The organism is Sulfitobacter sp. PM12 (assembly GCF_045586035.1).
Lineage (GTDB): Bacteria > Pseudomonadota > Alphaproteobacteria > Rhodobacterales > Rhodobacteraceae > Sulfitobacter > Sulfitobacter pontiacus.
Map to the genome: position 1 here is coordinate 55,405 of NZ_CP151531.1, position 54,646 is coordinate 110,050.

A 54,646-nucleotide genomic window follows, 5' to 3' on the forward strand; every position below is an offset into this window, starting at 1 on the left:
AATCTGGTTCATCTTCGAGGTTTGATACCTTAGTCTCATAGACAATCGCGAGGTCGCGACGAATACTTGAAGCTGAGAAAACGTAACCTGTGGAGGAAACACAATGGCATGGTCAAAACCGATTATCCGCGAAATTGAATGCGGGATGGAGATCAACATGTACGGCCCGGACGGTGATCGCGAGCAAGACGACGGCGATCTGTTCTGATATTTCTGCGCGCGGAGAGTTGCATTGACGTTTCGCGCGCATGTTCTTGGGTCGGCTGCCGGTGGTGGTTTGCCACAGTGGAACTGCGGGTGCGAGAATTGCAATCTGGCGCGTGCCGGAACGATACCAGCGCAAACCCAGTCTTCGCTCGCCCTCAGCGCCAATGGCACCGAGTGGGCGGTTTTGAACGCGTCGCCCGATATTCGGGACCAGATGCATAAAGCCCCGCCGCTGCATCCGAGTGACCTGCGCAAATCCCCCTTGCGGTCTGTCCTGCTCACCAATGGCGATATCGACCACATTGCAGGGTTGTTGACCCTGCGCGAGCAACAGGCTTTCACGCTTTTCGCCACGCCTGAAATTCATCGCGTGCTCGCCGAAAATCCGATTTTTAATGCGCTCCATCCGGACTTCGTCAAACGCATTTCGATTGAGCTGGGCTGCGAGGTCGAAATTGTACCGGGTCTGACGGCGCAGCTGTTTCCGGTGCCGGGCAAGGTGCCGCTCTATCTGGAAGGTGCGGAAGTCCAAACCGACCTGGAAGGTGAGCAGACGGTCGGGGTACATTTGCGGGCAGGGGGCAAAAACGCATTCTACATCCCCGGCTGTGCGGCGATGCGCGATACGCTTGCGGCGCGGCTGGACGGGGCGGATGCGGTTTTCTTTGACGGGACACTTTGGCAGGACGACGAGATGGTGCGCGCAGGACTGAGCCAGAAAACCGGGCGGCGGATGGGGCATATGTCCATGTCCGGCCCCGACGGTTCCATCGCTGCCTTCGAAGATATCAAGATTGCGAAGAAAGTTTTTGTCCATATGAACAATACCAATCCAGTGTTCCGGCCAATGTCGGAAGAGCGCAAAGCTGTGGAAGCCGCAGGATGGATCATTGCGCAAGACGGGATGGAGCTGGAGATATGACGGCCACGCCCGCCGAATTCGAAGCCCGCCTGCGCCAGATCGGGGCCGAGCGGTATCACGACAAGCATCCGTTTCACGACTTGCTGCATGGCGGCGACTGCACGCCCGATCAGGTCCGCGCATGGGTGATCAACAGGTTTTATTATCAGGCCAGCATCCCGATGAAAGATGCCGCTTTCATGAGCCGTGTCGATGATCCCGCGCTGCGCCGCGCGTGGCGGTCACGCATTGAGGACCACGACGGCACTGACGAGGTCGAGGGCGGCATTGCCCGCTGGTTGCATCTTGCAGATGCTGTTGGGCTAGACCGCGACTATGTCGCCAGTGCGCGCGGTGTCTTGCCAACCACGCGCTTCGCGGTAGATGCCTACGTGCGTTTTGTGCGGGACAAGACGTTGCTTGAAGCGGTCGCCGCGTCGCTGACCGAGCTGTTTGCGCCAAAAATTCACGCCGCGCGGATCGAAGGACTGATGGCGAATTACGCCTTTGCCGACGACACGAGCCTGTCCTATTTCCGCAACCGGCTGACACAGGCGCCCAAGGATGTGGCCTTCGGGTTGGGATGGGTTCTGGAGCACGCCGATACTGCCGAGAAACAGGACGCGGCGGCGGCTGCGCTTGAATTCAAGACCGATGTGCTTTGGGCGCAGCTCGATGCGTTACATGCGGCCTATGTCACGCCTGCGCGTATTCCGCCGGGGGCCTGGGTGCCCGGTTCATACGTTTTGACCCCCGCATCATGACGGCGCTCGACGGTCAGGCAGTACCACGGATACCGCGCGGCGTGCGGATGCATGATGATACGGTACGCGGCAAAACTGTCTTGCTGGCACCCGAGCGGGTCATCGACCTTGATGCCATCGGACTTGCCATTTTGCAGCAGATCGACGGTGAGAAAACCATGTCCCAGATTATCGAGACGCTCGCAGCGCTTTATGCCGCACCTGTTGCGCAAATCTCGGAGGATGTGTCCGGGTATGTGGTGGGCCTGATGGACCGCCGGATACTGGAGATTAAACCATGACCGCGCCCGCACCCATCGCCATGCTGGCGGAGCTGACCTATCGCTGTCCACTGTCGTGCCCCTATTGCTCCAATCCCGTCGAAATGGCGGCGCGGGAGAAGGAGATCTCGACGGAACTCTGGGTCGACGTCTTTCGTCAGGCCGCAGGCCTTGGCGTGTTGCAACTGCATCTGTCGGGGGGCGAGCCTGCCTCGCGGCGGGATCTGGTTGATCTGGTGGCGGGCGCGCGGGATGCAGGGCTCTATACCAACCTCATCACCTCGGCCATCGGCCTCACGCAGCGGCGGCTGGCCGAACTGGACGCAGCAGGGCTTGATCATGTGCAGCTGTCCTTGCAAGGCACGGACGCAGATATGGCCGACCGGATCGGCGGGTACAAAGGCGGGTTCAAGCGCAAGATGCAGGCAGCGGCGTGGATCGTCGAGGCAGGTTTTCCGCTGACGCTCAACGCTGTGGTGCATCGCCAGAACCTGCACCAGTTGCCGGAGGCGATCGAGATGGCCGTTGAAATGAAAGCGCGGCGGATCGAAGTTGCGATTGTGCAATTCCACGGCTGGGCGATGCTGAACCGCAGCGCGATGATGCCGACACGCGCGCAGGCAGACGAGGCCAGCCGCGTCGTAGCTGACGCGCGCAAGCGGCTCAAAGGTCAGCTGGTCATCGACTATGTGCCGGCGGATTACCACGGCGACTATCCCAAGCGGTGTATGGGCGGATGGGGGCTCTCGGGCCTTAACGTCACGCCTGACGGGCTGGTGTTGCCCTGTCACGCGGCGCAGACGATCCCCAACCTCGTCTTCGATAACGTAGCGGACAAGCCCCTGTCGGACATCTGGTATCACGGCGCCGCCTTCAACGCCTATCGCGGCGAGGACTGGATGCAGGAGCCGTGTAAATCCTGCGATCGGCGCAAGCTGGACTTTGGGGGGTGCAGGTGTCAGGCGATGGCGATTGCGGGCGATCCGGCGGCCACGGACCCGACCTGCATCAAATCGCCGTTGCATTCACGCATGCAGGAACTGGCGCAAGGGTTTTCAACGGATGACACCGCCGAACTGGTTTACCGCAAAAGCCCGTAACCTCACGAGACACTGCGGAGAAAGTCGAACAGCCTGAGACGGTCGATGGGTTTGGGCATCAGGTTCAACCCCATCGAGGCACACTGTTGCGCAAGCGCGCTACTGCGGTCGGCAGAGATCATACGCGTCGGGATTGGCCCGTATTGCTGAATGATCCGTTGGTGCAGCTCGGGCCCCGACATGCCATCGCCCAACTGGCAATCGAGCAATAGTACATCGGGGACAAGATCGATGTCCCTGAGGATGGCAATTGCCTCCTCACCGTTGAGCGCGTGAATGACATGGGCGCCCCAGCCTTCGATCATGAGGGATATTGCGTTGGCAAGATCCCCGTCATTCTCCACAAGCAATATAATCTGACCGAGCTTCGGTAACTTGGGGCTGTCGCTCATTGGTCTTACGGTCGTTTTTTGGGCTTTGTCACTGCAGAGGATCTTCAGCTCTACCGTAAAACAGCTACCCTTGTCCGGAATGGAGCAGAGATGCAGCGGGTGGTTCAGGGACTTGCAAGCCCGTTCGACAATGGCCAGACCCAGACCCAGACCGGCCGCAGAGTTCGCCATATCCAGACGCTTGAACTCCTGAAAGATCAGTTTCTGATCAGCCTCTGCAATGCCAAAGCCCGTATCCCAGATCTCCATACGGGCCGTGGCCCCGCTGCGCCGCACGCCCACAAGAACCTTGCCACTCTGCGTGTACCGGATCGCGTTGGAAATGAGGTTCTGTGCGATGCGCCGCAAATAGCCGGGATCACTGCGCACGGTCAGGCCGCAGCTCACGATGGTGAGATCCAGCCCCTTGTCCCGTGCTACGGGCGTCAACTCGTCGCTGAGAGGGCCAAGGATGGCGTCCAGCCGCACCGGCTGGATGTCGAAAGTGGGGCTGGTCGCGTCCAGTTTGGAGATGTCCAGCAAAGCTTCGATGATCTTCTCGACGCTGATCAAGGCTGTTTCGGCCTTGCCGATCACATTGAGTAGGTCTGGCTGCGTCAACCGGTCCGACACCGAAGCCACAAACAGTTTTGCAGCAGAAAGCGGTTGCAACAGGTCATGGCTTGCAGCAGCGACAAATCGGGATTTTGACGCATTGGCGCGCTCCGCTTCCGACAAGGCGATCCCCAACTCATTCGTGCGGTCCTGCACGCGCTGTTCCAGCACTTCGTTCATTTCGGCCAATGATTTCGCCGCAGACCGCTCGGCAGTGACGTCGGTAAAACTCATCACAAAGCCACGGTCCGGCATTTCCTGACCAAAAACGCTAAAGGTCTGGCGGCCGTTGCGCGTGACTTCAAAAGCAATCGGGGACCGCCCTTCATTGTGGTTGGCCCATCGCACCAGCATGTCGACGTCGAACTGGTCGGAGAAGATGAGCTGTTTTTCAAGCTGTTCGAGGAGAATGACAAAATTTCTCCCCAATGCTGCTTCCTGAGGGGGCAGATCCAGCAGCTGATTCATCTTCTTGTTCCAGCCCACAAGATTTTTTGCATGATCAAAAATGCAAACTCCCTGATTGAGATGGTCAAGCGTGGCTTGAAGGATCTGCGCCTGGCGGTCGCGCATCCGGTCCTGTTCTTTTCGTTCCAGCCGGATAATTTCGGTGACGTCCGTCTGCAGGATAACGGTGCCGCGACGGGCTGTGCGGTGTTCGCTGACCTGTATCCAGCGGTCATGTTTCAGACTGACATTGAACACCACATGGTTGTCGCGGTGCCGCTCGGTGCGCCGATTGGCCCACTGGGCGGGTGTCACATCAGGCGGCAGTGCGAGGGAGCTGCTTCGCGAAACCAGGTCGACGTAGTCGTTGAAAGGCAACCCTTCGACCAATCGCATCTCCACGTCTTTCATATCGCGGCAAAAACGGCTGTTGAACAGGACGAGTAGGTCGTTGGAATCAAACAGCGCAAAACCTTCGTTGATCGTCTCAATAGCCTCACCCAGATTGGTGCGGGCGGTTTCGGTCTCGCGGTTGGCCTCTTCAAGCTGTGCATTGGATTCCTGCAACAGATCGAGTGTGCGCTCCAGATCAATGGTCCGTTCCTTGACCTGCATCTCAAGCAGGGCGGCCCGTTCGAACTGGGCATAGGCAAGACCGGACTGTTCGTTTTTTTGCTCCACGCGGCGCATGAGAACTTTGGAAATCAGCAGCAGCTTTTCATTCTGGCGCTCGATGCTGTCGAGTGGGTTGATCAATGACATGGGTGTCAGGCCTCGCCGCCATGGGTTTCGGCATAGATCGCCAGACCGGACATGGTGTGGTTGACGTGAAGCGGCCCGATTTGTTCGCCATAGGTTGAAAAGCCAATGACCTTGTGGCGGGTCAGCACGTCCGACACCTGGCGGGTGCTCTGTTTTTGCTCGGCTTCAATGCGGCGCAGAATGCAGTCACATCCTACGATATCCGTCAGCGTGCCCATTCTGGACAGCTCGGTCAGCTTCTCGTCCAGATGTTCGGCCATGTCCCGCGGCTCTGCCACAGTCAGCACCATGCCTTCGTCTATGGCAGAGAAGAACACCAGCTCGCCTTTTGGCGTGACCTGCTGGATCGCGCGGACATGATGGGCACCGCCGATACGCACGACGACCGGATGGGAGGCGAAAGTGAACTGGTCGAGCTGGTCAGGGTTCGTACCGACCAATCGCGCGTATTCGCGCGCGGCAGGTTCCGCATTGATGGATTTCACGATGCGCCTGTCGGGATCGGCGTCGGTGACGACCATCTGAATATCCGTGGGGACAAGGTGATCAATGCTGAAGACCTGCGTTTTATGATCTGTTTGGATCATCGTCAGAACAGCAGCGTTTTGGCGCACCCGTCCATTCAATGACACGAACGTCTGTTTGAATCTGGTGCCGTCTCCCGCCGATCCGCCAAACAGCGGCATGTCCCGCAGGGCAGGCGAGATCGCAGCCGTCAGGGTATCCTCGCGCAGGGAAAGGCCGTCCACCACGAGAAAGGCAAACCCATTCAGTTTTTTGGGGTTTCTATCGCGCAAGGCAACCCGGTCCTGCGCAATGCGGTCAACCGCGCTTTGGGTCTCGCGACCGTCAAGGTCTTCGACGAGGATCGAAATGCTGTCAAAATGTGCGGCGGGGTAGCCAAGTCCGAGGATCGTTCCCTCCTCATAGCCGCCCGCGCCGATTTCTCCGGCGGTGGTACAGGCCACAATATCAGTTGTGGGAAATACTGCGTTGAGCCTCTCTGAGACAGCAGCAAAATCGACATTCGGGGTCACAAAGACCGTGAGCAGGGCCAAGGGAGCGTCCCCCAGCTTTTCGCGCAGATGCGCGACCGGATCGTCGCACGTTACCGAGACCTGGGCCTGAGATAATACATGCACGTCCCGCCCGTTGCTCTGGATCTTTTCGGTCATTCTGATCACCCCGTTCCGGTCACGATAGGGGTGCTATTCCCGGTTTGGCAAGACTTCGGAAAAATTCGCTTCATGTGCAACCAGCACCGCCTGGGTGCGGCTTTGAACGCCGAGTTTGCGCATGATCGCGGTCACATGCGCCTTTACAGTTGTTTCCGCAATCGTCAGGTCGAATGCGATCTGCTTGTTGAGCTTACCCTCGCAGATGAGGTTCAGGATACGGGCTTGCTGGTTGGTCAGGGACGACAATCTTCGCAGCGTGTCATCCTTGGCAGACCCCTCGCTGCCTTTGACAAAACCGGGCGGCGTGAAAATCTTGCCTTCCCTGATCTGGTCGATGGCATCCTTGAACACCGACCGGCGGCTGTGTTTGGGCACAAAACCCGCTGCACCGGATGTGATTGCGGCGTTGATGATTGTGTTATCGGTCATCGAAGAGACTACGATGATTTTCGACTCTTCGGACTTCCGGCGCAGCTGCATCAATCCGTCAAGGCCGCTGACATCGGGTAGGTTCAAATCGAGCAGGATGAGGTACGGCGATTTGAAGGTGTCGAGCGTCGTGAGTGCCGATTGAAGGCAATCTGCTGTGCGAACTTCCACGAACTCTGCCACCGACCGCAGGGTCAGATCAAGCGCATCGCAAAACAGCGGATGGTCATCGACGATGAGCGCCCAGGGTGCGATGTCTTGCAATAAATGTTTTGATATTGGCGATTGATGAGGTGTCATGGTTCTACGCTAGGGCACAACAATCCAAAAGTCTCTTGTCAAAAAGTCCTAGTCGCCCGTGCCATAAAAAATGCGCCCCTACGAGAGGGGCGCACAAGGTTACAGGGAGATTTCTTAGTTGTTGGAAGCAAGCTGCGCAGGCAGACGGAAGGTCCACAGCAGGCCACCCTGGTTCAGGTAGTTCACCTTCTGGGCCACTTCGCCGCCCCAGAGTGGCACCGCACCACCCCATCCGGATATAACGGTCACAAACTGTTCACCGTCCTGTTCCCAGGTGATGGGCTGGCCGACGATGCCGGAACCGGTCTGGAACGACCAAAGCTTGTCGCCGGTTTCGTCATCGAAGGCGATGAATTCGCCCTCGGGCGTGCCTGTGAACACCAGTCCACCGGCAGTGGTCATCACACCGGCCCAGAGGGGCGCATCGTTCTTGTACTCCCACTTGATCTCGCCGGTGTCGGGGTCCATCGCCTTGAGGCTGCCGATGTGGTCCTCGTAGTTCGGCTTGATCGTAAAGCCCGAGCCCAGATAGGCAGCGCCTTTCTTGTAGGTGATCGGCTCGTTCCAGACGTCCATGCCCCATTCGTTGGAGGGCACATAAAACAGGCCGGTCACGGGCGAGTGTGCCATAGGCATCCAGTTTTTGCCGCCGAGGAAGGAAGGCGACGAGAACACGACTTCACCCTTGTTGCCATCGGCCGACGCAGCCGGGTCGCCGGGGCGGTTCTCTTCGACGAAGATCGGACGACCGGTATCATCGATGCCGCTGGCCCATGTGATGTCCTTGACGAAAGGTGCGGCACTCACAAATGCGCCGTCCTCGCGGTTGAGAACATAGAAGTAGCCGTTGCGGTCGGCGGTAGCCCAGCGTTTGTTGCCTGCGCGGTCTTCATAGGCGACGACCTCGTTCACCCCATCATAGTCCCAGCCTTCGCGGGGTGTCGTCTGGAAGTGCCACTTGATCTCGCCGGTGGCCGGGTCAATACCGATGCGTGACGCGGCATAAAGGTTGTCACCGGAATTGCCTTCTGTCGGCTGGCCCGCATTACGCAGGTGGCTGTTCCAGGGGGCAGGGTTGCCTGCGCCAAACACGAGGGTGTCCGTGTCCGCGTCATACGACCCACCGAGCCATGTAGCCCCGCCGCCCGTTTTCCACATATCGCCCGGCCATGTCGCGTTCAGCGTGCCGGTCATCGTGCTCTCTTCGCCGTTCAGCATCCCCATGTGACCCTCGATCACCGGACGATCCCAGATCAGTTCGCCGGTTTCGGTATCACGGGCCTGTACACGGCCGACCACGCCGAACTCACCGCCCGAGTTGCCGGTGATGATCATGCCGTTCAGGATCAGGGGGGCGGCAGTGTAGCTGTACCCCGCCTTGTAATCGGCGATCTGCTTGTTCCAGACCACATCGCCGGTGTCTTTGTTCAATGCAACGATGCGCGCATCGAGCGTGCCGAAGTAGACCTTGTCGCCAAAGATGGCGGCACCCCGGTTCACGACGTCGCAACACGGCAGGATACCTTCGGGCAGGCGGGCGTCGTACTGCCACAATTCCTTGCCTGTCTTGATGTCGATCGCATACATCCGCGAATAGGAGCCGGTGATGTACATCACGCCATCATGCACGATGGGCTGCGTTTCCTGACCGCGCTGCTTTTCCCCGCCGAGCGAGAACGCCCAGGCCGGCACAAGGTTCTTGACGTTGTCCTTGTTCAGAGTTGTCAGCGGAGAGTGGCGTTGCAGGTGACGCCCCATGCCGTTTGTCAACACGTCACCCGTGGATGCCGTATCATTCGCAAGATCGGCCTCTGTGACGTCAGCGACCGCCAGGCTTGCCGTCATCATCGAAGCCGTCAGCGCCAAAATAAATCTGTTCATTCGGTATTCCTCCCAAGAATTATCTGGTCCGGCCACACCTTATGAATGAACGGCGCAATCCGGCATAGCTCGACTATCTGCACAAAAAGGCAAAGCGGCTATTGAACAATGGTCGTATGTCCAAGGGCGTCTCGCCCAAGACCAAAGTCGCAGTGCTGACGCGGGTGCGAGGGGGCTAGTCTGGCAGTCGAACGGACACCCTTCCAGATCAAAGGACACCCCTTGCGAAACTTCATTACGGCTCTCTTTCTTTCTATGTCTGCTACGTTCGGGGTAACGCCGGTACGCGCTGAACTGCCCGTCTTGCGCATCGCCGTTCTACAGGTTGGAACGGTAAACTGGGAGCTTGATACAATCCGTCACCATGGCCTCGATACCGCCAACGGTTTCACACTCGAGGTTCAGGGCGTCGCGGGCGGGGCTGCTGCGATGGTGGCGTTCCAGGGGGGTGCTGCCGACGCGGTGGTGAGCGACTGGTTGTGGGTTGCGCGGCAGCGGGCTGCGGGCAAGGATTTCGTGTTTCTCCCCTATTCACGCGCAGTCGGTGCATTGATGGTACAGGAAGAAAGCGCGGCGCAGACGCTTGCCGATCTGCGGGGCCGCAAAATCGGTATCGCAGGCGGTCCGCTGGATAAAAGCTGGCTGGTGCTGCGGGCCTATGCGGCTCAGGAATACGGCATGGATCTGAAGGCCGAAACCGAACAAGTCTTTGGTGCGCCCCCGCTGATCTTCAAGACAGCAGTTGATGGCGGTGTGGACGGTGCGATCAATTATTGGCATTTCAATGCCAAGATGCAGGCGCGTGGCATGCGCAAACTGATCGACATAGACGATGCCGCCCGCGCGCTGGACCTTGATCCGCAAACACCGCTGCTGGGATATGTCGTGAGGGGTGAATTGCTGCGCGCCAAACCGGGCCTTGTTGCAGGCCTTGCCGCGGCGTCGCGTGCGGCGAAAGATATCATGCTGTCGAATGATGCTGTATGGGACCGTCTGCGGCCCTTAATGAGCGCACGGTCAGATGCACAATTCCTAGCCCTCAGGGATGGATTTCGCGCAGGAATCCCACCAGCTGCTCCGGTTGACGAGCAGGCCGCGGCGCGCATGCTGGCATTGATGGTCGATCTGGGCGGTACCGAGTTGCTGGGGGATGCCACGACCCTCCCGCAAGGCGTTTTCTACAAACAGGTGCCCTGACATGCAGGCGTCACATGCCCCTGTGGTGGATCTTGATCTGCGGTCATTCGCGAAGAACGACACGGCAATCCTGGGCAGCATCAAGATCACCCTGAGCCCTGCGGAAACGCTGGCGCTAGTCGGGCCTTCGGGGATTGGAAAGACGTCGCTGTTGCGGATCATCGCGGGGATCGAGACGGGGTTCGAAGGCGACAGGCGGGTGCACGGAAAAATCGCGATGGTGTTTCAGGAGCCCACCTTGCTGCCCTGGCGCTGCCTGCGCGACAATATCACGATCCCGACCGGTGTTGATGCCAAGACTGCCGAGGATGCCTTGACGGAAGTCGGGCTGGCCGGGCGCGGCAGCGATTTTCCGGCGCAGCTTTCACTGGGCCAGCAGCGCCGCTTGTCTCTGGCGCGGGCGTTTGCGGTCAAGCCGACGCTCTTGCTGCTGGACGAGCCGTTCGTATCGCTGGACCCTGCGCTGGCCGATGAAATGATTTTGCTTTTCATAAGGCTGCGCGAGGCGCATCAGGTGGCCAGCATCTTTGTGACCCACGTCGTTGACGAAGCCGAGAAGATGGCGAGCCGTACGATCCGGTTGGCCGGATCACCGGCCCGTCTGGTCCTCTGACAGCCGCCTCACCGCTTGCGCCCGACCATGCCACGTGCCGGATCGTATCCCCAGACGGCACCGGCGACAAAAACACCGGCGGCCAGCAGCGTCCACAACAGCGCCTCTCCGTTGAACTGGCCGTAAAGCGCGAAACGGATCAGTTCGATCCCGTGTGTGAACGGGTTGAAAGCGCAGATTGCATAGAGAAGTTCAGAGCTTTCGGCCATTTTCCATAGCGGATAGAGTGCGGAGGACAAAAAGAACATCGGGAAGATGACGAAGTTCATCACACCTGCGAAATTCTCGAGCTGTTTGACAAAGCTCGACAAAACCAGCCCAAGCGCGCCAAGCATCAGGCCGACAATCAAGAACGCAGGGAAAACTGCGAGGTACCCCGCCACGGGGGCCGACACACCAAAGGCCGCCGCGATGGCCAGAAACGCGTATGCCTGCAAGATCGAGATCAGAGTGGAGCCGACAAGTTTGCAAAACAGCAACCACCAGCGGGGCAGGGGGCTGGTCAGCAACAGCTTCATCGAGCCCATCTCGCGGTCATACACAAGGCTGAGCGAAGATTGCATGCCATTGAACAACAAGATCATGCCGCACAGACCCGGTACGATATATGTCTCGTAGGTGATGTAGGTCTGATAGGGCGCGATAATGCTGATGCCCAACGCCGCGCGAAAGCCTGCGGCAAAGACCAGCAGCCAGACGAGCGGCCGCACGAGTGCGGCGACAAAACGCTCGCGCTGGTGCACGAAACGCAACGCTTCGCGCAGCGAAATGGCGTAAAGCGATGTCATATAGGCATTCATGCAGCCGCCCCTGTCAGCTTTAGAAAACGGTCGGAAAGAGGCATCTCTGCACTGATGTCGCCGGCGGTGCCATCGGCCAGAATTTTCCCTCGGTGCAGGATCACAAGGCGGTCGTCGGGGCGCACTTCATCGGCCAGATGGGTCGCCCAGAGCACACAGGTGCCCTCTGCCGCCAGGTCGTGTACATGGGCCGTGATTGCATGGCGTGCCGCAGCATCCAAGCCGACGGTTGGTTCGTCCAGCAAAAGCACCGAAGGGCTGTGCAGAAGGGCGCGGGCGATTTCGGTCCGGCGTTTGTGACCGCCGTTCAGCGTGCGCGCTTTTTCACCGGCGCGGGCGCGCATGTCCAAACGGTCAAGTGCCGCATCAATGGCGGTCTCTGCCCTGCGGCCCGACATACCCTGCAACGCCGCAAAATAGCGCAGGTTCTGGCGCACTGTCAGATCCAGATCCAGCGTTGTCTGCTGGAACACGATGCCCAGATGCGACAGCGCGCGGCGTGGATGGTCCGACAGGGTCTCACCCGCAATCGTGATGCGGCCCTGCCGTGACACGATCAACCGCGTCAGCAGATTGAACAATGTCGATTTTCCCGCCCCGTTGGGGCCCAGCAGGGCGCAAAACTGTCCTGACGAGACCTCGAACGAGACGTCGTCCAACGCGACCTTTGACCCGTAGCGATAGCTCAGGCCGCTGATGGATAATCCTGTCATTCGATGGTGATTTCAATCCGCTGGGTTTCACCCGTGCTGCCGGGTACTTTCATATAATAGCGTCCCGGCTTGATCGCCAAGAACCCGATCTCCATTTCGCCCGCTTCGTCGAACTCAACACTGTCGAGGCCAAGGGGTCTGATCTCAAGCCCCTCAACGACAATCTCGTCGATCCAGATCGACCGAAAGAACTCCGGCCCCGTCAACGCCAGCTCCTGCGAGCCATCGCCGATGATCTCGAACTCGTAATAGGTGCCGGATTTCAGCACCCATGGACCCTCCGAAATGGGCATGCCCGAGGACAGTGTCAGGGGCGGCAGGTCTTCCTTATTCTTGCCCGACAGCACGCCCGCGGCACCAAAGCCGCTGTCGTGATCGTCCCCAAATGCCGGTGAGGACAGTGCAAGGCAGGCAATCAGCGTGGGTTTCAGCAGTGTTTTCAACATATGTATTCTCCGGTTGTCGTGTCGTTATGGACGAAAGGCGGCACCCCATGGAAAGCGTCCGACCTTGATTGTCTTGACGGCCTTGCGCGATGCCACGTCGATGACGGTCACGTCACCTGAAACACCGTTGGTGGTGAACAACTGCGAATGGTCCTCGTTGAACTCCATGTGCCAGACGCGGCGCCCGACGAGGATGTATTCTTCGACCTCGTAGGTTTCGGCGTTGACCGCTGCGATGTGATTGGACGGCCCTAGGGCCACAAATACGGTGCCGTAATCGGGCGTAAACTCGAAGCCGACGGGCTGTACGCGGTCGGGATGCACGCCCTGCACCTCGAACTCGATCTTTCCCTTTTCGGTTTGCGTCGCTGTATCAAACACCGTGAGCGTGCCGCCGATTTCAGAGCTGACCCACATTTCGGTGCCCTGTTTGGCAAATTCGGCGTGGCGCGGGCGGCTGTCGACCAGCGTGTTGGCAAACAGCTCGTTGGTTTCGGTGTTGATCCAATGCGCCATGTTCGTGGTCTCGGACGTGGTGATGGCAATCTTTCCATCCGGCGATACGGCCATGCCTTCGGGTTCAACGCCTACGTCGATCTGGGCCACAACCTCGCCGGTTTGCGTGTTGACGACCGTGGTGATCGCGTCGTCTTCGTTGGCGATATAGAGGTGGATGTCATCGGGGTGCAGCACGAATTGTTCGGGGTCTTCCCCCGAGGGCAGATCGCGCAGGATCTCGCCGGTGTTCGGGTCCATCACCTGGACTGAATCACTGTCGGACGCGCAGATGTAGAGGCGGGTGAAGTCCTTTGAAAAGGTAATGCCGCGCGGGCGTTCGCCTGTGGGATAGGTCTGGATGACTTCCAGTGTGTCGGTGTCGATCACACTGACGGTGTCGTCCTTTTCGTTGGTGACCCAGATTTCGCCGGCGGTGACAGGCGCGGCGAGCGCCAGAGGCACAATCAGGGGCAGCAGTTTTGTCAGGGGTTCGTTCATTGGAAAGCCTCACATTTGCTTTCGGGCTGATCCAGCCCGAGGGTATCGAGTTCATTGACGCGGTGCAGAAATCCTTCGAGAGGTGCCTGCTCCACCAGCGCGCGGGGGTGCACGATGGCGATGGGCTGGCGCAGCTGACCGTTCCAGGTGCGGTAGGTCAACGGGCGGCCCTTGAAGCCCGCCAACTCGAAATCATCTGACAGGATATAGGCGCGCACAGCGCCGACAACGCCGGTGTTCGCGCGCGTCACGGCTTCGCCTACGGTGCGCGCGGCGGCCCAGCCTGCGTAATCCTCGGATGCCATCGGGCGCAAGCTTTCCTCCTCGAAGCGGCTTTGCAGCTGTGCGGCGCCCCATTGCTCGATCACGCGGTCCCATGTCACTGCCGACAGCCCTTCAGAGCCGACAACAGGCCGTGCAGCCCAAGTGTTGTAGAGAACGTAGCGCCCGAAATCATGCAATTCGTCCGCAACGATCAGCGCGTCATAATCGCCCAGTTCTTGCGTAAACAGGGGCACTTCTTGCGCTGAATTGCGCCGCATGTCCGCATCAAAAAGCCATTGCTTTTCGGGCCCGGGCTTTAGCCCGAATTTGACGAGCGAGGCGCGCATTGCCGCGGCATAGGCCTCATCCTGCGGGTGCCCGCCGACGATCATGGCCACATCTGTCCAGCGTTTTTGCACCAGAACCTGCGCCAGTGCATCGGTGCGCATGGCCACAGAGGGGAGCGCATGCAGCAGATTGGCGCGGCAGGACACATCGCGCAGCGATACATCGCCCGCCGTAATATTGAACAACAGCGCGTCTTTGGCCTCTGGCAGGTCGGCAATCTGGAGGATGACGTCGGGGGCGGCGTTCAGGATCAAAAACTTTGTATCTCGCAGCAGGGCCTTGGCGGCAGCCAGCGGGTCTTCCCCTTCCGCCACGCGCCCGTCGATCAATTCATATGTCTGGCCGAGGAACTTGCCAGTTGTCGCATTGTCCGCCATGCCGGTCCGCACACCGGCGAGGCCGCGATCCTCCGGCTCCGGGTCCAGGTTGGAGAGGGTCGGCGGCACAGGCTGCTCGACGTGCAGATACGCGACTGTCACCGCAACATCGGCATGCGCCATCTGCGCCAGGCCGACGGCCATCACCACAACAAGTCTCGAAATCATTCCCGTCTCCCGTGTCACAAGCATTACCGGTCGCGCCGGATCTGTCGATTAGGACCATCGTAGGATATCCGCACGCAATCGACATCCAACCAAAGTCTAATACCACCGGCGCGTGGCACCCCTTAGACACGTGTCAAAGCACAACCTGACTTGGGAGAGTGACATGAAAAAACGTGTATTCGCAAATGCGGCCCTGCCTGCAATTATTCTGGCAGGCGCTGTCACCGCAGTGTTCGCCGCAGGTCCACCGATCGGGATATCTCCGGTGGATACGGGCAGTCTGCCGACCACCGGTGAGGAATGGTTAACCGTAAATCCTTACCGCGCGGAAACGGCGGGCGTGGAGGTATGGAAAGAGGCTGTCGAAGTTGGTGCGTCTGGATACAACCAGAACTGCGCGCGTTGTCACGGGATTGAGGGCGTTTCGGGCGGTCTTGCACCTGATTTGCGGTATCTCGAGGCTGAGGAGTACGGCGATGAGTGGTATGCTGAACGGTTCCGCGTCGGGATGACCCAGAACGGCATTACCAAAATGCCGGGTTTCGAAGAGCAGCTGGGGCAGGATGCCGCCTGGGCGATCAGAACATATATCGAAACGCGGCCCGATAGCGATGCGATGGATGCCGTGTCGGACGAGCTGAAAGCTTTGCGCGACCAGATGGCAGGCTATGCGACAAATGCTGACGGCGCTGATGCTGACGCCTTAAAGGCACGGCTGACCGAGATCGGCGACGGGATTGAAACGCTGTCCGGCGCGCCTGTAGCAGATTCTATCGCCCTGCGCGCAGCGGCGCAGATCGACGGCACACCGGCGGCCTACAAGACTGCGGCAGAGACGCTTACAATCGGATTGTCGGCAGCGAACTAGCATGCGCACCCTAACATTTGTTCTCTCACTGGCGATTGCGGGCCTGTCCTTTGGAGGGCAGGCCCGCGCTGCCGACCCCTGTGCGGACTATGTGCCGCAACCCAAACCCCAAAATGCGGGCCGCGACGAGGTGGGCCAAGACCTTGACCAGATCGTCGAGCGTGGGTTCATGCTGTTCGCGGTTTATGAAAATTACCCTCCCTACAGCTGGGAAGACGCGGGGAAACCGCGCGGCGTCGATGTTGATATCGCCCGTCTGATTGCCGAGGAAATTGGCGTCAAGGCTCAGTTCAATTTTGTTTCGTCGGACGAAAACCTCGAAGCGGATCTGCGCAACAATGTCTGGAAAGGCGCTGTCATCGGTGGGCGTGTTTCCAATGTTATGATGCGGGTGCCCTACGATTCAGCGTTCAAATGCCGGGTCGAGCAGGTGGTGTTCACCGGCCAGTATTCCACCGAGTCCATCGCCATTGCCTATGCCAAATCCGAGTATCCGGACGCAAAGCCCGTTCCGGCATACTTCCGGTTCGATACGGTTGCGGTTGAAAACGATTCCATTTCGGATTTCTACCTGACGTCATTTGCGGGCGGACAACTGGCCGCGAACATCGCACGCTATCCCGACATGCAGGCCGCAATGACAGCGCTGAACGGCGGCGAGACGAAGGCCGCCATGGGCCCGCTGGGGCAGCTGGAATACGGTTTGACCGATGCGACAGGCGTTCACCAGCCCCCCTTGGCAGGCTTTGCCGTCAGCAAGTGGACTTTGGGTGTCGGGGTCCATTTCCGCTTCCGCCCTCTGTCTTATGCGGTGGATGACGCGATCTATGCCGCGCTCGAGGATGGACGGATCGCAGCGATATTCGACAGCTACGGGTTGAGTTTCCAGCCCCCTCTGCGCTGAGATATGCGCCGTTGGTCTAATATGCTGCTGCGTCTCGTTGGACTAGCGTAGAGAAAATAAAAGTGGGGATTATGACGTGAACCTTAGTGATACAAAGACGATCGACGCAGACCGCGCGACGGTCTATGCCGCCTTGCTGAACGCAGAGGTTTTGCAAGCCTGTGTGCCCGGGTGCCAGGAAATGGCCGGATCACCCGAAAGCGGTTTCGAAGCCGTGGTGGTTCAAAAGGTCGGGCCGGTAAAGGCAACCTTCAAGGGCGCTGTCCAGCTGAGCGAGATGGTCGAGCCTGAAAGCCTGACCATCACCGGCGAGGGCAAAGGCGGTGCCGCCGGCTTTGCGAAGGGCGGTGCGAAAGTCCGTCTGGAAGCCGACGGCGACCAGACGGTCCTGCACTACGACGTCGAGGCAAAGGTGGGCGGCAAGCTGGCCCAGCTTGGCAGCCGCATCATCGATGGATTTGCCAAGAAAATGGCAGATCAGTTTTTCAGCAATTTCCAGGATGCCCTCGGCACACCATCGCAAGAGGTTGCGGCAACTGCCGAGGCAGCACCGGAACAGAAAAAAGGCTGGTTCCGCAAGCTGGTAAAAAGCTGAGCGGGTCACACGAGTACACCAAGGGAGAAACGACATGACGAAAGTAGAAATGACGGTCAACGGGAAGCAGGTGTCCCGCGACGTTGAGGGGCAGACGCTTTTGGTGTCAATGCTGCGTGAGGATCTGCGACTGACGGGCACCCATGTCGGGTGCGATACATCGCAGTGCGGCGCATGCGTGGTTCATGTGAACGGAAAATCTGTGAAAGCCTGCACCATGTTCGCAATCGAAGCCGATGGTGCGGATATCAAGACGATCGAAGGGATGGCAGGCTCGGACGGATCGCTCAGCGTGATCCAGAGCGCGTTTCAGGAGCATCACGGATTGCAGTGCGGATTCTGCACACCGGGCATGGTGATGACGGCGGCCAACCTTCTCAAGGACAATCCGAAACCGACAGAGGCCGAAGTGCGCCACTATCTGCAAGGCAATATCTGCCGTTGCACGGGATACCACAACATCGTCAAGGCGATCATGGCCGCATCCGGTCAGGATGTCAGCGCCATCGCTGCAGAATAGCCCGGGCCGGAATACAAAGGCCGACGCCTACACAAAATAAAAGATTAAGGGAGAAGTTTCATGCCGAAGGACACCGGAATTGGCGCATCGACACGCCGCCGCGAAGACGTTCGTTTCCTCAAGGGAAAAGGACAATACACCGATGATATCCCGCCCGCCCATGATCAGGCGGCGGCGGTCTTCGCCCGCTCGACCGTGGCAAACGGCGTTATCAAATCAATCGACACATCCGTTGCGGAAAGCATGCCCGGCGTGCTGGCGGTTTTTACCGGTGCCGATTTCGCCGATGTTGGCGGCAACCCCGCAGGCTGGCTTATCAACAGCCGCGATGGCGAGCCGATGAAGGAGCCCAAGCGTCCCGTGCTGGCCCACGGCAAGGTCCGTCATGTGGGCGATGCCTATGCCGCGGTCATTGCCGAGACGGAAAAACAGGCGCGTGATGCGGTAGAAGCCATCGAGGCCGACATCGAGGAACTGCCCGCCATCATGGACGTGAAGGCGGCGCTCACATCGGACAATTTCGTACATGACGAGATTGGCACGAACCAGTGTTTCGACTGGGGCTGGATCGAAGACAACCGACGGGCCACTGATGATGCGATCAAAGGTGCGGCGCATGTCACCACGCTCGAGCTGGTCAACAACCGGTTGGTGCCCAACGCGATGGAACCGCGCTGCTCCATGGCAAGCTACAAAGAGAGCAGCGATGAATATACGCTGCACACCACATCGCAAAATCCTCATCTGACCCGGTTGCTGATTTCGGCCTTCGTGATGGGTATTCCCGAAAACAAGCTGACGGTAATCGCGCCTGACGTGGGCGGCGGCTTTGGCTCCAAGATTTACCACTACGGCGAAGAGGCACTGGTGCTGGCGGCGGCGAAACGCGTGGGTCGCACGGTCAAGTGGACGTCCGACAGGACCGAAGCGTTTCTGACCGATGCCCATGGCCGTGACCATGTGACCACAATTGAACTGGCCACAGATGCCGAAGGCAACTTTCTGGCCTTCCGCACCGAGACCTATGCAAACGTCGGTGCCTACCTGTCAAACTTTGCCACTGCCACGCCGACCTTTCTGCACGGCACGTTGATGGCGGGCAACTATACGGTGCCGAATGTCTATGTGAACGTCAAAGCGGTGTTTACAAACACCGCGCCGGTCGACGCCTACCGCGGTGCCGGTCGGCCCGAAGCGACCTATTCTCTGGAGCGGGTCATCGACAAATGCGCACGCGAGTTGGGCATGGACCCGATTGCCCTGCGGCGCAAAAACTTCATCAAGCCGGACCAGTATCCTTTCGCCTCCGCGGCCGGTCTGGAATACGATTCCGGCAATTACGACGCCCTGATGGACAAGATGGAGGAAGTTGCGGACGTTGCGGGTTTCGCTGAGCGCCGCAAGGCGTCCGAGGCCAAAGGCCTGCTGCGCGGATTTGGTGTGAACGCCTATGTCGAGGCTTGCGGCATTGCGCCCTCCAACCTTGTCGGCGTGCTGGGCAGCCGTGTGGGTCTCTATGATGCGGCGACCGTGCGGGTGAACGCCACGGGCAACCTCAGTGTCATGGTCGGCGCGCACAGCCACGGCCAGGGCCATGAAACCGTGTTCCCGCAGATTGTCGCCGATATGCTGGGCATCGACGCCCAAAGCATCGACATCGTGCATGGCGATACGTCCAAGATCCCCTTCGGGATGGGCACCTACGGGTCGCGTAGCCTTGCGGTGTGTGGCTCTGCCGTTGTCCGCGCCACCGAAAAGATCATCGCCAAAGCCAAGAAGATCGCAGGACATATGCTGGAAGCTGCCGAGACCGATATCGAGCTCAAGGACGGTCAATTCTCGGTCGTGGGAACGAACAAGGGCGTTTCCTTTGGCGAGGTAGCCCTCAAGGCCTACATCCCGCATAATTTCCCGATTGAAGACATCGAGCCGGGGCTGGAGGAAACAGCCTTCTATGATCCGGCCAACTTCACGTTTCCGTCAGGCGCTTACTGCTGTGAGGTCGAGGTTGATCCGGATACGGGCAAGGTGCGGGTAGACCGCATGACAGCCGTGGATGATTTCGGCAATGTCATGAACCCGATGATCGTGACCGGCCAAGTGCATGGCGGTCTGGGGCAGGGCATCGGCCAGGCGCTGCTGGAAGCGGCGCGTTATAACGAAGATGGCCAGTTGGAGAGCGCGTCCTACATGGACTATGCCATGCCGCGCGCGGACGATCTGCCCTTCTATATCGTTGATCACAGTCAGGGAACACCCTGCACCCACAACCCGCTGGGGGCCAAAGGCTGCGGTGAAGCCGGTGCCATCGGATCCCCGCCCACAGTTGTGAACGCTGTGATCGACGCCCTTCAATCGGGCGGCAAGAACGTCACACACATCGACATGCCGTTGACTCCACACCGTGTGTGGTCAGCCATGAACAACGCGTAAAGGGACCCAAACCATGTATGCATTTGACATAGAACGTCCAACGACAGTTGCAGAAGCGGTGAACGCGCTGAAAACGGATGAAGCCCAGCCTCTTGGCGGCGGGCAAACCCTGATCCCCACGCTCAAGGCACGGCTCGCTGCCCCCAGCAAGTTGGTCTCCCTCAGCGCGATTGCGGAAATGATCGGAATATCGCGCGAAGGATCAACGATCCGCATCGGCGGTGCGACGACGCACGGGCAGGTCGCGACAGAGTTGGCTGAGAGCTATCCCGCACTCGGCTATCTTGCCTCCAAGATCGGCGATCCTGCGGTGCGCAACCGCGGGACGATAGGCGGATCGGTGGCCAACAACGATCCCGCAGCCTGCTATCCGGCAGCGTGCCTCGCCTCCGGTGCGACCATCACCACCAACACCCGCGACATCGCGGCGGACGACTTCTTTCTGGGCATGTTCGAAACGGCGTTGGAGGAGGACGAGATTGTGACGGCGGTGACGTTCCCCGTGCCGCAAAAAGCGGACTACCAGAAGTTCGAGCAGCCCGCCTCGCGGTTCCCGCTGGTGGGTGTGTTTGTGGCCAAGCACGACGACGGTGTGCGGGTCGCTGTCACCGGCGCTTCCGAGAGCGGCGTTTTCCGGTGGACCGAAGCAGAGGAGGCGCTGTCGGCGGATTTCTCCGCAGGTGCGCTGGACGGGTTGAGTGTGGACGCAGACGGGATGATCACCGACCTGCACGGCGATGGCGCCTACCGCGCCCATCTGATCAAGGTTCTGACCGGACGGGCCGTTACAGCCTCACGCTAAGCTCGCATGCCTGAACAACACGAAGGCCTCCGCATAATGCGGGGGCTTTTTTATGCAGGGGCCTCGACCCTCGAGACATCGCCTTGATCACTAACAAGCGTGATCCGCCGGATCCCGAATGTCCCCACCGCCGCACGGATATCCTCAAGGCGGGCCATTGTCAGCGCTGTGGAAAACCCGTCCGCCATGGTTGCGGTCGCCGCCTCGACCGAGACTGTAGACCAACGCGGTTTTGCGTGCCCATGCAGGATATGCCCTTGACCGCCCAGCGGAACGGCCTTGGGGCTGGAGGTGGCGATGGCCGACGAGGTGAGCGTGCGCGTGCCGATCATCCCGATTTCGGGGTCACTGATGCCCAGCCTCCACGGCCCGCCGGTGCCTCGAAATTCACCGATATTGACCAGCGTGCGCTCGAGCCCCGCATCCCGCAGCGCCTCGGCCACCAGATCTGTCGCGAACCCTTGGGCGATTCCGTTAAAGGTCAACGCCTGTCCTTCGCCCAACGTAACCGACGCAGCACTATGGCGCACACGCGACCAGTCGATGAGCGCGCGCGCGGCCTCAGGTGGTTGCCCTTCGGCTAATGCGCGCCACAGCGGCTGAACGGTGGGGTCAAATAGCCCGCCGGTTGCTGCGTGAACCTGTGTGCAGGCCTGCATCAACCTGCGAAACATCACATCGGGCGCATCAAGGTGCCCGGTCCGGTTCAACCGCGAGACTGTGGAGGCCGGATCGAACAGGTCGAATTGCGCCATAATTCTGTCCAGCAGAGCTCGGGCGTGTTCCAATGCGGGAATAGCAATGTCGGCAGGGGCGTGCAGGGTTATCTCAACCTCCGCCCCCAGGGCACGACCCTGCCAGCGGTGGATCTGCGCCCGCGCGGGCGTCGCCAGCATGCAGGCGGCCGAGATAGACAAGAAACGCCGACGATTCAGTTTCATTGCGCGGCCACCTTATGCAGTCTGCGCCCGTTCCGCGCCGCCACGATCAGCGGCACGCATTGTTTTGGGTCATCGTGGATCGTGACGCAATCAAGGCATTGGAAACATTCGGAATACTGGATTTCGCCGGTTTTCTTGATGGCTCCGTAGGCGCATTTGACGCGGCACAACTGGCAGGGCGATCCGCATTCCGCCCGCCTGTCGATCCATTTGCGGGTGCGTATCAATCCGCCGATCGCCATGACGGCGCCCAGTGGGCAAATGTAGCGGCAGAACCCTTTGAACACCACCATGGACAGCACCAAAAGCCCCACCGCATAAGCCACATAATACCATTCGCGGACAAAGAACGTGGTCACTGCGGTCTTGAACGGCTCGACTTCGATGGCTTTGTCCAATCGCGCAGGGGCGGTGAACATGATCGCCACAAGTGCGAACAAGACGGCGTATTTGATCCATTTCAGGCGGTCGTCCCACGCATCGGGCACGTCAATCTGGCGGATGCGCAACAGTCTTGCGAGGTGGTGGGCGAACTCTTGCATCGCCCCGAAGGGACACAACCAGCCGCAAAACAGACCTCGCCCCCAGAGCACAAACCCGAGGATCGTGACAGCCCAGATGACAAGCGAGAAGGGATCGTAGAGTAAAAACGCCAGTGATCCGCCCTCGGCCACCGTACGGATCACCCCGAGCGGCGTAACGATCGACAATTGCCCTTGCCCCCACCAGCCGACAAACCCGATGACAAAGGCCAGAATCCCGAGGCGGATCGGTGTGAAATATCTATGCCCGGCCAGGCGGTTCAGGCTAAGGCCCAGCAGTGCGATCAATCCGACAAGAAAGACGGCGAGGATAATCAGATCCGCCGCACGGTTGCGCAACGCATCTACCCACGCAGGCGTCGGTTTGACCGCTTCGAGACGTTTGAAAAACCGCGCGTCCGTGCTGTGGGTGATGTCTACCGAGGCTGAACCGATTTCGGGTTTGAACATGCCATGCTCGCGCAGCGCCTTGATCCGCAGTGTCCATTCCGCAGTAGGATCGAACCCCAGCCGCCTGTCCGTGCGCAGGATCAGGGCAGCACTGTCGTGCAGTTCGTCGGGCAGGGCGTCATTCAGCTCAATGTAGATGTCGGCATCTCGCAGGGCTATCGGAAAACCGCCTTGTTCCGCGCTGATCAGATCGGGTGAGGTGTTGCGGATGAATTCATCGGTGACCAACCCGTGCCGTGCCGTCTCGATTACAAGAATGGGTTCGTCGCTGGTGGAGATACCCATAAACCCCTTCAGTTCAGCGAGGCTGCCGGGAGACAGCACCGCGCGGGCGATCGAGGGCGGGCCTATGTCCACAACCCAAAGATCGAGGAAGGTGCCGTCGGGATTGTCTCTTGCTTCCGGATCATCGTCGGCCCAGATCGTCCCTGCAAATTCAGCGTTTATCTCCGCATTCGACACGCGGTGACGGGTGACCAGTCCTTGTCTGACCAGATCCTCCCAGTCCAATGGCTCATCATAGGTAAGGTCCGGATAGGCGGGCGGACCTGTCGAGACGCCGCTCATCTTTTCGCGTGCGACCTTCAGCGTCGCGGCCAGCACGCTTTCATGGGCGATGCGCACGGAGGCGGTCGCTTTGGTGACGCCGTCAAGATAGACCAGCGCGGATCCGTCAGTTCCCGCGCCATAAGGCGTCCCGACCACCAGACTTTCGGTAATCGAATGGCCACGATATTGCTCGAAGAACTTGTGGAACGGTGCCTGTCCCAGCCCTGAGACAAAGATCGGCTCGTTGTGGGAGATCAGTTTGACGTCGAGAAAACGAGCTTCAAGGTCAAGGACCACCAGCACGTTGATAGGCGCACCGGAAAAGCCGGGCAGCGGTGCCATCGGCTCAGTCTCGAACACAAATCCTGCCTCGGCACCGCCCGAGTTCAGAAGCTGCCACACGCCTTCATCGTTGATCCTCTCGCCCAGCGACATCGGCGGAACGATGTAGGGCTCCAACGTCTCTCGATCCAGCGGCTGGGCGGCCAGCGCAATGCACGACACCAGCCATAAAGTGACCGCACCAAGCACGATGTGTAATATCCAGTGGCGTTGCATTGATCGAGATTAGAAGCAGGTGGAAAAATGCTCTATGCGACTATGGTAGGGCTTCGCTATTTCGCCTTGGGATTGGCGCGGGATTTGTGCATGGTAATTGCTATGCCTGACCACAACCCTCACCCCTCATTGCCGGTCGTGGTGATATCACTTTTCGGGCTGTATTTGATCTGGGTCCTTGCGGCATGGGTAACAAGTGATGGTGCGGTCCTTCCCGGCCCTGCCGAGGTCTGGCGCGTCGGCTTGCTCGAGGGCCGATCGGGTGAGTTGCAGCGGCACATCTGGGCAACGCTCAAGCGGGTTGCCATGGCCTTCGCGCTTGCGATGGTTTTTGGCACGGTGGCGGGGCTGTTGTTGGGGTTCTATCCGTATCTCAACCGCTGGTTCGGGCCATGGCTGATCGTGCTTTTGAATATTCCCGCATTGGTTGTTATCGTTTTGTGCTACCTCTGGATCGGTCTGAACGAGGTTGCTGCGGTTACTGCTGTCGCCCTCAATAAAATGGCGATGGTGGCTGTGACCTTGCGCGAAGGGGTGCAGGCCCTGGACCCTAAACTTGGCGAAATGGCACGTGTCTTCCGGATGCGGCCCATACAGCGCCTTCGCCATGTGACACTACCCCAGCTTTGGCCCTATTTTGCTGCCAGCACGCGCAACGGGTTGGCGATTATTTGGAAAATTGTGCTCGTGGTCGAGTTTCTGGGCCGCAGCGATGGCATCGGGTTTCAGATCCACCTCTATTTCCAGCTGTTCGAGACGCGCTATGTTCTCGCCTATGCGCTGAGTTTTGTGTTTCTGATGTTGGCGCTCGAATACGGAGCGCTGCAAACCTTGGAGCGACGCGCAACACGCTGGCGTAGCGCGTCCTGGGTCTGATCTCCCAAAGTTCAGTTGGCGTTAAGTTGCGCCGCGGTAGGGTCCCAGTGAGCTGCCACCGGTTTCTTAATAGCACCTTCGTCGGACGGCTCTTGTGACCCGTGAAGAGTTCTTGGCTATATAAAATGGTGCATCAGTGCGGCTTGAGCATTGGAGGCTCTGGCTCGTTTGCGTGATTGATTATTCGGCTTGTTTTTGATTTTGCCAGCGGCGCTGGCGGATTTTCAGTTTCTTGATCTTCTCCCTTTCCCTGAGAATGGCTTTGTCTCGCCCGAAGTAAACGTCTGCGGGTGTGACGTTGTGCGGGCTCTCGTGATAACGATCACGGTACTTGCGGTGAACCTGCTCGGCGGCGTCTTTCGACGTCTGGGGTTTCTTTATCATCTCGATCTCCTAATCGATAAGATGAACCAGAAATCCTCCCTTTTTCAAATCCTCAAATCTGTCCCGTGGGTGCTGACGTCATACAATTTTCCGCTGCGTTGCAGCTCATTTCACCGAAGCGGATGGTGTGGATAGCTCCTGCTCCAACCGGCGTCGCAATGCGCCATACTGCAGTTGTTATTGACTGCTTTTGAGAGGAGCTACCCAATGCAGGTTACAACAGTCGTCCTCGATTTGGCCAAGAATATCTTTCAGGTTCACGGAGTGACTGAGAATGGCGAAGTCGCTTTCAACCAAGCTTTGCGGCGCGCGCAGTTGTTCGCATTCTTTGAGAAACTCCCACCCTGTCTGGTTGGCATGGAGGCTTGCGGTTCCAGTCATTATTGGGCCCGACAGCTAAGTAAGTTGGGCCATGATGTGCGCCTGATCCCAGCGATGTATGTGAAGCCCTATGTGAAACGGGGCAAATCCGACGCGGTTGATGCCGCTGCTATCTGCGAGGCAGTGACCCGTCCAATAATGCGGTTTGTCGCGATTAAGTCAGAAGAGCAACAGGGCGTTCTCTTCCTCCACCGAGCCCGTGATCTGATCGTCCGGCAGAGAACCCAACTAAGTAATATGCTGCGTGGCTTGCTGGGCGAATTTGGTATCGTAATTGTGCAGGGGATCGGCAGCGCGATCAAGTTTGCAAAGGGTGTGCTGGATGGCGACAAGCCAGGCATTCCAGAAGTTGCCATCGATGTGCTCGACAATCTGAGCAACCAACTTGTTGCCCTGCATCTCCGCGTGCGGCGGTATGAAATGCGTATAAGGCTTCAAGCCAAGCAGGACCTCCGCGTGACGTTACTTCGGTCGATCCCCGGCGTTGGTCCAGTGACCGCGTCAGCAATTGTCGCAACAGCAGGAGATGCCAGTCAGTTCAAGAACGGTCGCGAATTTGCCGCCTGGCTGGGGCTGACGCCGCTTAACCGATCAAGTGGTGGCAAAGAAAAACTTGGGCTTATCACAAAGATGGGGGATCGATATATCAGACGCCTGCTGGTCACTGGTATAACTTCTCGGCTGAGGCAGATGAAAACACATCCCGAACGCGTTGATCCGTGGTCCCGAGCATTGCTTGACCGCAAACCTACCCGCCTTGCCACCGTGGCAATGGCAAACAAGACAGCGCGGATTATCTGGGCCGTTTTGAGCAAGAACGAGTACTACAGACCGCACACGATCTAAACTGAGGAGAACAGAACACACGAGACAGCAAGACCATTGAAATGATGGAGCACAGTCAGCCCGTCAGCCAAGAAACCCCGTCGAATGTCAGTGGCTTCACTTGTCCGCAGACCGGTTTGGGACTTGGTTTGCGGAAACCATCCACTGCCCGGCAGGGCATTGCACAGCAATGTCCCGAGAGGGAGGGCCAGCGGCCGCGTGCGCCGCGCAAACAGGCCGGACACACGTCTGCTTCTGACCAGTGCCAAAATCAGCTTCAAATATGTCTTGCTTTGCAGCAGCTATCCACACAGGACATTGAACTCCGCTGCGCCTTACGGAATTCATACTGCTCTTTCGCTGTACAGCCCGTGAACATCTAAAATGCGCGACCAAAAAGAACATTCGTTATAGTTGCGCCAACTACTGGTTCAAAGGCCAGAAATGGATCATGCAGTAAATCGTAACAGCGTGATAGTTCGCATTGGAGCCCACTCTCAAACCTGACAAGCATCATCCTGGGTCGCTCTAACCCGCGCCGGTGTCTGCCCTGTCCAGGCACGAAACGCGCGATGGAAAGCATTGGTGTCGCGGTAGGCCAGCAGGCTGGCGACCTGTTTGACCGGCATGTCGCTATTGCGCAGGTATCTCAGCGCGAGAGATTTTCGCGTGTCGGTCAGAATGCCCTGAAACGTTACGCCCTCTGCTTGTAGTTCCCGCAGTAGCCCCGTGCGACTTCTTGACAGGCGTTCGCAAATATAGGCGATCGACGGGTCGCCGTCGCCAATGGCCCCGATCAAACAGGCACGGACGCGTTCTTGCATGCTGGTTGCCGTCGTGGCTTGCGCGAGCTGAAGGTCCTGCTCAACCGACGTCCAAAGCGCCGTATTTTCGGACACGAGAGACAGGCGCGCATCGTCAACAGCATAGATAACTTCTGGGTCACCTGTCTCTGGCATGGCACCAAACACGCCTGCCAATTCTTGTCGTTTTTCGATTGATCCTTGGAACTTCACCATTTCGGGCACAAGGCGTCGCGCGGTACACGAACACGCCTTCTCGTGAAGAAAGACGAGGATACCTGGTCCGAGGCACGCGGGGAAATCAAAGTTCTGATGCAAGAGCCGGATTGCGATACGCAAGCGACCTTTGTCATTTTTGACCGTTAGTGCAATTGGCCCAAAGATTGTTTTAAACTTTCCAAACCGTTCAAAACCACTGGCAAAACCTTTGCGGTTGTGGCAGGATTTTTTTTCCGCCTGGCTGTCACCGCCTGCCCAACCTACCAAGTCTTGAAAGCTGTGCCAGCATTCGGGCGCCTGATCCGTTTGCGTCACCCGGACGAGCCGCAGTTGGCCCTCCAGCAGTATTTGGTCGGCTCGGCAAGGCTTGCACGCCAAAGAATTGTCGCGCTCGAAGGGCTGCGTATTCAGCCCCAGTTGCGCCACCGATGGCATAGCGATTGTAAACTTGTTTGCTACCTGCAAGCCCTCTGGCGAAGGCATAGCTTCCCCCGAACCCGGCCGAGAGTGCTGGCATCATGATGTTTCCGGAAATCGCCCGAACCAAGAAAGGTGTTGCTATGATGAAACCCTTTGCCATCAGCACCATCATGAAAAATGGGAGAAGGGCCCCTATGTTCGAGGCCCCCTCTGGGTCACCAAGCTTAGCAAGAAGCGCACGAGAGACACCTGTGATCGTTGCGAACACGCCTGCGACGATGATCGGATACATCGCGAAAGAAACAAGTGCCGAAAGCCAGCGCGCGAAATAATCCTTGGTCACCTCGAAAAGGGTCAAGAAGATCATCACTGGCGCAATGCCAATTAGCAGAGCGATCATGAGCCGGGACGCCACAACAATGAACGCCGCCAACCCGCCAAGAATCGAGAGCAGCAGAATCCCAAGTGTGTCAAGCAAGGCACCCGCCATCCAGTTCAGCTCAGATCCCGCAGCATTCAGATAGTCCCCGAGCGCTGCAATTAGGTCGTCAAATTCCTCTGCAAAGGTACCGGACGGGCCAGGTGATCCGCCGCCGACAGAAGCCACAAGGGCCCCGGCAATGCTGTCGATTCCGTTCAGTATCGCTGAGGCAAGCGCATTGAACTGGACCCAGTTGGCTGCGAAGACCCCTATCAGTCCGACCTTCACGGCCAGCCAAAATGCAGTTCGGCCGTCCATGGCGCGATACTGGTAGATCATGTTGATGAAGACAAGAATGACAACCAGTGTTGTGCCCAGAACCAGCAACGTGCCGACCGTTGCTGCGACCGCACCAAACTGAGTTTCGGCAGCGGTATTGAGATAGCCATCGGCCGTTTCCACGAAGTAGGTGACAACACTCATGGTGACCTACCAGTTCCCGGCGGCTTCGCAGATTGGTATGGCTTCGCGTCGAAGCTCATTTGCTTGGTGCCGGTATGCGGAAGTCGCTTCCACGATGTCCCAGTATTCAGATGAGGCGTAGCGCTCGGTGTAGACGCGTACGGCGACCTCCCAAGTCGGATACCGTACGGGACAGTCACAGCTTTGCGCGTCAACGATGCGTTTCATGCTTTCAGCTCGGTAGATCTGTTGGATCAAGAGGCGCTTGTAGGACTCGCGCACATCGATGTTCTGCATCCACTCCGGCTCGGGTGACTGTTCTGGGCAAACATCTGGACGGTTGTCGAGCGTCGGGATCAGGTTCCGCTCGGCCACACCAGCGGTTGCGCCGAGAACGACGAGCAGGCCTACAGTCGCAACGACCCGCATCATTCTGAACCTGCCTTCTTTCTTAAAGATTCTCGCTTCAGGAACGTGGTGTAGCCGTAGTCACCTGCTTCAGCTGTAATGACTTCCCACCCCTCGGCGCCGCGCGCATTCAAGGCGCTTCGCATCGCGTCGTAGTCCTTTTGCTTTTTCACCTGAAAGGACAGGATATCGTATTCGAAGGTCTTCATTGGGAAGTTCCAATCTCAGTTGCGCCGGGCAGGTAGAATTCGGTGATGCCGCGTTTGCCGTCATGGCGACCGGCCTGGATGATCACATCGATGGAGTTCTCGATGTACTGGATCATGTCGGCATAGGTCATCGGGATTTCTGTCTTGAGGGCCGCGATCGCAAGCCGCTGCACGGCCAGTTGCGGGGTTTCGGCATGGAGCGTGGTCATGGAGCCGCCATGGCCGGTGTTGATCGCTTCCAGAAAGGTCATGGCCTCTTTGCCACGCACCTCGCCGAGGATGATCCGGTCGGGGCGCATGCGGAGCGTGGCGGTGAGAAGAACATCGGCGGTCTGGAATTCTGCGTCGCGATTGGCGAGGAGGGTCACGGTATTGGGCTGGGTCGGCAGAAGCTCGGCGGCTTCTTCGATGGTGACGATCCGTTCCTCGGCCGGTACGTGAGAGAGGATCTTGCGCGCGGCCACGGTCTTGCCGGTGGAGGTGCCGCCCGAGACGATCATGTTGAGTTTGTTCTCGACGCAGAAGGCCAGCGCATCATCTATCACACCTGCGGCCACCACGGCGCGCAAGGCGCGCTTTTTTTCGACACGCAGGTCTTCGAGCTTGCGCTCCTGGCCGTAAAGAAAATCGAGCGCAATGCCATCGAGAGGCAGGCTTGAGAAGAACCGCAGGCTGATCGACATGGCCGAGAGCACGGCGGGTGGGGTGATGACCTGCGCTCGGATCGGGCGCCCCTTGTAGGTGATCGATACCGAGACGATGGGGCGGTCCTTGCTCATCGTGGTATTGGCCGAGGAGGCGATCTGGTTGCCGAGGTCCCTGACCTGAACGCCCGTAAGCCTCTGGTCCAGCGCGCGCATGAAGTGATCGCCCTGGAACTCGCCCCAACAGGTCCCGTCGGGGTTGATACAAATCTCGATGACATCGTCGCGGTTGGCGGCGTCGATCCGGTCGAGCGATGTTTCAAGATAGCTCAGCGACATGGGCTCAGAATATTTCCAGATCGCGATCGACCATGACCGTGACGCGTGCGCCTTGGTCGACATAGATGACGGGGCCGATGGAGAGGTAATCACCAATGACGCTGTCCGTGGCATCTGCCAGATCATCGCCAACGTCTTCGAGAACGTCGGCTGTTCCCTCGTCTTCCACATTTGATGCAGCTGCATTGGGTGCAGCGGAAATTAGCGAGATCAGGGCGGCCGACCCGAAACGCTCGGCGAAGCGCGTGTCCACGAAACCGTTGACACCGGAACGGCCCAGTTCATCACCCCCGAAGGAGCTGATCTGGACGGTCTGGTTGTCGGGCATGATGATCCGGTCCCAGGCGATCGTCACGCGGCGCTGCGCGATATCGACGCCGGCGCGGTAGCGCCCGATGAGACGGGATCCGCGCGGGATCAGGAGGCGCGTGCCATCGACGCTGTAGACATCCTCGGACACCACGGCACGGGTCTGGCCGGGCAGTGAGCTGTCGAGGGCAGTTTCCATGACGGCCTGGATCATGGTGCCCTGAATGATGGTGTTGGAGGGATTGGCGATCACCTCGGCCTGCGTCACGGTGGCGGGCAACGCACCGTTCAGCACGAAATCCGTCACCTCGCCAAAGTTGCGTTCGGTCAGAGCCGTTTCATTCGCTCCGGAGGCGCCGCCAAAGGCGATGGTGGGCGAGGCGATCCGGCGTTCCTGGAACGCACGCTCTTCGGCCGCGCGGCGTTCGAGATCCGCCAGTCGCCGTGCCTCTTCCTCGCGGCGGAGCCGTTCCTCTTCCCGTGCGCGCAGCTCATCTTCCGTGGGGCCCGTTGGGGCAGGTTGCGGTCGGCTTGCCTCGAGTTGGGCCAATTCCAGATCCATGCGGAGTTGTTCAAGACTTCGATCCCGGGCTGTCAGTTCGTCCTGGAACCGCTGCTGTGCGGCTTCCGATGCAGCTTGCAGCGCCGCGATCTGAGTGGTCAGCGCGTCGATCGCCTCTGCGGCGGCGGTGTCTTCCTCGACAACTGGTCCAGGGGCGTTGCGCAATTCCTCGATCTGAGCCTGCAGGGCCGTGATCTGCGCCAGAAGCTCAGCGTTATGCTCGACTGGATCGGGTCCGACGAACACAACCTCGGGCTCGGGCGGGGGCAAGGTCTCGATGGCGCCAAAGCCGTCCCCCTCGTTTTGGAAGACGTCCGGGGTGGCCGTCGGCAAGGCTTCCTCTTCGTCGGGCTGTGAGAGGAGATAAAGCAGGGCACCACCCGCGCCGATGACGAGGACCACGATCAGCGCGAGAAGGGGCGACCGGCGCTGCGCCGCCGTGGGGGCGCGGGCACTGCCTTTCTCAAGGGCGGCGAGGCGCTTTTCCAGCTCGGTGTTCTCAGTATCGCTCATGAGGCGGCCTCCGCGGGCGGGATCGCCTCGATGCAGACCACCTCTTCGCCAAGTCGCAGGACCCATTGGCGGTTTACGCCGTTGACGCGGATCACGCCGTCCTCAGGGGTTTGCGTGTTAACCGTGCGTTCACGGCCGCCCGCATAGCGGAAGATCGCTGGCACAGGTGCGTTTCTCGGAAAGGCGAAATACGTGAACGTCCCGTCATCCCAGATGCGCGTTGGCGTGAACTCGGTCCGCGCGCTGGCGCCGTAATTGTAGTTAGGTGCTTGGGCGGCGATGGCCCGGGTCGGGCGCGCAGCGTCGTCCGGATAGCGGAACTGCACCACGTAGAAGGTCGGGCTACGGACCTCCTCGACGTTGAAATAGTAGCTTCGCCTGTTCGTGTAGACGGTCACGTTGGTATGGACACCGCGCGCGACGGGCTTGATCGCAAATGCCTCCCCGCCCGGCACGCCATCGATCTCGAAGCCCTCCGTGTCGCCCGCGATAATCGAGCGGATGCTTTCACCCTCACCGAATTCGACCGTGGTTACATGGGTGAGCGAAACACTCAGGCGATAGACCTGGCCCTCCTGGTAGGTGGCCAAGCGCACCCGATTGTCGTTGGGACCGCCACGCGGGATGGCTTCGGCAGCGACCAACCCCGGCAACAAAACGATAAGGACAACAAATGCAATTCGTACGGGAAACAAGATCAGTTCTCCAATCTGTCGGAGCGGATGGAATATTCGAGGACGGTGAAGCCGAATGGATTGGTCCAGACCTCATCGATGGAGCGGCGGGTCTCCGGGCGGAACTCGAAGAGAAGCGTCGCAGTGAAGAGGCCGGTCTGGGTGCCGTTAATGGACGTCAGGCGCTTGCGCAGGCGCACGGTGGCGCGGTTGGATCCGATCCGGTTGATGCTGAGGATTTCCACGTCGAGCCGGGCATTGGGGCCATAGACCGTCGGCGGGTAATTCTCGTTGGCGCTGTTCCAGATCTGGCGCAGCCCGCTCTCGGCAGCTCCGTCCGAGCGGCGCAGGACGCTGCGGATGCGCAGATCGTTGTCCAGCTGGTTATAGACCTCCCGGTCGGTCACATAGCGGAACACCTCCGCCTCGATGATCGCCTGGTTGGCGGTCACCGAGGAGGCGCCCACCGAGGCTTCGGGGAGTGCAAAGCCGGTAGCGGGATCATAGGGGACAACGACGGGGGGCGGGTCGACATCGAGGATCGAGACAGCCGCGGCACTCAGACAGCCGATGATACCGAAGACAAGGCCCATCAGGCCAAGGCGTTGCCAGAGCCGTTCGCGGCGCAGGGCACCGTAGACCAGTTCTTCCTCGATGATTTCTTGTTCAGTCGCCACCCGTCATGCCCCCGCGATCGGATTGGCGTTCCAAAATAAGAGGAATCGGTTCTTCGCTGCCTCTCGCTGCGCTCGAACGCGAAAACCGATCTTTGATTTTGTGGATCAATTTCGAAACGCCTTAGTCGGCCCGGAGGTCCGGCAAGGTGAAATCCATGAAGCGCTGTTCTTCGGCGATGGTGGCGGCATCGATCACGCCGCCCGTGCCGTCGCTCACGGTCTGCACCGCTTCGAGTTGCCACATGGCGACCAACGCAATGGCGAGCTCCGCGGTCACGCGCGTGTTGAGATCGATGCTTTCCTTTAGTTCGTCCATGTCGTCGATGAGTCCGACAAGGCGGTCGACCCGCTCGAGCGATTGGCCGGCATCCTCATAGCTGTTCTGGGCCGCCGCCGAGACAAGGGCACCGGTGGTGGCCTGCGTCGCCACGCGGTTGGCCCCGGGATTGCCGCTCGTGGCCATTTCCGAGAGGGTGTCATCGTCAAATCCGAGATCGGCCAGCACCCGATCCATCTGGGTTTCGATTTCGCCTGCGCCGGAGCCCGAGAGGCCCGAGAAATCCCCAGTCTTGATCGCCTCAATCGTGGCGAGGATGTCCCCGAACTCTTGGTCGAGCAGACCGTTCAACTCGTCTTCCATTTCCGTGCGGATGATTTCTGGAAGCTCGGCGAGGCGGGTGAGGGCCTCGTAGGTTCTTTGCAGCTCCGCGAGTTGATCCGTGAGAAGGCCGAGCTGTTCACGGAGCTGCGTCAGCTGCTCGTTTTGCAGAATCTCGTCTTCGATCATCTGCCGCAGCTGCTGGATGTTTTGCGCGATGTTCTGCGTGTCGACGACCGGTACACCTTGTGCTGCGGCAGGGGGTAGGGCGCTGAACTGCAAGCCAACGCCAAGTGTCGTGGCCAAAGCTGTCCTCAAGAGCAGATGTCCCATCATTCAATCTCCCTGATCGTAAAATCCATGAACGCGCTTTCGGCCATGCGAGCGCTGGCCTGGGCCAGCTCCTCGGCAGAAAGGACGCGGGTGCGTGCCGCCTGAAGCCGGATGCGTGCAGCGACGAGGCGCACGAGTTCGGCGCGGGCATAGGTGTTGAGTGCGATGCTTTCCTGCACGTCTTCAGTCTCGGAAATCCGTTCGACGATGTCGGAAATGCGCAGGGCGGCTTGGCGGATCGCGGCGGGTGAGTTGCTGCCATAAAAGGCCGCCCCATGACCCGTGAGCGAGAGGTTGGCATTGGCGAGAAGCGCGGGGTCGATCGTGCCAAGCGCTTCGATCCCGCCGATACGGGTCAGATAGAGATTGTAGCGTTCAGGGATCACCTGGACGTAGTGCTGGGTCTCGCGGAAAGGTGGCACGCCGCCATACTCGAAAACCCGGCCGGGTCCGGCGTTATAGGCCGCGAGGGCGTTGATGATGTTGCCATCGAATGTGTTGAGCTGGGTCGCGAGATAGCGCGCGCCGCCATGCACCTGAAGGTAGGGGCTGTCGTAATATTCCGGGTTGATGCCCAGATCGCTGGCCGTGCCCGGCATGATCTGGGTGAGACCATAGGCGCCGACGGGAGACCGTGCCCCAATCGTAAACCGGCTTTCCTGCCAGATCAGCGCTTGCAGCAGCGCGCGCCATTGGACGGGGGAGAGTCCTGCGCGTCCAACACCCGCAAAGCCGCTGGTCTCCTGGGCAACGCGGATGATGAGCTGCTCGATGTTCTCGGCGGCGTCGCCGAACATCTGCGCACCGCCGGGATTGGGATCGATCTCGCCCGTGCCATAGACGGCTTCCACGGCGCGGTCGGGATCCCCGCTGCCGCTTTCCAGCCCCGAGACCATAGCCGGCAAGCCCTGACCGCCGAAGCTGGTCTGGGCATCAAGGATGCGTTGCAGGGTTTCCAGCTGCTCCCGTTCGATCTCGGCAATGAGTTCGCGCACGGCAAGCTTGTTCGACTGAACGGCCAAGTCAGCCTCGCGATCGCCGGTCTCGACGATGTCACGCGCGGTCAGCCCACTGTCATTGGTCGGCACGCCTTGGGCGAAGCCGAGACCGGGCAGCAAGCAAAATGCGAGGATATGAGGCAGGCTAGACTTCAATGTCGCCCTCCGGCGCATCGAGAGGCGTGAAGGTGCAATCAGGCGCGACAGGGGCTGTCGAGGCTAGGAAGGTGAAGCAATTGGCCTGCGGTTCCTGGTACTGGGCGCAGGAGGCTAAAGCGCCGAGCGCAGCCAAAGCGACAAGAATACGGATCATGAAAGCCTCCAAAAATCTGGGCGGGTGCGGTAATCGGCGCCGACAAGCGCTTCGCCCTTTTCCATGCCACCAAGGATGGTGAGATTGGGCCCAAGGGCGCTCAGATCGGCATCGACGACGATTGAGCCCTGATCGTCGCGGATCAGTGCGAGGCGGCTGTTGCTGCCCGTGTTGAGAAGGACGTCGAGCTCCTTCTCCGTGAGGTTCAGCATGGCGTAATCCGCAGGCTGCGCGCGGATATTGGGGAGCAGGATCTGCGTCGGAACGGCTTCGACGATGGTCTTGCCGGTCCGGGTGCGCTCAAGCTGGCTCGCGTATTGCGTCATCATCACCGCGACGGTGTTCTGCTTGCGCGCGGTCACCAGCCAGTTCGACAGCCGTTCGGCGAAATACGCGTTATCGAGGGCCTTCCAGGCCTCGTCGATCACGATGATGGTGGGGCGGCGATCCTCGATCTCGCGCTCGACCCGGCGGAAAAGATAGGACAGGACCGCCATCCGCTCCTTGTCGGCCTCGCTGTCGAGAATGCCAGTCAGATCGAAGCCCACGACATCGCCCTTGAGCGAGAACGTGTCCTCGAGGCTCTGCCCGAAGATCCAGCCGTAGCGGCCGTCTTCGGTCCACTCGAGCAAGCGCTGATGCAGATCGCCGCCATCATCGGTGGAGACGAACAGCGATGCGAAATCCCGCCAGTTCCGCAGGGCCGGATTGGTGGCCTGGGCATTCTGGCGCACGACCTCCTGGATGCGGTTGGTCTGCGCCGGGGTCAGGGGTTTGTCAGCGCGGTAGAGCAGGGTGGCAAGCCAGTCCGAGAGCCAGGCGGTCCCCCGCGCATCGGTCTCGGTCCAGAGCGGGTTGAGGCCCGTGGGCTGACCGGCGTTCAGGGACGCGTAGCGCCCGCCATTGGCGCGGACCGCCATCTCCATACCAAGACGATAATCGAAGACGAAGATCCGCGCCCCTGCGCGACGGGCTTGGGTCATCAGGAAGGCGGACAGCACCGATTTGCCCGACCCGGGCCGCCCCATGATCAGGGTATGGCCGCTGGTCGGTTCTTTGTCGGGCGATCCCTGCTCGTGATAGGAAAACCGATAGGCGCTCTGCTCGGGCGTGGGCAAATAGGTGATGACCCGGCCCCATGGGGTAAGTGCTGCGGGTTTGCCGAGCTGCGTTCGGTGGAAGGCCGCGAAGTCCGCGAAGTTGCGATTGGTGACGGCGCTCGCGCGGACGCGCTTTGGCTGGTTGCCGGGGTGCTGGCTGAGGTAATGCGCCTTGGCCGCGACCCGCTCGCCAATCATCTTCACGCCTTCGGTTGCGGCTGCGTTCACGATCTCGGCGCTCAGCGTCTGCAGATCTTCAAGCGTGTCGCAAAAGAGCGTCACGACCATATGATGCTCGCCGAAGCTTTGGCGCTTGGCCTCGAGATCATCGGCGGCGATGTCGAGGGCTTCCAGGAGCGAGAGGGCTGCGTCCTGGCTCGCCTGCATCTGGCGCTTTTGCCGTTTGATACGGCCCGCCATGAGGTTCGAATTGATCGGCGTGAAGGAATGGGTGACAATCATGTCGACCGGCAGGTTCAGCATGTCGAACATGGTGCAGGAGGTGCCTTCGGAATATTCTCCGATGGTGAAGCTCTTGCCGTAGCGGTGGCCCACGACGCCCTCGGAAAGCTCGAAATGGTCGCCGTGAAACGTCACGCGGGTATTGGCGACGTTGAAGGACAAAAAGCCGTAGGTGTTCGCTGGGTAGAGCGGCAGCTCTGTTCCGGTGTTGAGCGCGCCCAAAAAGCCCACCAACTCTCCCGATCTGGCTGACAGCAGGCGCGGCTTGAGCTCGGTGAGCCCCGAGAGGAAGACGTTCACGGCCTCACCGAGGCGCTGCAGGCGTTTGCGGGTCTCCTCCTTCAGTCGGTCCGGCGCGCTGCGGCTCAGGAACGGCAGGAGACTTTTCGGAGGCGGGCGGTGAATGACGGTGAGCGTCAGTGTTTTGTCGCGGAGCCCGCTGGTCTCGAGTTTCGCGCGCCAGCGCCGGTCCACCTCGCCTGCGAAGCTGTCCTCACGGATCGGGTCGAGATCAGGTTTGGTGGCCTTGGAGACCTTGTGGACGTAATAGCTGAATTCCGGCCCGAGCTGCGCGACGATGCGGGCAAGGAGCGCCGTCACCTTGTCGAGATAGGCATCGTCCGTCGTGTAGCTGTTGATCCCCTCGAGCCGAATGCAGCGGAAGAGTTCGTTCACCCGGGTCCGCACGGTCTGGTCGTCGACGAGGCTCACATAGGGCAGCATATGCGCAAGCCGGGTCTCGCGCGCATACCAGTCCGGCGTCATTGTGCGGGCATCGAGCGCAGCATCACGGGGCATAGCTGTCCCCGCCATGGATGCTGCGGTTCCGGGTCGGCGGCGTCTCCTGCAGCGCCGTCATCATCACGTCGATGAAACGCGGGTCCCAATCCGCGGCCTTCCACAGCACCGGATAGAGAAGGGTGGCCACGCCCAGCACCGCGATGTGCTGGACCCAGACGAACAAGAGTACCGAACCGAAGAGCCAGACCATCGCGTACATGATGGGCAGGCCCAGAAGCTTCGGCGGGCGCACGAGGCCGAGAAAGAGAGGCGCGCGCTCAGCCACCGGCAAAGACCGCGGCAACGATGGTGGGGGCGGCGGCAACACCGGCGATGCCCACGAGGACCCAGAGCGCCTGGCGCAGATCGATGATGTTGAAGAACCAGCTGAGAAAGACCCCGAGAACGGCCAGCGTCGCGATGACAACGCCAAGTGGGCCGGTCAGCGCATCGACGATGCCCTGTAACAGGCTCTGGATCGGGGAGAGATCAATGCTCTGGGCGAGGGCGGGTTCGGCAATCAGCAGGAATAGCGCCAGCGAGGCGACAAAGAGGTTTGAAATCCAACTTGTTTGGAAAAAGCGGAATCGCCAATGCACTGCCGCGCTGCGCGCTCTCGTGACATTGCCGATAAGTGTTTTGAGGAATGATTTCCAAAAAGGTTGGGACATCATGAATTTGATCCTTCCAATCGGGCCACGACAGTCATGACGCGGGCCACGTGGTTCTGGGTTTCTCGGTAGGGGGGAATGCCGCCGTACTGGCGGACCGCACCGGGTCCGGCGTTGTAGGCTGCAAGGGCAAGGCGTGGATCGCCGAACGTGTCCAACATCATCGCGAGGTAGCGGGCGGCCCCGTCGAGGTTCTGCAGCGGGTCGCGTGGGTCAACGCCGAGATCACGGGCAGTGGCGGGCATCAGCTGGCCAAGGCCAATGGCACCTGCACTTGAAATCGCATCCTGCCGATAGGCGCTCTCAACCTCGATATTGGCTCGATAGAGAGCCAGCCAATCCGTCACGGAAAGCCCCGCGCGACGCAGGCCGGGATGGCCGGCATAGCGCAAGGCCGTGGTCTGAAGCCCGGAGAGGACATCGGCGCGGGGCAGGGGAGTCGGGCGGGCAAGGGCCGCGACTTGGACGCCCTCTTGCTCGGCCTCTACCTCGCCGAAGATCGCGATCCCATCGGAGGCTGAACCCTGACCGATGCCGTCATTGTAGTTCCGCGCAAAGCTGTTCTGAGACTGCGACGGGGTCAGAGAGCCGTCGCTCTCCATGACCAGGACCATTTGCGCTGAGGCTGGCGAGGCGACCAGCAAGAGACAGACGAGGCTAGGTGTCAGCGCCCTTGTCTGATGGCGCTTTGTCTGGCGGGGCGAGTTTGTGCGTACGGCTTGTCCCCGCCTCAAGCGGCAGATCGACATGCGCAAAGCCAAGGCCAATGAAGAATGACACCACGCCGGAGATCGTCTTGAACTCGCGGATCTTGATATCGTTGTAGGTCGTCCGCGTGCGGGCGGTGACGAGGAGCTTTTCCACGCCATCATCAGAGACAACGCGCATGATCCAGACCCCGTAATAGCTGGGGCCTTTCTTATGAGCCGACTCCTGGCACAGGATTTCTGCGCTATAGCCGCTTTCCACGAGCTCGCGGAACCTGGCTTCCGTAACCACATTTGGTGCTTCGATGTCCCAGTTCATGGCCCGGCTCACGCTTTCTCCAATGGCGCGACCCCAGGCATTCCCACTTGAAGCCCAGAGTTACGATAGTATACTATCAACCGCAAGTTATATTACGGCAGATACAGATGTATTTCGATTACACAGACTCTAGGCATGGCCCTTGGTGTCTATCAAGGAGATAAAAGGTTTTACAAACCTTAGGTTGAGGAAGGTGCTAGCAATGCGAGTGCTGATCGCTCTTGTGCTCGCTCCGGTCGCAAGCCATGCCGAGGCTTGCGTCCCTCCGACCCGTCCCTTCCTTCCGAGCGATTCGCAGGCGGTGCGGGACTATGCGGACATCATCCGTGGCGACTTCGAAGGTTACATCCAGGATATCCAGAGCTACTTCCGTTGCCTCGACAGCGAACGCGCTCGCGCTTTCGAAGAAGCGCGGGAAGTGAGCGAGGATTATGGCCGGTTTCTTCAATTGGTAGGGGATTGATGAGCAACCTCGGGAGCATCAGACGTGTAGCCCATGGAAACCAGACAACGATAACATCCTCAAGTATCTACTTTTTAGATAACAGATTTCATCCGCTAGCGACGTCACAAAAGGTATGTGACGCGTGGCGAAAACAATCAGAAGCAAGGGACAAGTGGCACTCTGCCGGGCGTTGGTCGACGCGCGTGTCAAAGCGGGCCTTGGTCAGAAAGACTTGGCGGATAGGCTCAGATGCCACCAATCCCTTATTGCCCGTCTTGAAAGCGGTCAGCGCCGGGTCGACGTTGTCGAGCTGGTCGTCCTGGCGCGCGCCATCGGCTTTGACCCGTTCGAGGTTCTGGCGATCGTTGAAACCGCCACGGAGCCCGACCACAGGATTTGAAGCCAATGAATTGTTGAGAACACGGAAACCCATTTTCCCGGTCTGATGATCATTCCCTCTTCGAGGACCAGTTAGCCAACATTAACGAAGCCCGGCGCGCGGTCGTAGTGAACGCTCTGCAAACCCACGCCGCAATTCGCAGCGCCATAGTGCAGGAAGTCAGTAAACAGTGAACGATGATAAGGGTGAGGGCGTCGCGATCGCCAATCTGATCGGGACCGATGGGTGCAGTGTTGTTGGTTGGGTTTATCGCTGGAGTACAGGCTCACATGCGGTGATGTGGGACGTCCAAGGGCCCCAGCCGGTATCGGAAACCCGGCCGGATATAAGTGACGAACAGAAGCAAGAAATCGACTTCGATGCGCTGACGATGATCGGAAGAAGCGACGACAGGTGAACAGAGCGAACCCGCAGTGTTTGCCGAAACGCCAAACAGCATGTGGACCGCGACGCGTATGCGGTGCGGTCGTACACGCCAAAGAAGCCGTCTTCCGAGACAAATCTACGTGGCGGCAGGTCAGTAGTTCACCTGCTCGAACCCGTAGTTGCCCTCATAGTCACGCCAATCGACGAAGACGGATCGGTGATAAATGCCAGGGCAATGCTCGCCCCAGCGTTCAAGACCTACGTGAGCCGAAGGAAGGGCAGTGACGGAAGACCTCTGCCAAGTGAAATCGCCTTGGGTCCCGTAAGTGCCGAGGACCACGGTCGCGCTTCGGTTACAGTCCCCATCGCGCCCGGACTCGTGCTGTCGCGCATACCGTACATCAAAGACGCGAATGGATCGGACAAAATTGAACTCCGGACCGCTGATATCGATGTCCGCCCGATCCTCGACGAGGCGAAGCACGAAGTCTGCCGGAATGGCATCCGTTCCGGTTTCTGAAGAGGGCCAAACGGCATTTTTTGATCTTGCTTGGACGGCAACATCATCGCCTGGAAACGATTGGCGGGGCGAATAGTCCTCGCCTTGAAGAAAGGCTTCGAAGATTCGGTCTACATTGCTCGGATGCCGTTCGGTCTCATAAGATGCGCCCATGGGACAGCGCCAAATCTGCAGTGGTGGCTCCACAGGCCAAGGCGTGATGCGACGGATAAACTCGGCACGGGCACGGCTGCAGGGCACGGAAGCGGGCCAACCGCCGGACAGGCAGAGAAGGATTGCGCAGTCGATTGGATAGGTTTGTGCTTTTGTGGTGCTCGGCAGCACACCGGTTACCAAAGCCGTTACAGCGGTTAGGCATAGAGACAGTCGTCTAAGTTGAAAGCGCATGGTAGGGGACCCTTTGTCGGACACCACCTTACCTTCAATAATATACTATTGCAACGCAAAGTGTATTACGCGCATAATCAAGGTTATGTGAAATACGACTGTAAATTTACAGTAAGTGTTCGAATAATCGCTATCGACCACGCGACAAGATGTAGAAGCCGAGCAATCAATCTGTGTCAAAAGAAACTCCTTGAAGCTCTAGTTGGTAGAGGTTCTATCGTACATCAAACGCCGTTTCTCGTGTCACGGCATTCGCCAGACAAAGCTGGAAGAGTATAGTATGCTGACTAGACGACATTTCGTGATGACCACCGCCGCCCTCTTTTCTGCCCCGGTTGCCAGCCCGGTGCTGGCAAATACCTGGCCGACCGAAGCGCAGAAGGTTGCCTGGGACGCACAGGTGACGCCGCCCGGCTTTGACCCGGCAACCTCGAACCCCTGGGGCTTACATCCGCGGTTTCTCCCGACCCGGGTGGCCGCGAAAGACGGGCTGACACCGGGCGACATTCATGTCGATGCGGTTGCGCGCTACCTTTATCACATCGAGGAGGGCGGGACTGCCATGCGCTATGGCGTCGCCATAGCTCGTGGTGATCTGTACGAACCAGGTACATACACGATCAAGCGCAAAGTCAGATGGCCGCATTGGCAGCCGACGCAGAACATGATCGACCGCGACCCAGAACTCTACGCTGATATCGCCGACGGTATGGAGCCCGGACCTAAGAATGCGCTTGGGTCGCGAGCTCTCTATCTCTTTCTGGGCGACCGGGATACTTATCTCCGCATTCACGGTACGCCACAGCCGAGAAGCATTGGCGGTCGTGCGAGTTCCGGCTGCGTCAGAATGGTCATGGCGCACATAAACGAGCTTTATCCCAACGTCGATATTGGTTCGACGGCTTTCCTCTACTCGGCCGAGGACAGTGTCACTGCGGGAAGCTGAGGCCGTGTACCAAAGCACCATCGGTCAGGGAAAGTGACGGGAGTTTATCCTAGCCGTGGAGCACTTCGGATTACTGAACCCTGCTAGGCCGCTGGCGCGGTACAAATCGGATTTCCGCGAGGGGTTCGGAGCGGCACCAGGGTCGCTTCCACGGGACCGTTGTGCAGATACCAGTAGCAGCCGTCTTCCGGCAAAAGGCGCGCGGACTGAAGATCCTGACCCGTTGCGGCCATAGCGACGACTGCCTCCGGCAGTGGTCTGTTTTGTGCAGTGTCGGGCCCGCCAGGAATAGAAGCGGAACACGCTCCCAACAAAAACGCTGCTGGGAGAAGTAAGCCAAGATGAATTCGCATATTTAAAATTTCCGCCCTTAGAACAACTTAACCTGAGTACCGACCTCGGCTAATCCAAACAACTCTTCGATATGTTCGTTGTAGAGGCCGATGCAGCCGTTCGACGATTGTCGACCGATCTTGCGCGTGTCACCTGTGCCGTGAACGCGGTAGTACTGCCATGACAGATAAAGGGCGTGTGTTCCAAGGGGATTGTCGGGGCCAGGGCCAACGAAATCCGGCCATTCGGGATTGCGCTCCTTCATCGACGGCGTAGGTCGCCAGCTCGGGCCATCCACCTTGCGAACGATTTCGGTGTAACCGCGCCGCGTCAACTCCTCCGTAAGAGGGACGCTGGAGGGGTAAAGCTTGTAGACGTTTTCGTCTTCCGACCAGAACTGCACCGCGCGGGAGTCAATGTCGCAGAGAATCGCGCCATTCCGCAGGCTGTCAAAATGATCTTGCCAGGACGCAACCCTAAACCCGGAAATATTGCTTCGCACCGCCGGTGTCGCCAGACCCTCGTTTGTCTGTGCCACTCCCCTGCCGGTTCCGAGAACCAAACCGCTTGCGGCGGCCCCCAGGAGCGCAGCCCTGCGCGTGACTGACATGTCGTTCGCTCGTTTCATCATGAAAACCTCAAATTTTATCTGTTTGGACTATTCTCGGACCTCCACCCACTAGAGCTTCAACAGGCTGCCACTCACAAAGCCGTGAGATCAGCTGTCCTTATGCTGTCAGAGAAACCTGCGGGTTGTGCGGAGGTAGCCTCGGTATGGGTCCCCGTAGCGATCAATCAACCAGCGCTCTTCAGCGAAGGGCGCGAGTGCCAATGCAGTAACGCCGGTGATAATCACTGGCCACGCGAGGATCGAGGCGGAGAGCAGTCCGATCCCGATGAGGATCGCCATGTCAGCCACATACTGAGGATTGCGGGAGAACCGGTAAAGGCCACGGGTCCGCAGAACGCCTTCATCACCACTCGTCGCCGCCATCCCAAGTTGCATCACACCGGACCAGACAACGGCATTGCCCAGAACGATCAGACAAAGCCCTAGACCCCAACGTATGATCCATCGGAAGTCGAGCTCACCCCATTCTAGCAGAGCCAAAACGATGGCAGATCCGAAGCCGACGCACGTAAATCCCCAGACGACAATCTTGTGGGCTCCTGTAGAGTGAATCGGCGGCCAGACACGTCGCTCCGGTTGGAACATGGACCAGAGTATACCCGCGACCAGCAACAGATTGGCCGCACAACCCAGCACGAGAACCACGGTTTTGAGGTCACCCATGACCATACCTGTCTGCGTCCCGATGTTTGGTCGCTGAGCGTTCAAACTCCAGCGTTGAGTGGTCGATCCCGAATTCCTCGTCGAGGCGGGTCTTGATTGCCGTCTTGATGTTTTCGAGGTCATCCCAGCGGTCCTCGGCGATTACGACGTGGGTATCGAGCGCCGCACGATGCTCCTGCATCTGCCAGAAATGTGCGTGATGAACTTCCTCGACTCCGTCCACGTCCTCCACGGCCGCGATAACCTTGTCCGTGTCGATATCGGGCGGGCTTCCCAACATCAGGGTGCGGATCGGGCCACCGATCTCGCTGAAGGCAAGCCAGAGGATATAGGCGGCAATCCCGATGGTGATCGCCGGATCAACCCAGCGGACATCGTAGAGAAGGATGAGAACGCCACCGACGATCACGGCCACAGACGCCAGCGCATCGCTGAGGTTGTGGAGGAACAGCGCCCGGATGTTCACGCTGCCTTTCTGCATCGAATAGGTCAGCCACGCGGTGAGAGTATCGATGAACAGCGCCACACTGCCCAGGATGACCACGGTCCAACCCGCGACTTCGGGCGGATCAACAAACCGCATCGCGCCCTCATAGACCAGATAAAGGCCGATGATGATCAGCGAGGTATAATTGATAAGCGCGGCGACGATCTCGACCCTGCCATATCCGAAGGTCATTTTCGCATCGGCCGGGCGGCGCGCGATCTTGCGCGCGCCGAATGCGATGACGAGCGACGCCATGTCGGAGAAGTTGTGGATGGCATCCGCGATCAGCGCGAGGCTGCCGGATAGTATCCCGCCGACAATCTGCGCGACCGTCAGGAGGCCGTTTGCCCAGATGGCAATGGCAACCCGCCGGTCGCCTTCTTTAGGCTCCATATGGGCATGATCATGCGGCACGAGAAGCCTCCTCATGGCCGTGGTTTGGCCGGCTGAGCCCTGGAACGCTTGGCAAACGACCAGCGCGGATCGCCCTGACGCGGGCATTCATCCAATGGCGAATGAGGTGCCGATAGATCCAGTCGCGCAGGGGGCCAAACGCCTGACGATGGTGCTCATAAAACATGTCAGGATTATCGAATGTTCCAAAATCGCGGGCGATGCCGGTCTTTTGGATATATGTACTCTCCCCCGTCCATCCGACTGGCAGTGCGCTCAAGCAGTCGGTCCCGGCACCGTAGCCGCATAGGGACCGTGTCTCGGGAAACGACCGCTTCAGGGCCAACAGGAAGGATCTGTCGAGGATGAAGCCCTCAAGATCGACCCATCCTGCCTCGGTCTCGACCTCGATCCATGAGTGGAGGATTTCTGCGGGTGCGATCGGATAGATCAGTTCAGGCACGACGCCCCGTTGCAACGCTTTGTGGATTGTGAAGCCGTGCAAGCGGCATCTTACGCCGACAGCGCGTAGAAGCGCCATCAGCAGCGTTCCCTTCGTGTTGCATTGTCCATACCTGTCGTCGAGTACTTCAGAGGCAGGAATGTCGTCGGCGCGGTTATAGCCAAAGTCGATCTCGTTTCGCACGAAGTCGTAGATTGCACCAATTCGATCATGCAACGGCAAGGTTCCCCACCCCCGGTCGGCGATCAGAGCGGCAAGTGAAGGACGCCTGAAATCCAAGAGTGGCGTCGACGAAAGCAGCGGGTCAACAGGGGTCATGAGCGTTTCCTAGAATCAACTATACAGAGATGATAGTTTCTACAGTCACTGTAGCTTCAACCTTTATCTTGTCGCGACGCGAGAGACTATTCTGGTTGGTGATTGTGAACTGCCTTGTGATGCTCGTCATGCGCGTCCCGCAGGATGCCTATGCCGCCCCACGCCGCGATGCCAGCCACCGCGACCCCGACAACGAGGTCGGGCCAGTTGCTGCCCAACCACCAAACGAGACCGCCCGCGATCAGGATGCCGCCGTTCGATGCGAAATCGTTGAGGCTGAAGGTGTTGGCGGCCCGGATGTTCACGTCCGGTTCCTTCAGTCGCCCGAGCAGCCAGATGCAGGCGAGGTTGACGACCGCAGCGATCAGCGACATTGCGATCATCAGAGTTCCGAGCGGTTCGGAACCGCCGACATAGCGCCGCCAAGCGTCAATCAGAATGCCAACCGCAAAGATCAGAAGCAATCCGCCGGATACGTTCGCGGCACCCCGCTTCCACTTCGACGACCGGGACAAGGCCAGAAGGCTGATGCCATAGACGAGGCTGTCGGATGTGTTGTCGAGACCATTGGCGATCAGGGCGCTGGAATCGCCGATAGCTCCCGTGGCGAAGAACCCCGCAGCGATTGCGAGATTGAGACCGAGAACAATCCAGAGCGTCTGACGCTCTTTTTCATTCTTCCCGCTGAATTCGCTTTCGACCATCGAACTGGCAAACCTTCCGATTTCTAAGAAAGGGGGCAGAAACGCCCTCTTCGGATGCAGCTGTCAAAAAGATATATAGAATCTCTAGCGACTGTAGATCCAAAATAGCTTATTTACGTCCCTCTGGGCACCGAAAGAATAATCGCGGCACCGATCAAACAGATGGACGTCCCTATGAAGTCCCATCTGTCAGGTCGCTCGCCCTCGACGAACCACATCCAGAGCATGGAGGCCCCGATGTAGATGCCGCCATAGGCTGCGAAAGCGCGGCCCGCTGCGCTGGTTTCGACCTGCGCCAGCAACCAGCCGAAAAGCGCGAGCGCGATTATGCCGGGTGCGAGCCAGAGCGGTGATGCCCCAAGACGCCACCACGCCCAGATGGCGAAACACCCGCTGATCTCCGCGACAGCAGCCAGCGGATAGGCAATTGCGGCGTTCAAGCCCCAATCTCGTCGTGCTCGGTGAGACATTCCGCATGGTCTCGAAGGACCTCCAGAACCTTGCACTCCGCAACGCTGTCACCGTCGCACTCGGCGACCATGCGTTTCAATTCCTTCTTAAGCGCTTGCAGACGCTTGATCCGCTGTTCGACTTGGTGGAGTTGCCGACGCGCGATCGAATCCGCCTCCGCGCAGGATTGGGACGGGTTGTCCGAGAGGTCCAGCAGCTCCCGGATGGAGTCGAGCGAAAATCCGAGCTGGCGTGAGTGCCGGATGAAAGCCAGCCGGTCGAGGTCCTTTTCAAAGTACCGGCGCTGGCCGCCTGCGGTCCTTCCGGCCTCGTTCATCAAACCGATTTGTTCGTAGTAGCGGATCGTCTGAACCTTGGTTCCGGTTCTCCGCGAGAGTGTTCCAATTGCCAGCATGTGCGATCCTTCAATCTACAAAGACTGTAGCTTACTGAAGAGCCAACTCCATTGAAAAGACAAACGTTTCACTTTGGTGTGACTTCGGACAACAAAAAGTAACTTTTCGCTTGAACCTCTATCTGCTGTAGCTTGTATCCCGCGCACAGACAAACTGAACAGGTGGGTAGCGCAAGCAATGAAGAAGGTCCGGATAGTTCTCTGGTCGGCAGTGGTTGTCGCTGCGGCGGTGTCAGCCACGCTTTGGATGACTGAACGCAATCAGGGACCGGTCGCCGCGCGTGTCGATCCTGAGTCCGAGAGTTTCACTGCGGATTTTGAGCTGACGGACCATACCGGTATGGTGCAGACCGACGAGGATTTCCGAGGGCGCTGGATGCTCGTCTTTTTCGGATTTGCGAACTGCCCCGACGTGTGTCCCATGGGGCTCGCAACCATCGCGCAGGTCATGGACGAGCTCGGCACCCAAGGTTCCGCCGTCCAGCCCCTGTTCATCACGGTCGACCCTGAAAGGGATACGCCAAGCGCTCTGGCCAACTACGTTCCCCAGTTTGGTCAGGGAATCCTTGGGTTGAGCGGACCGCCGGACCAAATCGAACGCACTGCCGAGACCTTCAAGATCTACTACCAGAAGATCGAGGAAGCCTCGGCGCCCGACGGCTATACGATGGGGCATACGTCGTCCTTCCTTCTCTTCGATCCGGAAGGCGAATTTGTCCGCATCTACGAATACGACGAGGAACCCGGACTGATCGTTACTGATCTTCGCGAAAGGATCGGCGCGTGACAGCTAGCCCAGACGCAACGCCAAGCGCCGCGAGCCCGGTGGCTTTCCTCTTCGCGGCATGGTTCGTCGCCTTGTCCGCGTCGCTTGCCGTGCTCTTCATCGGAGAGGTTCTGGGGCAGACCCCCTGCAATCTGTGCTGGTTCCAGCGTGCCTTCATGTTTCCGCTCGCGATCATCCTCGGGGTGGCGACGTGGCGCGCCGACCTCTCGATCTGGCGCTATGCCGCGCCGCTCGCGGTTCTGGGTGGTGCCGTCGCCCTTTACCATTCCCTGCTTTACGCAGGGATCGTGCCGGCGCCGATCGTCCCCTGCACGGCGTCCGGGCCATCCTGCACCGATGACGCGATGCTGATCCTTGGCCTGCCAATCCCTCTGCTCTCCCTGCTGACGTTCGGGGCGATCCTTGTCCTTCTCATTCAACTTCGACGGATATCAATATGAACCGAAAGACACTTCTGCTCGCGATACTCACTCTGGTACTGGCCGTTTTCGTGGCTGGTGCCTGGTTCGTATCGCGCCCCGATCCGACCCCGGTGGCGACAGCCGCTCCGCTGGAACAACAGGATCGTCTTGTTCGGTCCTATTCTCCCATACTCGGGCGCGATGATGCGCCAGTGACCATCGTGGAGTTCTTCGACCCAGCCTGCGAGGCCTGCCGCGCCTTCCATCCCATCGTGAAACAGATACTGGCGCAATACCCCGACGATGTGCGCGTCGTCATGCGCTACACGCCGTTCCACGGCGATGGGTCCGAGCTGGCAATCAAGGTGCTGGAAGCGGCTCGGTTGCAGGACGTTTTTGTTCCCGTGCTGGAAGCGCTGCTTGAAAATCAGCCCGCCTGGGCCTCTCACGGCGCTCCGGCAGCTGAGCGCATCATGGAGATCGCCGGAGCGGCGGGCTTGGACACAGACGCCGCCGCAAATCAGATCATGTCACCCAGCATCGTCGGCGTCCTCAATCAAGACCGGGCAGACGTCGAAGCTGTCGGAATCCAAGGCACACCGACGTTCTTCGTCAACGGTAAGCCTTTGCCAGAGTTCGGTGCGGAGCAGCTCTTGTCGCTCGTCCAAGCCGAAGTCGAGGCTGCGGCAACAAACTAGAACGAACAGGAGACCCAACGTGTTCAAAACCTTCGCAAAGGCAATCCAGAGCCTGTCTGTCGCTCTTCTGATGGGCTTGCCAATGGCATCCTCAGCGCAGCAGTTGTCAGAGAACGCATCGATTGTGGTCGAGAGCCCCTGGGCGCGCGCGAGCCTTGGAATGTCGCGGCCCGGCGGGGCCTATCTGACCGTTCGGAACGAGGGCAGCGATCAGATCTCCCTTATCGGTCTTCGCGCGGAGATCTCCGGCATGGCTTCGATCCACGAAACCAGAACCAATTCTGACGGCGTCAGCAGCATGGCTCCGGCGGACGATATCGTGATCCCGCCCGGGGGTATGTTCGCCCTTGAACCCGGCGGATATCACGCCATGCTGATGCAACTGCAATCTCCGCTCGTCGAGGGGGAGACCTTTCCGCTGACCCTGCTCTTTTCCGATGGAACAGAGCTTGAAATCACCGTCCCGGTCCTTGGCATCGGCGCACGCGGCCCCGAAGGCTGATCCGGCTGATGATGAGGGTGGCCAAAATCGCAGCGATCGGAGCGGCGGCGGTCTTTGCCGCCCTGTTTGTCGGCTGGTGGCAGGTAGATGGGCCTGGCGCTGACTCCGCGCCGGGCAAGCGGTCTCTACCGCTGACTGCTATGGAATTCAGCCTGACGGATCAGGATGGTCGGGATGTCGGCCCGGAAACCCTCATCGGCGAGCCGAGTCTGGTCTTCTTCGGATTCACCTATTGCCCCGACGTTTGCCCGACGACCCTTTCGGACATTTCCGGATGGCTCGACGAGATTGGGCCGGACGCCGAAGACCTGAATACCGTTTTCATCACCGTAGATCCGGACCGCGACACGGTCGAGACCATGGCCGAGTATGTCTCGTATTTCCATCCGCAGATACAAGGATGGACGGGCTTGCCAGACCAGATCGGGGCCATCGCCGATGGTTTCCGTGCCACCTATGAGAAGGTTGAGGGGGAAAACGGCGAATATACGATGAACCACACGGCGGGTGTTTTCTTGTTCGATGCGACAGGTCGCTTCGTCACCACCATCGACTATCACGAACCACGCGAATTCGCCGTGCCGAAGATAAGGCGCGCGATGCAGAACAGAACCGAGAGGGCAGAATCTTGAAACTGAGACATATCGTTCTGGGAACGACAATGGCCGCGGCAGCGGTCAGCACGATAGCGAGCCGGGCTTTGATCCTGGAGGCGCCGACCGAGTACATCTTTTCCGAGGCTCCGGAAGCCTTGGACAGTCCACCCGAACCTCTCGATGGACCAGGCGTCAACGCATCTGGCGAGACGATGCCGAATATACTTCCGGCCGCTTTTCAGCCGCCTGAGTTTCCCGCACTCGAACGGGCCGAGCCAGATAATCTGATGGCGCTTGTTCAGGCCCTCGCCACGCCGCCTTGGGAGGCGACGGTCGAGGCGGGTGACACATTGGACGTGCTTCTCTCTCTCGCGGACATGGATGCGCAAACACGGACCGAAGTCGCACTGGCACTGACGGTTGAATACGACCTGCGCCGCCTTCGACCGGGCCATCGTCTCAGCGTCGACTTTCGCCCGGACGGCACGCCATTCGTTGTGACGTTGGCTGTCGATGACGGTGTGCGGATCGAAGTCACCCTGGACGACACCATTGCGAGCCGGACGGTAACGCCGAGCGCGTTGACAGTCGAGCGTGCGAGCCAGTTGCTGGTGAACGGGTCGATCTACGCTTCGCTGGATCGAGCAGGCGTCCCGGCCCGTTTTGCCGTCGATCTCGCACAAATCCTCGGGGAAACGGTCGACTTTCGCAGGGATCTTCAAGGCGGAGAGACCCTGAATATCCTTTGGGGTCAGACCGTCCTTCGCGATGGTTCAGAGGTCGGTCAACCGTCAATCTCCTATGCGGCCCTCGATCTGGCCGACGACCGCTTCGAAATCCTCTGGTCAGCCGAAGACAGCGGGCGGGCAACGGTCTATTTGAATGGTGAAATCCTACGGACGGTCGCGCCGCCGGTGGAAGGCGCACGACTGTCGTCGGTCTTCGGGCAGCGCAAGCATCCGATCTACGGCAATATGCGGATGCACACAGGTGTCGATTATGCCGCCGCTGCGGGAACACCGATTGCAGCGACCGCACCCGGACGGGTCTCCTTCATCGGATGGCGGAGCGGGTATGGCCGGGTGGTCGAGATCACGCACGGGTCCGATACCATGACCCGCTACGCGCACCTCAGCGCCGTGCCGGAGGGTCTGGCCGTCGGAAACCGCGTGGTCGCGGGCGAAACGATTGGCCAGGTCGGTGAGACAGGCACGGCGACAGCTCCGAACCTTCACTACGAAGTGCGCGTGGACGGCCGACCTATCGATCCGCTCGGGGAGGAATTGCTCGCCTCTGCGGAAAATTTCGACACTGCGGATGCCACTGAAATCCTTGAAGCGACGCGCACACGGTTCGCGACCTTTCTTCGCGAAGACACATGACTGATTTGAAAGGAATTCCGATGAAAAACAGGTTTCAAACCTTGGCCGCTGCGACCCTGATGATTGCTGCCGCGACGGCAGTAACCGCCCAGACCGCTATCCACGTCGGAAAGACGCGCGGCTGCGGTTGTTGCCTTGCCTGGATGGAAAAGCTGTCCGATGCCGGGTTCGCTCCTGAAGGTGAGAATATGGGCGGGGCGTTGATCCGTCTGAAGATGGATCGCGGTATTCCCGTCGATATGTTCTCCTGTCACACGGCGACCGTCGAAGGCTACACCATCGAGGGTCACGTTCCGCCAGCCGATATTACTCGACTGCTTGAAGAACGTCCCGATGCCATAGGCCTTGCCGTGCCCGGCATGCCCATCGGCTCGCCCGGCATGGATTTCGGCGACGATGCCGAAGCCTACGACGTCTTTCTGGTGAAACCGGACGGCACTACCGAAGTCTTCTCGTCCTATCCGGCGAGCTGAAGTGGAGCAGGTCGCAACACTTTCGCCTGTCGCACTCGGCTTTCTGGGCAGTCTCGCCGCCGGTCTGATGACCGCCGTCGGAGCGACGCCCGTCCTTTTGGGCAAGACCCCCTCGCGCAAATGGCGCGATATCTCGCTCGGTTTTGCTGCTGGGGTCATGCTTGCCGCATCGTTCTTCTCGCTCATCATCCCCGCCCTCGACGCGGCAGAGGGGCGATACGGAGACGGTGCGATACCTGCACTGATCGTCTGCATCGCGATCCTGATGGGCATGGGTGCGGTCGCCCTGATGAACGAAATGATACCGCACGAGCATTTCAGCAGCGGTCGTGAGGGCCCGGAGGCCGTCTCGCTACGACGTGTGTGGCTCTTCATCATTGCCATCACGATCCACAATGCGCCGGAGGGTCTGGCCGTCGGCGTCGCGTTCGGTGCCGACGGTTTTACAGGCGGATTTCCCGTCGCTCTCGGGATCGGATTGCAGAACGCGCCTGAAGGGCTGGCTGTTGCAGTCGCCCTACTGGGCGAGCGATACTCGGCGGGCCGCGCCTTTGGCATTGCCGCACTGACCGGTCTGGTCGAACCCGTCACAGGTTTTCTCGGTGCCGCGGTGATCGTCGTGGCGCAGCCTCTCTTGCCCTGGGGTCTGGCTTTTGCGGCGGGCGCGATGCTTTACGTCATCAGCCACGAGATCATCCCGGAAACCCATCGCAGCGGCCACCAGAAGCAGGCGACGACCGGGCTCGCGATCGGCCTCGTCGTCATGCTGTTCCTCGATGTCTGGTTGGGGTGATTCATGGCAATTCGCTCCATTGGCATTTGCACAGCTGTCGCGGCGCTCGCCGCCGATCAGGCATCGAAGGCGTTCGTGCTCGCGAATGCGGAAACGCTCGCCCCCGGCGTCGCTGTGTTCCCCGGCTTCAACCTGATCTTCCACCGCAACTACGGCGTGACCTTCGGGTTCTTTCAGAATGTGCCGTGGTGGCTCCTTGCATTGGTCGCCACCACCATCGTCCTGTTTCTTGCCGTCTCGCTAATCCGGGCAACGCGGGCAGCCGAGGCGGTTGCCTACGGCATGGTGATCGGCGGCGCTCTTGGGAATGTCGTGGATCGTTTTCGCTTTGGCGGTGTGACCGACTTTCTGGATTTCTATCTCGGAACGGCGCATTGGCCAGCGTTCAACCTCGCGGATGTCTTAGTGGTCTGCGGCGTCGGGATTTTGCTGATCTTCTCGGGGCGCGAAAAGGTCGCTGCGTCCGAAACCTCAAGATAGATCTCGGTGATCTCAATCGGCATCACTGTTCTCCGCATTTCCGGAATGTCAGGTATCATCCTCACATTCTGTGCATTCGGCCTCGGCGCTTTGGCGGTTCTCGCTCTGCCACCATTCTCGATGCCGGTGCTTTTGCCCGTCGCGTTTGGCGCGCTGTATCTCCTCACGGTCGGAGAGAGCCGCATGCGGGCCGGACTTGCCGGATGGGCGTTCGGCGTTGGCTTCTTCCTGTTCGGATTGTCCTGGATCGCGGAGAGCTTTTTCGTCGACGCGGAGCGGTTCGGCTGGATGGCCGTTCCTGCGGTGGCTGGACTGGCCGCCGGCCTTGCGCTGTTTCCGGCGGCGGCAATGGCAGCGTTCGCATGGAGCAGGACGAAAGGTGTCTCCGGCGCATTGATCTTCGCGGTCTGCTGGTCGGTTTCGGAATGGCTTCGAGGCACCGTGCTGACAGGCTTTCCCTGGAACCTGATCGCCTATGCATGGGCCGACTACGATGTTCCGCGCCAGACGGCGGCATGGGTTGGCAGCTACGGACTTGGCCTCCTCACAGTTCTGCTGTCGGTCCTGCCCGTAACGCTCCTCATGCGGAACCGTCGGCACAATACGTTCGCCGCATTTGTTTTCATGTCGGTCGTGGGGGGTGCCGGAACCCTCGGTACGGTTCGCCTTATGGCCACCACACCGCCAAAAGACACAACCGTCAGGATCGTTCAGGGAAACATTCCTCAGACGGAGAAATGGGACCCCGCGTTCCGCGAACGGAACATATCCCGCTATCTGGACCTGTCTGCGCAGTCTGGCAGCTTCGACGTCCTTCTCTGGGCCGAAAGTGCATTTCCCGGTTATCTCGACGAGGATCCTGGAATGTTGGGTCGAATTGCCGAACGTCTGCCTGAGGGCCGCGTTC

The 54,646-nt window shown here is 59.4% G+C and carries 64 protein-coding genes and 1 pseudogene (1 of these 65 cut by a window edge); 29 read left to right on the top strand and 36 right to left on the bottom strand.

Annotated elements, in window-relative coordinates:
* Positions 1 to 103: 103 nt before the first annotated feature.
* Genes pqqA through pqqE form a run of 5 tightly spaced genes read left to right on the top strand, consistent with a single transcriptional unit; the run spans position 104 to position 3,232 of the window.
* Entirely contained in the window at positions 104 to 208 is a 105-nt protein-coding gene (gene pqqA, locus AADW22_RS15750) for a pyrroloquinoline quinone precursor peptide PqqA (protein WP_037941665.1), read from the top strand.
* A 24-nt stretch (positions 209 to 232) separates the two neighbouring features.
* The gene (gene pqqB / locus AADW22_RS15755; RefSeq protein ID WP_114284605.1) at positions 233 to 1,129 is read left to right on the top strand and encodes a pyrroloquinoline quinone biosynthesis protein PqqB; all 897 of its coding nucleotides are present in this window, start codon (positions 233 to 235) and stop codon (positions 1,127 to 1,129) included.
* Positions 1,126 to 1,872, top strand: coding sequence for a pyrroloquinoline-quinone synthase PqqC (pqqC, locus tag AADW22_RS15760; protein WP_114284614.1), 747 nt, complete (start codon positions 1,126 to 1,128; stop codon positions 1,870 to 1,872). The genes pqqB and pqqC overlap by 4 nt, the downstream gene beginning before the upstream one ends.
* The gene (gene pqqD / locus AADW22_RS15765; protein WP_037941668.1) at positions 1,869 to 2,153 is read left to right on the top strand and encodes a pyrroloquinoline quinone biosynthesis peptide chaperone PqqD; all 285 of its coding nucleotides are present in this window, start codon (positions 1,869 to 1,871) and stop codon (positions 2,151 to 2,153) included. The genes pqqC and pqqD overlap by 4 nt, the downstream gene beginning before the upstream one ends.
* Positions 2,150 to 3,232 carry a pyrroloquinoline quinone biosynthesis protein PqqE gene (gene pqqE, locus AADW22_RS15770; RefSeq protein WP_114284622.1) on the top strand — a complete coding sequence of 361 codons (1,083 nt, stop codon included), beginning with the start codon at positions 2,150 to 2,152 and terminating at the stop codon, positions 3,230 to 3,232. The genes pqqD and pqqE overlap by 4 nt, the downstream gene beginning before the upstream one ends.
* 2 nt (positions 3,233 to 3,234) lie before the next feature.
* Here the strand turns inward: pqqE and AADW22_RS15775 are convergent, their stop codons facing one another.
* The 4 genes from AADW22_RS15775 to AADW22_RS15790 all read right to left on the bottom strand — a co-directional run bounded on the left by AADW22_RS15775 (position 3,235) and on the right by AADW22_RS15790 (position 9,215).
* Positions 3,235 to 5,427: a PAS-domain containing protein gene (locus AADW22_RS15775; RefSeq protein WP_037941670.1), complete on the bottom strand. Its 2,193-nt coding sequence runs from the start codon at positions 5,425 to 5,427 to the stop codon at positions 3,235 to 3,237.
* Between the two features lie 5 nt (positions 5,428 to 5,432).
* Positions 5,433 to 6,602 (bottom strand): FIST N-terminal domain-containing protein, encoded by a 1,170-nt coding sequence (locus tag AADW22_RS15780; RefSeq protein ID WP_407474654.1) that lies wholly within the window; start codon positions 6,600 to 6,602, stop codon positions 5,433 to 5,435.
* Positions 6,603 to 6,635: 33 nt separating this feature from the next.
* Positions 6,636 to 7,334 carry a response regulator gene (locus tag AADW22_RS15785; RefSeq protein ID WP_407474655.1) on the bottom strand — a complete coding sequence of 233 codons (699 nt, stop codon included), beginning with the start codon at positions 7,332 to 7,334 and terminating at the stop codon, positions 6,636 to 6,638.
* A 114-nt stretch (positions 7,335 to 7,448) separates the two neighbouring features.
* Positions 7,449 to 9,215, bottom strand: coding sequence for a PQQ-dependent methanol/ethanol family dehydrogenase (locus AADW22_RS15790; RefSeq protein WP_114284626.1), 1,767 nt, complete (start codon positions 9,213 to 9,215; stop codon positions 7,449 to 7,451).
* A gap of 255 nt (positions 9,216 to 9,470) precedes the next feature.
* Between AADW22_RS15790 and AADW22_RS15795 the strand changes: the two genes are divergently transcribed.
* Both AADW22_RS15795 and AADW22_RS15800 read left to right on the top strand, forming a co-directional pair.
* Positions 9,471 to 10,412 (top strand): ABC transporter substrate-binding protein, encoded by a 942-nt coding sequence (locus AADW22_RS15795; protein ID WP_407474656.1) that lies wholly within the window; start codon positions 9,471 to 9,473, stop codon positions 10,410 to 10,412.
* A gap of 1 nt (position 10,413) precedes the next feature.
* Complete coding sequence (locus AADW22_RS15800; RefSeq protein WP_093733168.1) at positions 10,414 to 11,025, top strand: ABC transporter ATP-binding protein; 612 nt, start codon at positions 10,414 to 10,416, stop codon at positions 11,023 to 11,025.
* A gap of 8 nt (positions 11,026 to 11,033) precedes the next feature.
* Here the strand turns inward: AADW22_RS15800 and AADW22_RS15805 are convergent, their stop codons facing one another.
* Genes AADW22_RS15805 through AADW22_RS15825 form a run of 5 tightly spaced genes read right to left on the bottom strand, consistent with a single transcriptional unit; the run spans position 11,034 to position 15,137 of the window.
* Entirely contained in the window at positions 11,034 to 11,825 is a 792-nt protein-coding gene (locus AADW22_RS15805) for an ABC transporter permease (RefSeq protein ID WP_037941675.1), read from the bottom strand.
* On the bottom strand, positions 11,822 to 12,538 hold the full coding sequence (locus tag AADW22_RS15810; protein WP_037941676.1) for an ABC transporter ATP-binding protein: 717 nt from the start codon (positions 12,536 to 12,538) through the stop codon (positions 11,822 to 11,824). Before AADW22_RS15810 ends, AADW22_RS15805 begins: the two co-directional genes overlap by 4 nt.
* Entirely contained in the window at positions 12,535 to 12,984 is a 450-nt protein-coding gene (locus tag AADW22_RS15815; RefSeq protein WP_037941677.1) for a hypothetical protein, read from the bottom strand. The genes AADW22_RS15810 and AADW22_RS15815 overlap by 4 nt, the downstream gene beginning before the upstream one ends.
* Before the next feature lie 24 nt (positions 12,985 to 13,008).
* A complete protein-coding gene (locus tag AADW22_RS15820; protein ID WP_051843814.1) occupies positions 13,009 to 13,980 on the bottom strand; it encodes a YVTN family beta-propeller repeat protein in 972 nt (323 codons plus the stop codon).
* Complete coding sequence (locus AADW22_RS15825) at positions 13,977 to 15,137, bottom strand: ABC transporter substrate-binding protein (RefSeq protein ID WP_407474657.1); 1,161 nt, start codon at positions 15,135 to 15,137, stop codon at positions 13,977 to 13,979. Before AADW22_RS15825 ends, AADW22_RS15820 begins: the two co-directional genes overlap by 4 nt.
* 163 nt (positions 15,138 to 15,300) lie before the next feature.
* On the opposite strand from AADW22_RS15825, the gene pedF reads away from it, so the two are divergent.
* The 6 genes from pedF to AADW22_RS15855 all read left to right on the top strand — a co-directional run bounded on the left by pedF (position 15,301) and on the right by AADW22_RS15855 (position 21,259).
* Positions 15,301 to 16,005 (top strand): cytochrome c-550 PedF, encoded by a 705-nt coding sequence (gene pedF, locus AADW22_RS15830; RefSeq protein WP_407474658.1) that lies wholly within the window; start codon positions 15,301 to 15,303, stop codon positions 16,003 to 16,005.
* A 1-nt stretch (position 16,006) separates the two neighbouring features.
* Positions 16,007 to 16,909, top strand: coding sequence for a substrate-binding periplasmic protein (locus AADW22_RS15835; RefSeq protein ID WP_407474659.1), 903 nt, complete (start codon positions 16,007 to 16,009; stop codon positions 16,907 to 16,909).
* 76 nt (positions 16,910 to 16,985) lie between these two features.
* Positions 16,986 to 17,504, top strand: coding sequence for a CoxG family protein (locus tag AADW22_RS15840; protein ID WP_407474660.1), 519 nt, complete (start codon positions 16,986 to 16,988; stop codon positions 17,502 to 17,504).
* Positions 17,505 to 17,538: 34 nt separating this feature from the next.
* Complete coding sequence (locus AADW22_RS15845) at positions 17,539 to 18,024, top strand: (2Fe-2S)-binding protein (RefSeq protein WP_037941687.1); 486 nt, start codon at positions 17,539 to 17,541, stop codon at positions 18,022 to 18,024.
* A gap of 60 nt (positions 18,025 to 18,084) precedes the next feature.
* Complete coding sequence (locus AADW22_RS15850; RefSeq protein ID WP_037941689.1) at positions 18,085 to 20,457, top strand: xanthine dehydrogenase family protein molybdopterin-binding subunit; 2,373 nt, start codon at positions 18,085 to 18,087, stop codon at positions 20,455 to 20,457.
* 13 nt (positions 20,458 to 20,470) lie between these two features.
* A complete protein-coding gene (locus tag AADW22_RS15855; protein ID WP_037941691.1) occupies positions 20,471 to 21,259 on the top strand; it encodes a xanthine dehydrogenase family protein subunit M in 789 nt (262 codons plus the stop codon).
* 50 nt (positions 21,260 to 21,309) lie between these two features.
* On the opposite strand, the gene AADW22_RS15860 is transcribed toward AADW22_RS15855, so the two are convergent.
* Both AADW22_RS15860 and AADW22_RS15865 read right to left on the bottom strand, forming a co-directional pair.
* Positions 21,310 to 22,200, bottom strand: a complete 891-nt coding sequence (locus tag AADW22_RS15860) for an FAD:protein FMN transferase (RefSeq protein WP_407474661.1) — start codon at positions 22,198 to 22,200, stop codon at positions 21,310 to 21,312.
* Complete coding sequence (locus AADW22_RS15865) at positions 22,197 to 24,299, bottom strand: 4Fe-4S binding protein (RefSeq protein ID WP_093733170.1); 2,103 nt, start codon at positions 24,297 to 24,299, stop codon at positions 22,197 to 22,199. The genes AADW22_RS15860 and AADW22_RS15865 overlap by 4 nt, the downstream gene beginning before the upstream one ends.
* A 102-nt stretch (positions 24,300 to 24,401) precedes the next feature.
* Between AADW22_RS15865 and AADW22_RS15870 the strand changes: the two genes are divergently transcribed.
* Entirely contained in the window at positions 24,402 to 25,175 is a 774-nt protein-coding gene (locus AADW22_RS15870; RefSeq protein WP_093733205.1) for an ABC transporter permease, read from the top strand.
* A gap of 180 nt (positions 25,176 to 25,355) precedes the next feature.
* On the opposite strand, the pseudogene AADW22_RS15875 reads toward AADW22_RS15870, so the two are convergent.
* A pseudogene (locus AADW22_RS15875) lies at positions 25,356 to 25,496 on the bottom strand (IS3 family transposase); the annotation flags it as partial.
* Positions 25,497 to 25,766: 270 nt separating this feature from the next.
* On the opposite strand from AADW22_RS15875, the gene AADW22_RS15880 reads away from it, so the two are divergent.
* Positions 25,767 to 26,786 (top strand): IS110 family transposase, encoded by a 1,020-nt coding sequence (locus tag AADW22_RS15880; RefSeq protein WP_407474662.1) that lies wholly within the window; start codon positions 25,767 to 25,769, stop codon positions 26,784 to 26,786.
* Between the two features lie 476 nt (positions 26,787 to 27,262).
* Here AADW22_RS15880 and AADW22_RS15885 read toward each other — a convergent pair whose 3' ends face one another.
* The 16 genes from AADW22_RS15885 to AADW22_RS15960 all read right to left on the bottom strand — a co-directional run bounded on the left by AADW22_RS15885 (position 27,263) and on the right by AADW22_RS15960 (position 39,706).
* Positions 27,263 to 28,054 (bottom strand): helix-turn-helix transcriptional regulator, encoded by a 792-nt coding sequence (locus tag AADW22_RS15885; RefSeq protein WP_093733172.1) that lies wholly within the window; start codon positions 28,052 to 28,054, stop codon positions 27,263 to 27,265.
* On the bottom strand, positions 28,032 to 29,111 hold the full coding sequence (locus AADW22_RS15890; RefSeq protein WP_407474663.1) for a type IV secretion system protein: 1,080 nt from the start codon (positions 29,109 to 29,111) through the stop codon (positions 28,032 to 28,034). Before AADW22_RS15890 ends, AADW22_RS15885 begins: the two co-directional genes overlap by 23 nt.
* A gap of 6 nt (positions 29,112 to 29,117) precedes the next feature.
* Positions 29,118 to 29,522, bottom strand: a complete 405-nt coding sequence (locus AADW22_RS15895) for a hypothetical protein (RefSeq protein WP_093733174.1) — start codon at positions 29,520 to 29,522, stop codon at positions 29,118 to 29,120.
* Positions 29,519 to 29,707, bottom strand: coding sequence for a hypothetical protein (locus AADW22_RS15900; RefSeq protein WP_093733175.1), 189 nt, complete (start codon positions 29,705 to 29,707; stop codon positions 29,519 to 29,521). The genes AADW22_RS15895 and AADW22_RS15900 overlap by 4 nt, the downstream gene beginning before the upstream one ends.
* Positions 29,704 to 30,690 carry an ATPase, T2SS/T4P/T4SS family gene (locus AADW22_RS15905; RefSeq protein WP_093733176.1) on the bottom strand — a complete coding sequence of 329 codons (987 nt, stop codon included), beginning with the start codon at positions 30,688 to 30,690 and terminating at the stop codon, positions 29,704 to 29,706. The genes AADW22_RS15900 and AADW22_RS15905 overlap by 4 nt, the downstream gene beginning before the upstream one ends.
* Positions 30,691 to 30,694: 4 nt before the next feature.
* A complete protein-coding gene (locus AADW22_RS15910; RefSeq protein ID WP_093733177.1) occupies positions 30,695 to 32,074 on the bottom strand; it encodes a TrbI/VirB10 family protein in 1,380 nt (459 codons plus the stop codon).
* Complete coding sequence (locus AADW22_RS15915; protein WP_208596044.1) at positions 32,071 to 32,769, bottom strand: TrbG/VirB9 family P-type conjugative transfer protein; 699 nt, start codon at positions 32,767 to 32,769, stop codon at positions 32,071 to 32,073. The genes AADW22_RS15910 and AADW22_RS15915 overlap by 4 nt, the downstream gene beginning before the upstream one ends.
* 2 nt (positions 32,770 to 32,771) lie before the next feature.
* Positions 32,772 to 33,425: a VirB8/TrbF family protein gene (locus AADW22_RS15920; protein WP_027238608.1), complete on the bottom strand. Its 654-nt coding sequence runs from the start codon at positions 33,423 to 33,425 to the stop codon at positions 32,772 to 32,774.
* Between the two features lie 121 nt (positions 33,426 to 33,546).
* On the bottom strand, positions 33,547 to 34,356 hold the full coding sequence (locus AADW22_RS15925) for a type IV secretion system protein (RefSeq protein WP_407474695.1): 810 nt from the start codon (positions 34,354 to 34,356) through the stop codon (positions 33,547 to 33,549).
* Positions 34,356 to 35,510, bottom strand: a complete 1,155-nt coding sequence (locus tag AADW22_RS15930; protein WP_407474664.1) for a lytic transglycosylase domain-containing protein — start codon at positions 35,508 to 35,510, stop codon at positions 34,356 to 34,358. Before AADW22_RS15930 ends, AADW22_RS15925 begins: the two co-directional genes overlap by 1 nt.
* The gene (locus AADW22_RS15935; RefSeq protein WP_278924350.1) at positions 35,500 to 35,667 is read right to left on the bottom strand and encodes a hypothetical protein; all 168 of its coding nucleotides are present in this window, start codon (positions 35,665 to 35,667) and stop codon (positions 35,500 to 35,502) included. Before AADW22_RS15935 ends, AADW22_RS15930 begins: the two co-directional genes overlap by 11 nt.
* On the bottom strand, positions 35,664 to 38,027 hold the full coding sequence (locus tag AADW22_RS15940; protein ID WP_407474665.1) for a type IV secretion system protein B4: 2,364 nt from the start codon (positions 38,025 to 38,027) through the stop codon (positions 35,664 to 35,666). Before AADW22_RS15940 ends, AADW22_RS15935 begins: the two co-directional genes overlap by 4 nt.
* Entirely contained in the window at positions 38,017 to 38,295 is a 279-nt protein-coding gene (locus AADW22_RS15945) for a type IV secretion system protein VirB3 (protein WP_166195157.1), read from the bottom strand. The genes AADW22_RS15940 and AADW22_RS15945 overlap by 11 nt, the downstream gene beginning before the upstream one ends.
* Complete coding sequence (locus AADW22_RS15950; protein WP_027246639.1) at positions 38,288 to 38,572, bottom strand: TrbC/VirB2 family protein; 285 nt, start codon at positions 38,570 to 38,572, stop codon at positions 38,288 to 38,290. The genes AADW22_RS15945 and AADW22_RS15950 overlap by 8 nt, the downstream gene beginning before the upstream one ends.
* 107 nt (positions 38,573 to 38,679) lie before the next feature.
* A complete protein-coding gene (locus tag AADW22_RS15955) occupies positions 38,680 to 39,294 on the bottom strand; it encodes a lytic transglycosylase domain-containing protein (protein ID WP_407474666.1) in 615 nt (204 codons plus the stop codon).
* A 43-nt stretch (positions 39,295 to 39,337) separates the two neighbouring features.
* Positions 39,338 to 39,706, bottom strand: coding sequence for a hypothetical protein (locus AADW22_RS15960; RefSeq protein ID WP_407474667.1), 369 nt, complete (start codon positions 39,704 to 39,706; stop codon positions 39,338 to 39,340).
* 202 nt (positions 39,707 to 39,908) lie between these two features.
* Between AADW22_RS15960 and AADW22_RS15965 the strand changes: the two genes are divergently transcribed.
* The 3 genes from AADW22_RS15965 to AADW22_RS15975 all read left to right on the top strand — a co-directional run bounded on the left by AADW22_RS15965 (position 39,909) and on the right by AADW22_RS15975 (position 40,948).
* Positions 39,909 to 40,169: a hypothetical protein gene (locus AADW22_RS15965; protein WP_407474668.1), complete on the top strand. Its 261-nt coding sequence runs from the start codon at positions 39,909 to 39,911 to the stop codon at positions 40,167 to 40,169.
* A 124-nt stretch (positions 40,170 to 40,293) separates the two neighbouring features.
* On the top strand, positions 40,294 to 40,551 hold the full coding sequence (locus AADW22_RS15970) for a helix-turn-helix transcriptional regulator (protein WP_093733185.1): 258 nt from the start codon (positions 40,294 to 40,296) through the stop codon (positions 40,549 to 40,551).
* A gap of 169 nt (positions 40,552 to 40,720) precedes the next feature.
* Complete coding sequence (locus tag AADW22_RS15975) at positions 40,721 to 40,948, top strand: hypothetical protein (protein ID WP_348158631.1); 228 nt, start codon at positions 40,721 to 40,723, stop codon at positions 40,946 to 40,948.
* 120 nt (positions 40,949 to 41,068) lie between these two features.
* Here AADW22_RS15975 and AADW22_RS15980 read toward each other — a convergent pair whose 3' ends face one another.
* Entirely contained in the window at positions 41,069 to 41,824 is a 756-nt protein-coding gene (locus tag AADW22_RS15980) for a hypothetical protein (RefSeq protein ID WP_407474669.1), read from the bottom strand.
* Positions 41,825 to 42,104: 280 nt separating this feature from the next.
* On the opposite strand from AADW22_RS15980, the gene AADW22_RS15985 reads away from it, so the two are divergent.
* Positions 42,105 to 42,770, top strand: coding sequence for a L,D-transpeptidase (locus AADW22_RS15985; protein WP_047997964.1), 666 nt, complete (start codon positions 42,105 to 42,107; stop codon positions 42,768 to 42,770).
* Between the two features lie 370 nt (positions 42,771 to 43,140).
* Here AADW22_RS15985 and AADW22_RS15990 read toward each other — a convergent pair whose 3' ends face one another.
* The 7 genes from AADW22_RS15990 to AADW22_RS16020 form a co-directional block, all read right to left on the bottom strand.
* Entirely contained in the window at positions 43,141 to 43,731 is a 591-nt protein-coding gene (locus tag AADW22_RS15990) for a L,D-transpeptidase (protein ID WP_407474670.1), read from the bottom strand.
* Positions 43,732 to 43,839: 108 nt separating this feature from the next.
* Positions 43,840 to 44,397, bottom strand: a complete 558-nt coding sequence (locus tag AADW22_RS15995; protein WP_407474671.1) for a methyltransferase family protein — start codon at positions 44,395 to 44,397, stop codon at positions 43,840 to 43,842.
* Entirely contained in the window at positions 44,390 to 45,298 is a 909-nt protein-coding gene (locus AADW22_RS16000) for a cation diffusion facilitator family transporter (RefSeq protein ID WP_007121394.1), read from the bottom strand. Before AADW22_RS16000 ends, AADW22_RS15995 begins: the two co-directional genes overlap by 8 nt.
* On the bottom strand, positions 45,288 to 46,058 hold the full coding sequence (locus tag AADW22_RS16005) for a transglutaminase family protein (protein WP_407474672.1): 771 nt from the start codon (positions 46,056 to 46,058) through the stop codon (positions 45,288 to 45,290). The genes AADW22_RS16000 and AADW22_RS16005 overlap by 11 nt, the downstream gene beginning before the upstream one ends.
* Before the next feature lie 86 nt (positions 46,059 to 46,144).
* Complete coding sequence (locus tag AADW22_RS16010) at positions 46,145 to 46,762, bottom strand: cation transporter (RefSeq protein WP_024099354.1); 618 nt, start codon at positions 46,760 to 46,762, stop codon at positions 46,145 to 46,147.
* A 113-nt stretch (positions 46,763 to 46,875) separates the two neighbouring features.
* Entirely contained in the window at positions 46,876 to 47,202 is a 327-nt protein-coding gene (locus tag AADW22_RS16015) for a YnfA family protein (protein ID WP_090270124.1), read from the bottom strand.
* Entirely contained in the window at positions 47,199 to 47,627 is a 429-nt protein-coding gene (locus AADW22_RS16020) for a helix-turn-helix domain-containing protein (protein ID WP_243254686.1), read from the bottom strand. Before AADW22_RS16020 ends, AADW22_RS16015 begins: the two co-directional genes overlap by 4 nt.
* A gap of 178 nt (positions 47,628 to 47,805) precedes the next feature.
* Here AADW22_RS16020 and AADW22_RS16025 point away from each other — a divergent pair, with 178 nt between their 5' ends.
* The 10 genes from AADW22_RS16025 to lnt all read left to right on the top strand — a co-directional run.
* Positions 47,806 to 48,414: an SCO family protein gene (locus AADW22_RS16025; RefSeq protein WP_407474673.1), complete on the top strand. Its 609-nt coding sequence runs from the start codon at positions 47,806 to 47,808 to the stop codon at positions 48,412 to 48,414.
* Positions 48,411 to 48,854, top strand: a complete 444-nt coding sequence (locus tag AADW22_RS16030; protein ID WP_407474674.1) for a disulfide bond formation protein B — start codon at positions 48,411 to 48,413, stop codon at positions 48,852 to 48,854. The genes AADW22_RS16025 and AADW22_RS16030 overlap by 4 nt, the downstream gene beginning before the upstream one ends.
* The gene (locus AADW22_RS16035; RefSeq protein WP_407474675.1) at positions 48,851 to 49,513 is read left to right on the top strand and encodes a DsbA family protein; all 663 of its coding nucleotides are present in this window, start codon (positions 48,851 to 48,853) and stop codon (positions 49,511 to 49,513) included. The genes AADW22_RS16030 and AADW22_RS16035 overlap by 4 nt, the downstream gene beginning before the upstream one ends.
* A gap of 70 nt (positions 49,514 to 49,583) precedes the next feature.
* A complete protein-coding gene (locus tag AADW22_RS16040; RefSeq protein WP_043939878.1) occupies positions 49,584 to 50,015 on the top strand; it encodes a copper chaperone PCu(A)C in 432 nt (143 codons plus the stop codon).
* A gap of 8 nt (positions 50,016 to 50,023) precedes the next feature.
* Entirely contained in the window at positions 50,024 to 50,647 is a 624-nt protein-coding gene (locus tag AADW22_RS16045; protein ID WP_407474676.1) for an SCO family protein, read from the top strand.
* Positions 50,648 to 50,676: 29 nt separating this feature from the next.
* Entirely contained in the window at positions 50,677 to 51,993 is a 1,317-nt protein-coding gene (locus AADW22_RS16050) for a M23 family metallopeptidase (protein WP_407474677.1), read from the top strand.
* A 20-nt stretch (positions 51,994 to 52,013) separates the two neighbouring features.
* A complete protein-coding gene (locus AADW22_RS16055) occupies positions 52,014 to 52,466 on the top strand; it encodes a DUF411 domain-containing protein (RefSeq protein ID WP_407474678.1) in 453 nt (150 codons plus the stop codon).
* 67 nt (positions 52,467 to 52,533) lie between these two features.
* Positions 52,534 to 53,259 (top strand): ZIP family metal transporter, encoded by a 726-nt coding sequence (locus AADW22_RS16060; RefSeq protein WP_043939879.1) that lies wholly within the window; start codon positions 52,534 to 52,536, stop codon positions 53,257 to 53,259.
* Between the two features lie 3 nt (positions 53,260 to 53,262).
* Positions 53,263 to 53,739 (top strand): signal peptidase II, encoded by a 477-nt coding sequence (gene lspA, locus AADW22_RS16065; protein ID WP_099912495.1) that lies wholly within the window; start codon positions 53,263 to 53,265, stop codon positions 53,737 to 53,739.
* 6 nt (positions 53,740 to 53,745) lie between these two features.
* Positions 53,746 to 54,646, top strand: partial view of an apolipoprotein N-acyltransferase gene (gene lnt, locus AADW22_RS16070; protein WP_407474679.1) — the 5' portion only. The gene runs 635 nt beyond the window's last position; 901 of the gene's 1,536 nt are visible here — the first part of the coding sequence; it begins with the start codon at positions 53,746 to 53,748; its stop codon lies off the right edge, out of view.

Bases quoted from the DNA above. Each gene is read 5' to 3' on its own strand.
- AADW22_RS15905 (WP_093733176.1), bottom strand. From the start codon at position 30,690: ATGTCGCTGAGCTATCTTGAAACATCGCTCGACCGGATCGACGCCGCC.
- pqqE (WP_114284622.1), top strand. From the start codon at position 2,150: ATGACCGCGCCCGCACCCATCGCCATGCTGGCGGAGCTGACCTATCGC.
- AADW22_RS15820 (WP_051843814.1), bottom strand. From the start codon at position 13,980: ATGAACGAACCCCTGACAAAACTGCTGCCCCTGATTGTGCCTCTGGCG.
- AADW22_RS15870 (WP_093733205.1), top strand. From the start codon at position 24,402: ATGCCTGACCACAACCCTCACCCCTCATTGCCGGTCGTGGTGATATCA.
- AADW22_RS15910 (WP_093733177.1), bottom strand. From the start codon at position 32,074: ATGAGCGATACTGAGAACACCGAGCTGGAAAAGCGCCTCGCCGCCCTT.
- AADW22_RS15890 (WP_407474663.1), bottom strand. From the start codon at position 29,111: ATGAGTGTTGTCACCTACTTCGTGGAAACGGCCGATGGCTATCTCAAT.
- AADW22_RS15900 (WP_093733175.1), bottom strand. From the start codon at position 29,707: ATGAAGACCTTCGAATACGATATCCTGTCCTTTCAGGTGAAAAAGCAA.
- AADW22_RS15855 (WP_037941691.1), top strand. From the start codon at position 20,471: ATGTATGCATTTGACATAGAACGTCCAACGACAGTTGCAGAAGCGGTG.
- AADW22_RS15810 (WP_037941676.1), bottom strand. From the start codon at position 12,538: ATGACAGGATTATCCATCAGCGGCCTGAGCTATCGCTACGGGTCAAAG.
- AADW22_RS15940 (WP_407474665.1), bottom strand. From the start codon at position 38,027: ATGCCCCGTGATGCTGCGCTCGATGCCCGCACAATGACGCCGGACTGG.
- AADW22_RS16020 (WP_243254686.1), bottom strand. From the start codon at position 47,627: ATGCTGGCAATTGGAACACTCTCGCGGAGAACCGGAACCAAGGTTCAG.
- AADW22_RS15895 (WP_093733174.1), bottom strand. From the start codon at position 29,522: ATGATGCGGGTCGTTGCGACTGTAGGCCTGCTCGTCGTTCTCGGCGCA.
- AADW22_RS16035 (WP_407474675.1), top strand. From the start codon at position 48,851: ATGAACCGAAAGACACTTCTGCTCGCGATACTCACTCTGGTACTGGCC.
- AADW22_RS15925 (WP_407474695.1), bottom strand. From the start codon at position 34,356: ATGGGACATCTGCTCTTGAGGACAGCTTTGGCCACGACACTTGGCGTT.
- AADW22_RS15785 (WP_407474655.1), bottom strand. From the start codon at position 7,334: ATGACACCTCATCAATCGCCAATATCAAAACATTTATTGCAAGACATC.
- pedF (WP_407474658.1), top strand. From the start codon at position 15,301: ATGAAAAAACGTGTATTCGCAAATGCGGCCCTGCCTGCAATTATTCTG.
- AADW22_RS16005 (WP_407474672.1), bottom strand. From the start codon at position 46,058: ATGACCCCTGTTGACCCGCTGCTTTCGTCGACGCCACTCTTGGATTTC.
- AADW22_RS15800 (WP_093733168.1), top strand. From the start codon at position 10,414: ATGCAGGCGTCACATGCCCCTGTGGTGGATCTTGATCTGCGGTCATTC.
- AADW22_RS15835 (WP_407474659.1), top strand. From the start codon at position 16,007: ATGCGCACCCTAACATTTGTTCTCTCACTGGCGATTGCGGGCCTGTCC.
- AADW22_RS16010 (WP_024099354.1), bottom strand. From the start codon at position 46,762: ATGGTCGAAAGCGAATTCAGCGGGAAGAATGAAAAAGAGCGTCAGACG.
- AADW22_RS15935 (WP_278924350.1), bottom strand. From the start codon at position 35,667: ATGATCCGTATTCTTGTCGCTTTGGCTGCGCTCGGCGCTTTAGCCTCC.
- AADW22_RS15850 (WP_037941689.1), top strand. From the start codon at position 18,085: ATGCCGAAGGACACCGGAATTGGCGCATCGACACGCCGCCGCGAAGAC.
- AADW22_RS16055 (WP_407474678.1), top strand. From the start codon at position 52,014: ATGAAAAACAGGTTTCAAACCTTGGCCGCTGCGACCCTGATGATTGCT.
- pqqD (WP_037941668.1), top strand. From the start codon at position 1,869: ATGACGGCGCTCGACGGTCAGGCAGTACCACGGATACCGCGCGGCGTG.
- AADW22_RS15790 (WP_114284626.1), bottom strand. From the start codon at position 9,215: ATGAACAGATTTATTTTGGCGCTGACGGCTTCGATGATGACGGCAAGC.
- AADW22_RS15880 (WP_407474662.1), top strand. From the start codon at position 25,767: ATGCAGGTTACAACAGTCGTCCTCGATTTGGCCAAGAATATCTTTCAG.
- AADW22_RS15980 (WP_407474669.1), bottom strand. From the start codon at position 41,824: ATGCGCTTTCAACTTAGACGACTGTCTCTATGCCTAACCGCTGTAACG.
- AADW22_RS16025 (WP_407474673.1), top strand. From the start codon at position 47,806: ATGAAGAAGGTCCGGATAGTTCTCTGGTCGGCAGTGGTTGTCGCTGCG.
- pqqA (WP_037941665.1), top strand. From the start codon at position 104: ATGGCATGGTCAAAACCGATTATCCGCGAAATTGAATGCGGGATGGAG.
- AADW22_RS15995 (WP_407474671.1), bottom strand. From the start codon at position 44,397: ATGGGTGACCTCAAAACCGTGGTTCTCGTGCTGGGTTGTGCGGCCAAT.
- lspA (WP_099912495.1), top strand. From the start codon at position 53,263: ATGGCAATTCGCTCCATTGGCATTTGCACAGCTGTCGCGGCGCTCGCC.
- AADW22_RS16060 (WP_043939879.1), top strand. From the start codon at position 52,534: ATGACCGCCGTCGGAGCGACGCCCGTCCTTTTGGGCAAGACCCCCTCG.
- AADW22_RS15795 (WP_407474656.1), top strand. From the start codon at position 9,471: ATGTCTGCTACGTTCGGGGTAACGCCGGTACGCGCTGAACTGCCCGTC.
- AADW22_RS15955 (WP_407474666.1), bottom strand. From the start codon at position 39,294: ATGGTCCTGGTCATGGAGAGCGACGGCTCTCTGACCCCGTCGCAGTCT.
- AADW22_RS15985 (WP_047997964.1), top strand. From the start codon at position 42,105: ATGCTGACTAGACGACATTTCGTGATGACCACCGCCGCCCTCTTTTCT.
- AADW22_RS15865 (WP_093733170.1), bottom strand. From the start codon at position 24,299: ATGCAACGCCACTGGATATTACACATCGTGCTTGGTGCGGTCACTTTA.
- AADW22_RS15860 (WP_407474661.1), bottom strand. From the start codon at position 22,200: ATGAAACTGAATCGTCGGCGTTTCTTGTCTATCTCGGCCGCCTGCATG.
- AADW22_RS15780 (WP_407474654.1), bottom strand. From the start codon at position 6,602: ATGACCGAAAAGATCCAGAGCAACGGGCGGGACGTGCATGTATTATCT.
- AADW22_RS16050 (WP_407474677.1), top strand. From the start codon at position 50,677: ATGGCCGCGGCAGCGGTCAGCACGATAGCGAGCCGGGCTTTGATCCTG.
- AADW22_RS15960 (WP_407474667.1), bottom strand. From the start codon at position 39,706: ATGAACTGGGACATCGAAGCACCAAATGTGGTTACGGAAGCCAGGTTC.
- AADW22_RS15805 (WP_037941675.1), bottom strand. From the start codon at position 11,825: ATGAATGCCTATATGACATCGCTTTACGCCATTTCGCTGCGCGAAGCG.
- pqqC (WP_114284614.1), top strand. From the start codon at position 1,126: ATGACGGCCACGCCCGCCGAATTCGAAGCCCGCCTGCGCCAGATCGGG.
- AADW22_RS15965 (WP_407474668.1), top strand. From the start codon at position 39,909: ATGCGAGTGCTGATCGCTCTTGTGCTCGCTCCGGTCGCAAGCCATGCC.
- AADW22_RS15845 (WP_037941687.1), top strand. From the start codon at position 17,539: ATGACGAAAGTAGAAATGACGGTCAACGGGAAGCAGGTGTCCCGCGAC.
- AADW22_RS15815 (WP_037941677.1), bottom strand. From the start codon at position 12,984: ATGTTGAAAACACTGCTGAAACCCACGCTGATTGCCTGCCTTGCACTG.
- AADW22_RS16040 (WP_043939878.1), top strand. From the start codon at position 49,584: ATGGGCTTGCCAATGGCATCCTCAGCGCAGCAGTTGTCAGAGAACGCA.
- AADW22_RS15775 (WP_037941670.1), bottom strand. From the start codon at position 5,427: ATGTCATTGATCAACCCACTCGACAGCATCGAGCGCCAGAATGAAAAG.
- AADW22_RS16045 (WP_407474676.1), top strand. From the start codon at position 50,024: ATGATGAGGGTGGCCAAAATCGCAGCGATCGGAGCGGCGGCGGTCTTT.
- AADW22_RS15825 (WP_407474657.1), bottom strand. From the start codon at position 15,137: ATGATTTCGAGACTTGTTGTGGTGATGGCCGTCGGCCTGGCGCAGATG.
- AADW22_RS15990 (WP_407474670.1), bottom strand. From the start codon at position 43,731: ATGAAACGAGCGAACGACATGTCAGTCACGCGCAGGGCTGCGCTCCTG.